Origin of the sequence: Desulforamulus putei DSM 12395 (assembly GCF_900129195.1) — a bacterium.
GTDB classification, from domain to species: domain Bacteria; phylum Bacillota; class Desulfotomaculia; order Desulfotomaculales; family Desulfotomaculaceae; genus Desulfotomaculum; species Desulfotomaculum putei.
The window spans coordinates 1-57,208 of the sequence record NZ_FQUY01000014.1 but is presented as its reverse complement, the minus strand read 5'-3'; the positions used below and the strand labels follow the sequence as shown (position 1 = coordinate 57,208).

General features: G+C 49.7%; 60 protein-coding genes, 6 tRNA genes, 1 pseudogene, 1 riboswitch and 1 other annotated feature (1 of these 69 cut by a window edge). Of the genes and pseudogenes, 23 read left to right on the top strand and 44 right to left on the bottom strand.

Going from position 1 to position 57,208, the window contains the following annotated elements:
- The 5 genes from BUB67_RS10145 to acs form a co-directional block, all read right to left on the bottom strand.
- Positions 1–569, bottom strand: partial view of a bifunctional ADP-dependent NAD(P)H-hydrate dehydratase/NAD(P)H-hydrate epimerase gene (locus tag BUB67_RS10145; protein ID WP_073239313.1) — the beginning only. Its footprint begins 997 nt before the window's first position; 569 of the gene's 1,566 nt are visible here — the first part of the coding sequence; it begins with the start codon at positions 567–569; its stop codon lies beyond the left edge, outside the window.
- A gap of 6 nt (positions 570–575) precedes the next feature.
- Positions 576–947 carry a holo-ACP synthase gene (gene acpS, locus BUB67_RS10140; protein WP_073239312.1) on the bottom strand — a complete coding sequence of 124 codons (372 nt, stop codon included), beginning with the start codon at positions 945–947 and terminating at the stop codon, positions 576–578.
- A gap of 87 nt (positions 948–1,034) precedes the next feature.
- The gene (locus tag BUB67_RS10135; protein WP_073239311.1) at positions 1,035–1,820 is read right to left on the bottom strand and encodes a LytR/AlgR family response regulator transcription factor; all 786 of its coding nucleotides are present in this window, start codon (positions 1,818–1,820) and stop codon (positions 1,035–1,037) included.
- A gap of 12 nt (positions 1,821–1,832) precedes the next feature.
- Positions 1,833–3,176: a histidine kinase gene (locus BUB67_RS10130; RefSeq protein ID WP_416358835.1), complete on the bottom strand. Its 1,344-nt coding sequence runs from the start codon at positions 3,174–3,176 to the stop codon at positions 1,833–1,835.
- 119 nt (positions 3,177–3,295) lie between these two features.
- Positions 3,296–5,242, bottom strand: coding sequence for an acetate--CoA ligase (acs, locus tag BUB67_RS10125; RefSeq protein ID WP_073239310.1), 1,947 nt, complete (start codon positions 5,240–5,242; stop codon positions 3,296–3,298).
- A gap of 326 nt (positions 5,243–5,568) precedes the next feature.
- Here acs and BUB67_RS10120 point away from each other — a divergent pair, with 326 nt between their 5' ends.
- The 3 genes from BUB67_RS10120 to BUB67_RS17230 all read left to right on the top strand — a co-directional run bounded on the left by BUB67_RS10120 (position 5,569) and on the right by BUB67_RS17230 (position 9,039).
- On the top strand, positions 5,569–7,887 hold the full coding sequence (locus tag BUB67_RS10120) for a GGDEF domain-containing protein (protein ID WP_084127700.1): 2,319 nt from the start codon (positions 5,569–5,571) through the stop codon (positions 7,885–7,887).
- A 147-nt stretch (positions 7,888–8,034) separates the two neighbouring features.
- Complete coding sequence (locus BUB67_RS10115) at positions 8,035–8,850, top strand: DUF169 domain-containing protein (RefSeq protein ID WP_073239309.1); 816 nt, start codon at positions 8,035–8,037, stop codon at positions 8,848–8,850.
- Positions 8,851–8,916: 66 nt separating this feature from the next.
- Positions 8,917–9,039, top strand: a complete 123-nt coding sequence (locus BUB67_RS17230) for a hypothetical protein (protein ID WP_274377240.1) — start codon at positions 8,917–8,919, stop codon at positions 9,037–9,039.
- A gap of 309 nt (positions 9,040–9,348) precedes the next feature.
- Here BUB67_RS17230 and cysK read toward each other — a convergent pair whose 3' ends face one another.
- Complete coding sequence (gene cysK, locus BUB67_RS10110) at positions 9,349–10,305, bottom strand: cysteine synthase A (RefSeq protein WP_073239308.1); 957 nt, start codon at positions 10,303–10,305, stop codon at positions 9,349–9,351.
- Positions 10,306–11,127: 822 nt separating this feature from the next.
- Between cysK and BUB67_RS16440 the strand changes: the two genes are divergently transcribed.
- Both BUB67_RS16440 and BUB67_RS10100 read left to right on the top strand, forming a co-directional pair.
- Positions 11,128–11,223: transfer RNA gene (locus BUB67_RS16440), tRNA-Cys, on the top strand.
- 425 nt (positions 11,224–11,648) lie between these two features.
- Positions 11,649–12,512 carry an esterase/lipase family protein gene (locus BUB67_RS10100; RefSeq protein ID WP_143157047.1) on the top strand — a complete coding sequence of 288 codons (864 nt, stop codon included), beginning with the start codon at positions 11,649–11,651 and terminating at the stop codon, positions 12,510–12,512.
- A gap of 633 nt (positions 12,513–13,145) precedes the next feature.
- Here the strand turns inward: BUB67_RS10100 and groL are convergent.
- The 3 genes from groL to BUB67_RS10085 all read right to left on the bottom strand — a co-directional run bounded on the left by groL (position 13,146) and on the right by BUB67_RS10085 (position 15,976).
- The gene (groL, locus tag BUB67_RS10095; RefSeq protein ID WP_073239305.1) at positions 13,146–14,762 is read right to left on the bottom strand and encodes a chaperonin GroEL; all 1,617 of its coding nucleotides are present in this window, start codon (positions 14,760–14,762) and stop codon (positions 13,146–13,148) included.
- 66 nt (positions 14,763–14,828) lie between these two features.
- Positions 14,829–15,113, bottom strand: coding sequence for a co-chaperone GroES (gene groES / locus BUB67_RS10090; protein WP_003544414.1), 285 nt, complete (start codon positions 15,111–15,113; stop codon positions 14,829–14,831).
- Positions 15,114–15,487: 374 nt separating this feature from the next.
- The gene (locus tag BUB67_RS10085; RefSeq protein WP_073239304.1) at positions 15,488–15,976 is read right to left on the bottom strand and encodes a MogA/MoaB family molybdenum cofactor biosynthesis protein; all 489 of its coding nucleotides are present in this window, start codon (positions 15,974–15,976) and stop codon (positions 15,488–15,490) included.
- Positions 15,977–16,074: 98 nt separating this feature from the next.
- Here BUB67_RS10085 and fdhD point away from each other — a divergent pair, with 98 nt between their 5' ends.
- Positions 16,075–16,863, top strand: a complete 789-nt coding sequence (gene fdhD, locus BUB67_RS10080; protein ID WP_073239303.1) for a formate dehydrogenase accessory sulfurtransferase FdhD — start codon at positions 16,075–16,077, stop codon at positions 16,861–16,863.
- 318 nt (positions 16,864–17,181) lie between these two features.
- On the opposite strand, the gene BUB67_RS10075 is transcribed toward fdhD, so the two are convergent.
- The 4 genes from BUB67_RS10075 to BUB67_RS10060 are packed head-to-tail and all read right to left on the bottom strand — an operon-like array spanning position 17,182 to position 20,973.
- Positions 17,182–17,556 (bottom strand): winged helix-turn-helix domain-containing protein, encoded by a 375-nt coding sequence (locus tag BUB67_RS10075; protein ID WP_073239302.1) that lies wholly within the window; start codon positions 17,554–17,556, stop codon positions 17,182–17,184.
- A gap of 8 nt (positions 17,557–17,564) precedes the next feature.
- Positions 17,565–19,499, bottom strand: coding sequence for a molybdopterin biosynthesis protein (locus BUB67_RS10070; RefSeq protein WP_073239301.1), 1,935 nt, complete (start codon positions 19,497–19,499; stop codon positions 17,565–17,567).
- A gap of 50 nt (positions 19,500–19,549) precedes the next feature.
- Complete coding sequence (locus tag BUB67_RS10065) at positions 19,550–20,779, bottom strand: molybdopterin molybdotransferase MoeA (RefSeq protein ID WP_073239300.1); 1,230 nt, start codon at positions 20,777–20,779, stop codon at positions 19,550–19,552.
- Positions 20,780–20,793: 14 nt separating this feature from the next.
- Positions 20,794–20,973: a hypothetical protein gene (locus tag BUB67_RS10060; RefSeq protein ID WP_073239299.1), complete on the bottom strand. Its 180-nt coding sequence runs from the start codon at positions 20,971–20,973 to the stop codon at positions 20,794–20,796.
- A 157-nt stretch (positions 20,974–21,130) separates the two neighbouring features.
- Between BUB67_RS10060 and hemZ the strand changes: the two genes are divergently transcribed.
- On the top strand, positions 21,131–22,612 hold the full coding sequence (gene hemZ, locus BUB67_RS10055) for a coproporphyrinogen dehydrogenase HemZ (RefSeq protein ID WP_238457017.1): 1,482 nt from the start codon (positions 21,131–21,133) through the stop codon (positions 22,610–22,612).
- 246 nt (positions 22,613–22,858) lie between these two features.
- Entirely contained in the window at positions 22,859–23,056 is a 198-nt protein-coding gene (locus tag BUB67_RS10050; RefSeq protein ID WP_073239298.1) for a hypothetical protein, read from the top strand.
- On the opposite strand, the gene BUB67_RS10045 is transcribed toward BUB67_RS10050, so the two are convergent.
- The 21 genes from BUB67_RS10045 to BUB67_RS09945 form a co-directional block, all read right to left on the bottom strand.
- Positions 23,040–23,642 (bottom strand): 5-formyltetrahydrofolate cyclo-ligase, encoded by a 603-nt coding sequence (locus BUB67_RS10045; protein ID WP_073239297.1) that lies wholly within the window; start codon positions 23,640–23,642, stop codon positions 23,040–23,042. The genes BUB67_RS10050 and BUB67_RS10045 overlap by 17 nt on opposite strands.
- Before the next feature lie 59 nt (positions 23,643–23,701).
- Positions 23,702–24,133 carry an ACT domain-containing protein gene (locus tag BUB67_RS10040; protein ID WP_073239296.1) on the bottom strand — a complete coding sequence of 144 codons (432 nt, stop codon included), beginning with the start codon at positions 24,131–24,133 and terminating at the stop codon, positions 23,702–23,704.
- Between the two features lie 24 nt (positions 24,134–24,157).
- Entirely contained in the window at positions 24,158–25,462 is a 1,305-nt protein-coding gene (locus tag BUB67_RS10035; RefSeq protein ID WP_073239295.1) for a phenylacetate--CoA ligase family protein, read from the bottom strand.
- A gap of 238 nt (positions 25,463–25,700) precedes the next feature.
- Positions 25,701–25,942, bottom strand: a binding site (T-box leader).
- 274 nt (positions 25,943–26,216) lie between these two features.
- The gene (tsaD, locus tag BUB67_RS10030; RefSeq protein ID WP_073239294.1) at positions 26,217–27,239 is read right to left on the bottom strand and encodes a tRNA (adenosine(37)-N6)-threonylcarbamoyltransferase complex transferase subunit TsaD; all 1,023 of its coding nucleotides are present in this window, start codon (positions 27,237–27,239) and stop codon (positions 26,217–26,219) included.
- A 56-nt stretch (positions 27,240–27,295) separates the two neighbouring features.
- Entirely contained in the window at positions 27,296–27,748 is a 453-nt protein-coding gene (gene rimI / locus BUB67_RS10025; protein WP_073239331.1) for a ribosomal protein S18-alanine N-acetyltransferase, read from the bottom strand.
- A 29-nt stretch (positions 27,749–27,777) separates the two neighbouring features.
- Positions 27,778–28,482 (bottom strand): tRNA (adenosine(37)-N6)-threonylcarbamoyltransferase complex dimerization subunit type 1 TsaB, encoded by a 705-nt coding sequence (gene tsaB, locus BUB67_RS10020; RefSeq protein ID WP_073239293.1) that lies wholly within the window; start codon positions 28,480–28,482, stop codon positions 27,778–27,780.
- Positions 28,463–28,948: a tRNA (adenosine(37)-N6)-threonylcarbamoyltransferase complex ATPase subunit type 1 TsaE gene (gene tsaE, locus BUB67_RS10015; protein WP_073239292.1), complete on the bottom strand. Its 486-nt coding sequence runs from the start codon at positions 28,946–28,948 to the stop codon at positions 28,463–28,465. The genes tsaB and tsaE overlap by 20 nt, the downstream gene beginning before the upstream one ends.
- Before the next feature lie 125 nt (positions 28,949–29,073).
- A complete protein-coding gene (gene thiL / locus BUB67_RS10010) occupies positions 29,074–30,081 on the bottom strand; it encodes a thiamine-phosphate kinase (protein ID WP_073239291.1) in 1,008 nt (335 codons plus the stop codon).
- Positions 30,082–30,159: 78 nt separating this feature from the next.
- Positions 30,160–30,381: a hypothetical protein gene (locus BUB67_RS10005; RefSeq protein ID WP_143157046.1), complete on the bottom strand. Its 222-nt coding sequence runs from the start codon at positions 30,379–30,381 to the stop codon at positions 30,160–30,162.
- 66 nt (positions 30,382–30,447) lie between these two features.
- Positions 30,448–31,746, bottom strand: coding sequence for a phosphomethylpyrimidine synthase ThiC (thiC, locus tag BUB67_RS10000; RefSeq protein ID WP_073239289.1), 1,299 nt, complete (start codon positions 31,744–31,746; stop codon positions 30,448–30,450).
- A gap of 60 nt (positions 31,747–31,806) precedes the next feature.
- A riboswitch (TPP riboswitch) is annotated at positions 31,807–31,921 on the bottom strand.
- A 97-nt stretch (positions 31,922–32,018) separates the two neighbouring features.
- A complete protein-coding gene (locus BUB67_RS09995; protein WP_073239288.1) occupies positions 32,019–32,426 on the bottom strand; it encodes a response regulator in 408 nt (135 codons plus the stop codon).
- 126 nt (positions 32,427–32,552) lie between these two features.
- Positions 32,553–33,710, bottom strand: coding sequence for an amidohydrolase (locus BUB67_RS09990; RefSeq protein WP_073239287.1), 1,158 nt, complete (start codon positions 33,708–33,710; stop codon positions 32,553–32,555).
- 33 nt (positions 33,711–33,743) lie between these two features.
- A complete protein-coding gene (locus BUB67_RS09985) occupies positions 33,744–34,442 on the bottom strand; it encodes a gamma-glutamyl-gamma-aminobutyrate hydrolase family protein (RefSeq protein ID WP_073239286.1) in 699 nt (232 codons plus the stop codon).
- A gap of 54 nt (positions 34,443–34,496) precedes the next feature.
- A complete protein-coding gene (locus BUB67_RS09980; RefSeq protein WP_008411296.1) occupies positions 34,497–34,847 on the bottom strand; it encodes a type II toxin-antitoxin system PemK/MazF family toxin in 351 nt (116 codons plus the stop codon).
- A 6-nt stretch (positions 34,848–34,853) separates the two neighbouring features.
- Positions 34,854–35,129: a CopG family ribbon-helix-helix protein gene (locus BUB67_RS09975; protein ID WP_073239285.1), complete on the bottom strand. Its 276-nt coding sequence runs from the start codon at positions 35,127–35,129 to the stop codon at positions 34,854–34,856.
- 64 nt (positions 35,130–35,193) lie between these two features.
- Entirely contained in the window at positions 35,194–35,709 is a 516-nt protein-coding gene (ilvN, locus tag BUB67_RS09970) for an acetolactate synthase small subunit (protein WP_073239284.1), read from the bottom strand.
- A gap of 123 nt (positions 35,710–35,832) precedes the next feature.
- Entirely contained in the window at positions 35,833–36,207 is a 375-nt protein-coding gene (locus BUB67_RS09965; protein ID WP_073239283.1) for a zinc-ribbon domain-containing protein, read from the bottom strand.
- A 16-nt stretch (positions 36,208–36,223) separates the two neighbouring features.
- Positions 36,224–36,679 (bottom strand): N-acetyltransferase, encoded by a 456-nt coding sequence (locus BUB67_RS09960; RefSeq protein ID WP_073239282.1) that lies wholly within the window; start codon positions 36,677–36,679, stop codon positions 36,224–36,226.
- 170 nt (positions 36,680–36,849) lie between these two features.
- Entirely contained in the window at positions 36,850–37,497 is a 648-nt protein-coding gene (locus tag BUB67_RS09955) for a rhomboid family intramembrane serine protease (RefSeq protein ID WP_073239281.1), read from the bottom strand.
- Positions 37,498–37,632: 135 nt separating this feature from the next.
- Positions 37,633–37,965, bottom strand: coding sequence for a hypothetical protein (locus BUB67_RS09950; RefSeq protein WP_073239280.1), 333 nt, complete (start codon positions 37,963–37,965; stop codon positions 37,633–37,635).
- 152 nt (positions 37,966–38,117) lie between these two features.
- Complete coding sequence (locus BUB67_RS09945; protein WP_073239279.1) at positions 38,118–39,551, bottom strand: glucose-6-phosphate isomerase; 1,434 nt, start codon at positions 39,549–39,551, stop codon at positions 38,118–38,120.
- Between the two features lie 121 nt (positions 39,552–39,672).
- On the opposite strand from BUB67_RS09945, the pseudogene BUB67_RS17525 reads away from it, so the two are divergent.
- The 10 genes and pseudogenes from BUB67_RS17525 to BUB67_RS09900 all read left to right on the top strand — a co-directional run.
- Positions 39,673–40,158 (top strand): annotated as a pseudogene (locus tag BUB67_RS17525) (sugar diacid recognition domain-containing protein); the annotation flags it as partial.
- 102 nt (positions 40,159–40,260) lie between these two features.
- Complete coding sequence (locus BUB67_RS17520; protein WP_464287310.1) at positions 40,261–40,638, top strand: methyl-accepting chemotaxis protein; 378 nt, start codon at positions 40,261–40,263, stop codon at positions 40,636–40,638.
- A 157-nt stretch (positions 40,639–40,795) separates the two neighbouring features.
- Complete coding sequence (locus BUB67_RS09935; protein WP_073239278.1) at positions 40,796–41,089, top strand: spore coat associated protein CotJA; 294 nt, start codon at positions 40,796–40,798, stop codon at positions 41,087–41,089.
- A 34-nt stretch (positions 41,090–41,123) separates the two neighbouring features.
- A complete protein-coding gene (locus tag BUB67_RS09930; RefSeq protein ID WP_073239277.1) occupies positions 41,124–41,378 on the top strand; it encodes a spore coat protein CotJB in 255 nt (84 codons plus the stop codon).
- 18 nt (positions 41,379–41,396) lie between these two features.
- The gene (locus tag BUB67_RS09925) at positions 41,397–41,969 is read left to right on the top strand and encodes a manganese catalase family protein (RefSeq protein ID WP_073239276.1); all 573 of its coding nucleotides are present in this window, start codon (positions 41,397–41,399) and stop codon (positions 41,967–41,969) included.
- A gap of 106 nt (positions 41,970–42,075) precedes the next feature.
- Positions 42,076–42,540, top strand: coding sequence for a YhcN/YlaJ family sporulation lipoprotein (locus BUB67_RS09920; protein ID WP_238457016.1), 465 nt, complete (start codon positions 42,076–42,078; stop codon positions 42,538–42,540).
- 157 nt (positions 42,541–42,697) lie between these two features.
- Positions 42,698–44,047, top strand: coding sequence for a Trk system potassium transporter TrkA (gene trkA / locus BUB67_RS09915; protein ID WP_073239274.1), 1,350 nt, complete (start codon positions 42,698–42,700; stop codon positions 44,045–44,047).
- Between the two features lie 3 nt (positions 44,048–44,050).
- Positions 44,051–45,490 carry a TrkH family potassium uptake protein gene (locus BUB67_RS09910; RefSeq protein ID WP_073239273.1) on the top strand — a complete coding sequence of 480 codons (1,440 nt, stop codon included), beginning with the start codon at positions 44,051–44,053 and terminating at the stop codon, positions 45,488–45,490.
- A gap of 163 nt (positions 45,491–45,653) precedes the next feature.
- Positions 45,654–46,601 (top strand): NAD(P)H-dependent flavin oxidoreductase, encoded by a 948-nt coding sequence (locus BUB67_RS09905; RefSeq protein WP_073239272.1) that lies wholly within the window; start codon positions 45,654–45,656, stop codon positions 46,599–46,601.
- 176 nt (positions 46,602–46,777) lie between these two features.
- Positions 46,778–47,074 (top strand): zinc-ribbon domain containing protein, encoded by a 297-nt coding sequence (locus BUB67_RS09900; protein WP_073239271.1) that lies wholly within the window; start codon positions 46,778–46,780, stop codon positions 47,072–47,074.
- An 87-nt stretch (positions 47,075–47,161) separates the two neighbouring features.
- Here BUB67_RS09900 and BUB67_RS09895 read toward each other — a convergent pair whose 3' ends face one another.
- A complete protein-coding gene (locus tag BUB67_RS09895; protein ID WP_073239270.1) occupies positions 47,162–47,470 on the bottom strand; it encodes a helix-turn-helix domain-containing protein in 309 nt (102 codons plus the stop codon).
- Between the two features lie 209 nt (positions 47,471–47,679).
- Here BUB67_RS09895 and BUB67_RS09890 point away from each other — a divergent pair, with 209 nt between their 5' ends.
- Positions 47,680–47,934: a ribbon-helix-helix domain-containing protein gene (locus tag BUB67_RS09890; RefSeq protein WP_073239269.1), complete on the top strand. Its 255-nt coding sequence runs from the start codon at positions 47,680–47,682 to the stop codon at positions 47,932–47,934.
- A gap of 46 nt (positions 47,935–47,980) precedes the next feature.
- On the opposite strand, the gene BUB67_RS09885 is transcribed toward BUB67_RS09890, so the two are convergent.
- The gene (locus tag BUB67_RS09885; protein ID WP_073239268.1) at positions 47,981–50,425 is read right to left on the bottom strand and encodes an S-layer homology domain-containing protein; all 2,445 of its coding nucleotides are present in this window, start codon (positions 50,423–50,425) and stop codon (positions 47,981–47,983) included.
- A gap of 182 nt (positions 50,426–50,607) precedes the next feature.
- Entirely contained in the window at positions 50,608–51,168 is a 561-nt protein-coding gene (locus BUB67_RS09880) for a 5' nucleotidase, NT5C type (protein WP_073239267.1), read from the bottom strand.
- A gap of 229 nt (positions 51,169–51,397) precedes the next feature.
- Between BUB67_RS09880 and BUB67_RS09875 the strand changes: the two genes are divergently transcribed.
- On the top strand, positions 51,398–51,631 hold the full coding sequence (locus BUB67_RS09875) for a hypothetical protein (protein WP_073239266.1): 234 nt from the start codon (positions 51,398–51,400) through the stop codon (positions 51,629–51,631).
- Positions 51,632–51,839: 208 nt separating this feature from the next.
- Here the strand turns inward: BUB67_RS09875 and BUB67_RS09870 are convergent, their stop codons facing one another.
- From BUB67_RS09870 to BUB67_RS09840, 6 genes are all read right to left on the bottom strand, one after another.
- Complete coding sequence (locus tag BUB67_RS09870) at positions 51,840–52,751, bottom strand: TIGR01777 family oxidoreductase (RefSeq protein ID WP_073239265.1); 912 nt, start codon at positions 52,749–52,751, stop codon at positions 51,840–51,842.
- 196 nt (positions 52,752–52,947) lie between these two features.
- A complete protein-coding gene (gene nrdD / locus BUB67_RS09865) occupies positions 52,948–53,208 on the bottom strand; it encodes an anaerobic ribonucleoside-triphosphate reductase (protein ID WP_073239264.1) in 261 nt (86 codons plus the stop codon).
- Positions 53,209–53,528: 320 nt separating this feature from the next.
- A complete protein-coding gene (locus BUB67_RS09860) occupies positions 53,529–53,954 on the bottom strand; it encodes a type II toxin-antitoxin system HicB family antitoxin (RefSeq protein WP_238457015.1) in 426 nt (141 codons plus the stop codon).
- 445 nt (positions 53,955–54,399) lie between these two features.
- Positions 54,400–54,475: transfer RNA gene (locus tag BUB67_RS09850), tRNA-Thr, on the bottom strand.
- A gap of 205 nt (positions 54,476–54,680) precedes the next feature.
- Positions 54,681–54,756, bottom strand: a tRNA-Thr gene (locus BUB67_RS09845).
- 6 nt (positions 54,757–54,762) lie between these two features.
- Positions 54,763–54,838 (bottom strand) — tRNA-Val (locus tag BUB67_RS09840).
- A 132-nt stretch (positions 54,839–54,970) separates the two neighbouring features.
- Here BUB67_RS09840 and BUB67_RS09835 point away from each other — a divergent pair.
- From BUB67_RS09835 to BUB67_RS09825, 3 genes are all read left to right on the top strand, one after another.
- A complete protein-coding gene (locus BUB67_RS09835; protein WP_073239263.1) occupies positions 54,971–55,345 on the top strand; it encodes a hypothetical protein in 375 nt (124 codons plus the stop codon).
- 67 nt (positions 55,346–55,412) lie between these two features.
- Positions 55,413–55,488 (top strand) — tRNA-Val (locus BUB67_RS09830).
- A 7-nt stretch (positions 55,489–55,495) separates the two neighbouring features.
- Positions 55,496–55,572, top strand: a tRNA-Asp gene (locus BUB67_RS09825).
- 54 nt (positions 55,573–55,626) lie between these two features.
- On the opposite strand, the gene BUB67_RS09820 is transcribed toward BUB67_RS09825, so the two are convergent.
- Positions 55,627–57,099, bottom strand: a complete 1,473-nt coding sequence (locus BUB67_RS09820) for an IS1182 family transposase (RefSeq protein ID WP_143157045.1) — start codon at positions 57,097–57,099, stop codon at positions 55,627–55,629.
- Between the last annotated feature and the right edge of the window lie 109 nt (positions 57,100–57,208).

The following is a 57,208-nucleotide window of genomic DNA, read 5'->3' as shown; positions in this document are numbered from 1 at the left end:
CCGAAGGTAACGGTGTGGTCCGCCCGGATACAGGGGCCGTTGGCCCGTCCGGTATCCGCTTCCAATCCCGAAGGAATATCCACCGCCACCACCGGTAAAGGGCTGGCATTGATTAACTCAATGACCCGCCCCGTCTTTTCATTGACACTGCCGCGGAAACCGGTGCCGTAAAGGGCGTCAACAATAAGGTCGGTGTTGAGCAGGGCCACCTTGACGATATTAATACCGTTGACCTGGTTCACCTGGTAAACCGGCTGCTCCATCTTCTGCCAGATGTTGAGATTGACCCGGGCATCCCCCTGAAACTCCTCCGGGTCTGCCAGCAGGAGAACCTTAACCTGGCCCCCCCGGTTGTGGAGGTGCCTGGCCACCACCAGGCCATCGCCGCCGTTGTTGCCTTTGCCCACCAGGATGGTAAAGACTTTACCTTTAATTTCTTTAAGAATATCCTGAATGACCTCCACCACTCGCAGACCGGCATTTTCCATCAGAACAACCCCCGGGATGCCGTACTGTTCCATGGCCCGCCGGTCGATCTGTTTCATTTCGGCTGCTGTTGCGATACGCACTATTCTCTACCCTTCCTTCCCTACAGCCACCGCAAAGGCCACCGCCCTGCCCCGGTCATGGGAGATACTGACCAGCACCCTGGCAATGCCCATTTTTTCTGCCAGCTCCAGGGCCGGTCCCGCAAGTTTCACTTCGGGCTTGCCCAGGTAATTGGGCAAAATCTCAATGTTGGTCCATCTTAATTCCCTCAGTCCGGTGCCCAGTGCCTTTAGGATGGCTTCTTTGGCCGCAAAGCGGCCGGCCAGGCAGTGTACCTTGCCCTTGCAGTGCTCCTGCTCCGCCGGAGTAAAGACCCGATCCAAAAACTGCTGGCCGGCACGGCTGACGGCCAGTTCAATTCTTTCTATTTCGATAATATCTGCACCGATCCCCTTCATCCTGCCACCTCCGAAAATTCTATTACCTATAAGTTTACACGAAAAGTCTGCCCTTTGCAGGCAGACTTCCAGAGAACGGCAAAGATTTTAAAACCCTAATATTTTTCGCAGCTTCTTGGCCTGAGCCCGGCTCACCGGCACCTCGCTGCGCTCCTTGTCTTCCAGCACCAAATTATAGGTGCCGTTAAAGAAGGGCACAATTTCCTTCACTTTATGAAGGTTCACAATGTAGCAGCGATGGGTGCGGAAGAACATGCCGCCACCCAGCCGGGCTTCCAGTTCCTTCAGGGTAAAACGGGTAAACAGTTTATCGGAAAAGGTTTTAATATAGACATAATCACTTTCGGTAAAGGCATAAAAAACATCACTGATATCCACCAGAATGGTCTTCCCCTGTTTCTCGGCGGGGATACGGTTAATTTTTATTTCCCCGGTGTCGGCAGGGCTTTTGTTTGTATCCGCAGTTAAGTTTGCATGAACCGGCACCGGCGTACAGGCTTCCCTTTCCTGTTGCGCCTTGATGACCCGGTCAATGGCTCGTTTTAAACGCTTTTCGTCAACGGGCTTCAGAATGTAATCCACTGCATTGACATCGAAGGCCTCCAGTGCGTGTTCGTCATAGGCGGTAACAAAAATGACAAAGGGTGGCCTGGGCAGTTCCTGAATGACCGCGCCCAACTCCAATCCATTCATACCCGGGAGGTTGATATCCAAAAACAGTATCTGATATTCCAAGGCTCTGATCAACGCCAGAGCCTCTGTGGCACTGGTGGCTTCCCCGACAATTTCAATGTTGTTAAAGCGCCCCAGCATAAAACGCAATTCCTGCCGGGCCGGGTATTCATCATCCACGATCAGGGCCTTTAATGTCACGCCAATCCCTCCTTAATCATCATCGTCATGGAGCATCAGGGGCACCCGCAGCCAAACGGTGGTCCCGTAACCAGGTTCACTTTCTATGTGCAGGCCGTGGTCTTCCCCAAACAGCATCTTCAATCGTTCATTTACATTGGAAAGCCCGACGCCGCTGCCGGAACCGAAACCGGGCTCAAAGATTCTGGGCATGATGTCCGGCTGAATGCCGACCCCGTCATCCGTGATGGCAATTTCAATCTCATCTCCCCGGAGCTGGGCAGATATCTGAACCGTCCCCGGTCCTTCTTTAGGGGTAATACCGTGCCGGACGGCGTTTTCCACCAGGGGCTGCACCGTTAACACCGGAATCCGGTAGTGCAAGAGTGATTTATCTATATTCCTCAGAACGCGTAATTTTTCCCGGAAGCGTGCCTTTTCCAGCACCAGGTAGGTATGAATATATTCCAGTTCCTCCTGCAGGGTGATAAAGCGGCCGTGGCGTTTCAGGGAATGACGGAAAAAAGAAGCCAGCCGGATCAGCAGCCTGCGGGCGGTCTCCGGATTGGTGCGGGTAAACATACTGATGGTATTGAGGGTGTTAAAGAGAAAATGCGGGTTGATCTGGGCCTGCAGGGCATCCAGTTCGGCTTTGGTGGCCAGTTGGGCCTGGTGGTCCAGTTCTGCCAGTTCCATTTGCACCCCCAGCAGTTGAGCGACCCCGACGGCCAGTTTCACCACGCTGCCCGGAATTTGTCCCTTATGGGTCTGGTAAAGCTTCACCGTACCCATCACTTTTCCCCTGCAAATTAGCGGGGCAATGACGGCGGATTCCAGGGGACAGTCGCAGTCTTTAACAGGACAATTAAACTCCCCTTTATGCTGGACCACCTTTAATTCCCCTGTGGCAATGACCTCCCGGGTGGCCTGGGTGACAATGGAACCTCCCACCGGGTGGTTTTCACAGCCGGTGCCCAGAAAGGCCAGCACCTTTTCCCGGTCGGTAATGGCCACCGCCGCCACATCACTGATTTTTTGAATAATTTCAGCGGTTTTCTGGGCGGTTTCCTTGTTTAGCCCCCGGCGCAGGAAAGGCAGTGTCTCATTGGCAATCTGCAGGGTTGGGGCAAAGGACTTCTCATCCACCCTTACGGTTAAAACCCGTTTCAAGGGGCGGAACCCCAGTATGATAAAGGTCCCTATAAAACCCGCCAGGCACAGAACCACAAAGGCCGGCCACATATCTGGGCGCCAGAGGACAAAAAGAATACCCAGCGTTGCCTGCATGGCTGCCAAACGCAGAATGGTGGTGACTTCCGGTGTACGGAAGCCAAATTTTTTATTTAAATATTGACTTAATAATCGCAATTTTTCCATATGTTTTACTTCTACATCCAATATATCACTTCCTTCAAAATTCAAAAAAACAGGGGCAGGTAATGTATACCTGCCCGGGGAGGAGTAAGAAGATTCTATTGTGACGGTTGGGGCATCTGCTATTCTTTTAGTGATACTCTCTGCTTCATTAACTGATCGATCACTGCGGGATCGGCCAGGGTGGTTGTGTCGCCCAGCACCCGGCCTTCGGCGATGTCCTTTAACAAACGCCTCATAATCTTGCCGCTGCGGGTTTTGGGCAATTCCCAGGTGCAAATAATTTCTTCCGGACGGGCCAGGCCGCCGATTTTCTTGGCCACATGGTTCTTCAAATCCTTCTCCAGTTCCGGCGACCAGGCAATGCCTTCCCGCAGGGTGATAAAGGCAGATACCGCTTGCCCTTTTAATTCATGGGAGCGACCGATAACAGCTGCTTCAGCCACCGCCGGGTGTTCCACCAGGGCGCTTTCCACTTCAGCAGTGCCGATCCTGTGACCGGACACGTTAATGACATCATCCACCCGGCCCAGGACCCAGATATAGCCGTCTTTATCCCGGCGGGCGCCGTCACCGGTAAAATACATGCCTTCAAACCGGCTCCAGTAGGTATCCACATAGCGCTGGGGATCCTTGTAGACGGTGCGCAGCATGGAGGGCCAAGGTTTCTTGACAACCAGGTAACCGCTCTCCCCTGCTTTGACCGGTTCGCCCAGTTCATCCACCACATCCACAAACACGCCGGGCATAGGTATGGTGGCGGAGCCCGGCTTGGTTGGCACCAAGCCCGGCAGCGGGGCAATCATGACACTGCCGGTTTCGGTTTGCCACCAGGTGTCCACAATGGGGCATCTCTCTCTGCCGATATGTTTATGGTACCACAGCCAAGCTTCCGGATTGATGGGCTCACCCACCGAACCCAGCAGCCTGAGGGAAGATAAATCCCTGCCGGCAGGGTAACTTTCTCCCCACTTCATAAACAACCGGATGGCAGTAGGGGCTGTATAGAAAAGGGTAACCCGGTATTTCTCAATGAGTTCCCAAAAACGGTCCCGCTCGGGGTAATCCGGCGCCCCTTCATAAATAAAAACCGTTGCCCCGTTGGCCAGAGGACCGTAAACCAGATAACTGTGGCCGGTAATCCAACCGATATCAGCCGTACACCAGTACACGTCATCTTCTTTAAGATCAAAGATATTGCGGTGGGTAGAAGTGACGCTGGTCAAATACCCTCCTGTGGTATGAACAATGCCCTTGGGCTTGCCGGTGGTGCCGCTGGTATACAAAACAAACAGAATATCTTCGGCATCCATGATTTCCGGTTCGCAAACAATAGGCGCATTTTTCATCAGCTCGTGGTACCAGAGATCCCGACCCGGTTCCATATAAACTTCACTGCCAGTCCTTTGCACCACCACAACCTTTTCTACACTGGAACACTGGGCTAAAGCCGCATCCACATTTTGCTTGAGGGGGATGGCCTTGCCCCGCCGCCAGCAAGCATCCGACGTAATAACCACCCTGGCTTCGGCATCCTTGATGCGATCCCGCAGCGCTTCGGCAGAAAACCCTCCGAAGACCAGGCTGTGGGGCGCCCCGATGCGGGCACAGGCCAGCATGGCAATAACAGCCTCCGGAATCATCGGCATATAGATGGTGACAACGTCACCCTTGACCACTCCTAAACTTTTCAGCACATTGGCAAATTTGCTGACTTCCCGGTGCAGGTCCTGATAGGTTAAGACCACCTGGTCACCCGGTTCCCCTTCAAAAATAATCGCCGCTTTATTTCTACGCCAACCGTCCAAATGCCGGTCAACACAATTGACACAGGCGTTTAACTTGCCCCCCACAAACCACTGGGCAAATGGGCTCTGCCACTCCAGCACCTTATCCCAGGTCTTGTACCAGTGAAGCTTCTTGGCCTCTTCGGCCCAAAAACCTTCATAGTCCATGCCTGCCCAGTCGTAGATGCGAGCATCCCGGACATTGGCCCGGGCGGAAAAAGAGATATCGGGATAATAAACCTGCTCCTCCGAAGCAAACGCGACATTTTTTTGGTTAAACATAACCCTACCTCCCAAGCCATTATTATATTTTTATCTTACTGAATAGGGGACTCGGGGTATATGATTTTCCCGTTAAAGGGAAGAAAGCACCCCTTTTCTGATCATTCTCTCCCCGAACGGCGCCATCTCATGGTTTAAAGGGTTAACACCCGTCGGTTGACCGTTAAAACGTTAAATAAACCGTTAAAGTTGGGTTTTCAACCTTTGGCGCGAAAAAGCAGGAACCTTTAAAGTGTGTTAACCGGCCTTTAACCCTTTATTAACCGAATTCTAACCAGCCTGTGGTACATTGAATTAACCAAGAACTACCAGGGGTGGAATGGCAATTGTTTCTTAACAAGTTAACCGGCCAGTTTAAATCCTCAATGCGCAGGTTTATAAAACGCAAAAGCCTTTTCCTTTATCTACTGGAGGGTAGCTCCTTCCTGGAAAAACTTGTTGAAATGATGACCCGGGGGTCTTCTGTCCTGCTCCTCTATGTGGACATCGCGGACTTTCACCAGGTGATGCAGCTCCATGGCGAAACCGCTGCTAAAAGGGTTCTTAACATACTTCTTTCAGCCCTGGGGGAAAGGGCGGGAGAATTTATCAACTGCTCCGGGGAAATCATCGTGGAAAATTTATGGGGGGACGACTTTTTAGTCCTTTGTCGTCAGGAAAAAACGCTTCCTCCGGAACAACTGAACAAAATGGCCACTGCCATGCGCATCGCCCTGGAAGAAGCATTGAAAACAGAATTGATCAAGATCACCGGCAACACCGTTAAACTTCACGTTGGTTATTCCACCATCACCAGGGGGCTGAAAAACCCTGAACAAGCGCTGTATACCGCACTGAAAGAGGCCCAAAAGGTGGCCAAAGGCGCCTGGGACCAGCAGATGGTGCACCTGCTGGGAGAGTTTAATGATTTATTGGAGAATAAAAAATTCCGCATTATTTACCAGCCCATCGTTTCTTTACAGACCGGTGAAATCCTGGGTTGGGAAGCCTTAACCCGGGGACCGGAAAACAGCTACTTTTTATCCCCGGCCGTCATCTTTAACTATGCCGAGGAAGCGGGTCTGCTTTTTCCCCTGGAAAAGGTTTGCCGGGAATTAGCCATCAAAAACTTTGATCTTGTGGATAGCAGTAAAAAACTTTTCCTCAACATCCACCCCCAAACCATTAACGACCCCCAGTTTGTTAAAGGCGAGACCATTAAAATGCTAAAGGACAGTCATTTGAGTCCCCATAATCTCGTATTTGAGATTACCGAACGGCAGGGCATCCATGACTTTCATCAATTTAATAAGACACTGGCCCACTATCGAAATCAGGGATACCGGGTGGCGGTGGACGATGCAGGGGCAGGTTTTTCCAGCCTGCAGGCCATTGCCGAAGTAAGGCCGGAATACATAAAAATTGACCACTCACTGGTGAAGGACATCAACTCCAACCGGGTTAAGCAGGCTCTGTTAGAAACCTTTGTTACCTTCGCCCAGAAAATCGGCTGCTCCATCATCGCTGAAGGGATTGAAACCGAGGCAGAGTTGACAACCCTTCGTTCCATCGGGGTGCATTACGGCCAGGGGTATTTTTTGGCTCGCCCCGCCTCCCCCATGCCTTCGGTACGGACCGAGGCGCTCAATAAAATTCTTTCCCTGGCCTCCCGCAACCCCACCGATGTCTGGCAAAAGGCCTTCCCCATCGGAGAAATCACTGAACCGGCGGTGCAAGTCACAACAGACACACCCGTTCGCAGACTGAAAGAGATGATGGACAGCAACGATATGGTTAACGGGGTCGTGGTGCTGGAGGGCAATCGACCTGTGGGTCTGTTGATGCGTCATCACCTGGACCGTTACCTGGGAACCCAATACGGGGTGGCCCTTTATTTCGAGCGACCGGTGTCTATGATTATGGATGCTGACCCCCTTATTGTGGATACATCTTTGCCCATTGAACAGGTGTCCCAACTTTCCATGAACAGGGACAAATTAAAACTCTACGATTACATCGTTGTCACCAGGGACAACCAACTGCACGGGGTGGTGTCGGTGCAAACCCTGCTGGACACCATGACCAAAATTCGCATGGAGGTGGCCAAGGGGGCCAACCCCTTGACCGGTTTGCCCGGCAACTTAACCATTGAAAGGGAGATCAACAACCGCCTGACGGAAAAATCCCCCTTTGCCTGTATCTACGTTGACCTAGATAACTTTAAGTCCTACAATGACCGTTATGGTTTTGAAAACGGCGACCGCTTAATCCTGCTGGCCGCCAGACTGTTGACCGGCGTGGTTCGCAAATATGGAGGTTCCCTGGATTTTGTCGGGCACATCGGCGGAGATGATTTTATTGTTCTTACCCACAAGGAGAAAGCGGAAGAGATATGCCGGCGTTACATTCGGTATTTTGATCGTTTGGTGAAAAACTTGTATTCCACCGAGGACAAAAACCTGGGTGGCTTCTATGGCATCAACAGGCAAGGACAGGAAATCTGGTTCCCGCTGGTGTCGGTTTCCATGGCCATTGTTGATTGCGCCGGCCACTGCTCGCCGGAACAGTTGGCAGAAACAACCGCTCAATTAAAACATTATGCCAAATCCAAATCTGGCAGTATTTATGTCCGGGACCGGCGGCAACCTTCAAGAACACATGCATAGACCGGTCCAAGTCAAGAAACCACAAGGGCCTCCTTATAATCGTTAGCAAGCCGACAAATAAATTGTGTGCTGGAACACATTTCATTTGTCTATTATCTGATAACATATCAATAAGTAATTTACAATCAATTGCAAGGAGGAGCCATCATGCTGCTGATTAATGTCGCGGAACTGGCCAATAAAGAATCTCTGACCTGCGAAGAAATGCACCGGGCCTTTGCAGCCCTTTATAAGCTTGAATACAACCCGGTTGCGGTTAAATTTTATTTTGATCAGGAAGAATTTGATAAACTTGCGGCAGAAAAAATCCCCGGCCCGAAGATGACTTTCTGCCAGGCGGTTTTAGCCTCTCGCATGGATAACTACATTGTAAAAATCACCGACGACAAACTTCTTTGTGATAATGCCCGGACAGTTTTTGGTTTCCGTGCCGCCACCGAGGAAGAGGTTAAGGATCATTTGAAATATACCACTGATTGGGATTTGGCCCAAAAATGTCTGGAAGCCAAACCCAAATTACCCCTGGGGGAATTGAAGGGCATTATGACCGCTCCCCTGTATAAAACACCGGTGGAACCCGATGTGGTTTTCTTCATCGTCAACCCCTTTCAAGCCTACCACATCCTGAATGATTACATCGGAGGGACCAAAGTTCCCACCGTCGCTTCCACCCATACTGTCAACTCGGCGGTCTGCGGCGGTACCGTGGACTGTTACCTGAACCACAACGCCGGCATGAAAACCATGTGCGCCGGCAGCTTTACTTCCGGCAAGACCGAAAAGGGTGAAGTCAATGTTTTCATCCCCGGAGACCAAATTGAAGCCGTGGCCAAACAGTTATTAAAGAGAAGTCGTCATTACGGCGGCGGCGCATCCTTTATCGGCGCCGGCGGGCAGGAATACCCCGGTATGGATGTATGCAAAAAATGCCCGATGATTCGATTTAAGGATGAAGAAAGGTAAGAGACTATTCATACAAGGGGCTCTTTCCCGGAAAGTGCCCCTTTTTATTGACACAAGGAATAATCAGTGATAAAATTATTAAATAATCTGAAGGGGGGTGACTCCATGACGAAGGAATTAATTGATCAAATCCTTGAAGAAATTGGTCTGGAAAAAGTCGACAATACTGAAGAAGAACCGTCCCAGTAAAAAACCGAAGGCAAATAACGCTGTCGCCTTCGGTTTTTTATTTATTTTGCTTACTATTGAACCCGGGGAGTTTTTTCTTCGCTGTAGTCGATTTTTTCCAGACCGATATCCTCCAGGATTTTGTTGATGAGATCCTTCGACATTTTATCACTTCCCTTTCCTTACAAATAAAAACAAAAGGGCAACGATTAAACGCGCCCTTGCCGTTTTCATGAACTGATGCAACGTTGCACCTATTTATTTTTTTGAAAGTATAGCAGATAGAACAACAAAGTTCAACAGGTTTTCAGTATGAATACAATACACACCTTACTGGTTGGCTTGAAAACTTTCCTTCGGCCCTTCTTCTTTAAACAGGGCGGTGGATAAATAACGCTCTCCGGTATCCGGCAGTAAGACCACGATCAGTTTTCCTGCATTTTCCGGCCGCCGCGCCACCTCCAGGGCCGCGTAGAGGGCCGCCCCGGCAGATATGCCCGCTAGGATCCCCTCCTGCCGGGCTAACCGCCTGGCGGTCTCCATGGCCTGATCTCCGGTTACCTGAAAAACTTCATCCACCAATTTAAGATTTAAAACCTGCGGGATAAATCCCGCCCCGATGCCCTGGATGGGGTGAGGTCCGGGAGAGCCGCCGGAAAGGACCGGAGATTGGGCCGGTTCCACTGCCACCGCTTGAAAATCAGGCTTTCTTTCTTTAATATATTTGGCAACGCCGGTAATGGTGCCCCCTGTGCCCACGCCGGCCACAAAGATATCCACCTTCCCCCCGGTATCTTCCCAGATTTCCACTGCGGTATTTTCCAAATGGGCCCGCGGATTGGCCGGATTGGCAAACTGCTGCAGCATCATGGCATTCCCCAGGCCGGCTGCCAGTTCTTCCGCCCTGGCAATGGCCCCCCTCATTCCCTGTTCGCCGGGTGTTAAAACCAGCTCCGCCCCGTAGGCCTTTAAAAGGCTGCGCCGTTCCTGACTCATGGTTTCCGGCATGGTTAAAATAAGCCGTATACCCATGGCGGCGCAAATCATGGCCAGGCCCACTCCGGTGTTGCCGCTGGTGGGTTCAATCAACACACTGTCTTTACTAATGACGCCCCGCTGCAGGGCATCGGTGACCATGGCATATGCGATCCTGTCCTTGACACTGCCGCCGGGATTGAAAAATTCCACCTTGGCCAGCACCTCTGCAGCCAACCCCCTGGTCAGGTGATTTAAACGCACCAGAGGCGTGCGGCCGATGGTTTCCAAGATACTGTTATAAACAGGCATGAGCGATCCTCCGCTATATTATTTTCTTTATATAATAGAACAAACAAACAGAATTATACAGAGTATGCATTAAAATCATATCCGGTCGCCCTTAATTCACCTTCATGATTCAGTTATTTCTTAAACAAACAAAAAACCTCCATCCAAAGACGGAGGTATAACTTCTTTGAGTATCATAGCCAGCGGCCCCGTTCCAAACTCCTAGTGTTCTGAGATAAGCCTTTGTTTAATAGCAAGCAGCATAGTTTTTAATGCTTCCTTTTCGTTTTGATTTGCTATATAACAAGGTATGGTGATATTGCGCGCCGGACCATGGGCCGTGCCTAAGGTAAACCCGTTACCTATCCTAACCAGGCTTATTCGCCAATATTCTGTCTCGCCAGAGGCATTTTCAAATGAATGCAAGTAAGTTGAGCAGAACTTCAAGGCTGTTTACCCCCTTTTGTGTTACAACAAATTTCGTCACGAAAGGAGGTTTTACCTTTGAAGCAAAATTCCGAATATATCTTGAAGGTGCTGCAATTGTCAAATATTTTCTGGTAAAATTTTCAGACTAGCAGAACTAATTTGTTTTTGCAAGAATATATATGTATGAATGTGATCGTTCTGTGATATTGTCACCTTAAAATTAATCTGTGAAAATGTCACCATGAAAAAGGTGATGGTAACATTGTCACAGTCTGAACTTAATAGGGTGCTTGTTGGTAAGGCCCCTTGGGGGCCTTAAAATTTTTGCCAGGCACAACAAGATGTTATAGTCTGCTTAAGATTTATAAATAAAAGTTATTTGTGATATGACAAATCATTATGATAAAATAACCTGGGGAGAATGGGGAAGGTCCCCCCACGGGCTGCAAACCCGCTGGCCCGCCTGTAGCTCAGGTGGGAGTCCGGTTCGATTCCGACTTCTCCCCTCCAAACACAAATCATGGTTCATTAGCACACTTGGTAGAGCAGGCGACTCTTAAAACATAGCAGCCCCAACAGTAACAACTGCAATAACAGTCAACAAAACCCGGGTATATTTAGCCATAACCCGGGGTTTTTTATTGTGGCAGTAGGATGTGCCCGCAATAAGACTACTTCAGTAAATGTATATATGTGTTATAAATTGTTAAAATATACTATCGAACAGAATGGTTTACCATTGGTAATATTCTATTGATCATTAGCCTTGTCCTTTGGCGTAAATACCGCTGCCGACTTACCAAAGCCTTTGCCATTAATGCAGCATTTAAAACAACAATGGTGGTGGATTTGCCTTGCGACGGATAAACAGAAAATATTCCTTTTTTAAAAGCACAGGCCTTAAATGGTATCTGATAACCGGGTTAATAACTGTAATGGCTCTGACGGTTTTCTTCTTGATAGTTAATCAAATTTCCCATGAACCGCCTCCCTCTCCATCATTAAACAAAAATATCAGCCATAATCAAAATGTTTATATTATCTTTTTAAACGGGTTGGGATGCCATTATAACGGCAATTTATCAGAGGCTCTGGGTTTTCCCAGTATTAGAAGGTCTTTGGCTAGGGCAGGTTATTCCTTCTTTGACGATCGTTTTTTACTTTTCAGTTATAGGGGCGGGCAAGTCATTGAAGGAATTTGGCGGCCCCAAAAATATTCAGCTAAAGATACCGGCCAACCAATTTCTTTAAGTGTCAGCCGATTAGCACATCTAATTGATAACTTTTCCCTGGCTCACCCGGAAGCTAAATTTATTTTAGTGGGTCACAGTTTGGGAGGAAGAATTGCCCTGGATTATGTTTGTACAACCAGCCTTGAAAACAGACAAAAAATTAAGGGGGTGATTACTCTAAATTCACCCTTACTGGGCGTTGAAACCAAAGTTCCGGATGTAATAACTCATCTTTTGGGATATAGCAACAGTCTCTTAGCCAGCCCGGCGGTAAAGCAATTGCTCCGGGAATTTAATTATCGGCAGGAAATGGTTCGCATGCGCCGGGAAACCATTAGGGAACTCCAGGATCAGGGTTTACAAGTGGCTACCTTTGCCACCCAACAGGACCTGGTTGTTAAACCCTTTACCGGTTGCCTTATGGATGAGAGGGGCAAGCCTGTTACTCATGGATTCATCGTTAATGTTAAGGTGAAGAAAATTTCTCTAAGAGAAATCTTTGGCCATATGGGAATATTGGAACATCAAGCTGTGCTGAGATATATTACTTCCCTTTGTTTAAAGTGACGCCAGCACATGATGTCATTACAGGCCTTGGCTTGCTGTGGGGATAGAGTATAGGTTTGTTCATACGAGGGGTAAAAATTAATAAAAACATCCTGTATGGGAATCATTTTGTGTGTCACCATAACAGGTGTCAAGGAGGACTCTTGATACCCATAAGGCTCTTTGATGTCATGTGAAGATATGTCAACGTGGTTTGAAGATTCTTATGACCCAGCATTTGCTGGATAAAAACTGGATTGACTCCATCCTGTGGAATTTTTTGGGCATTCCATTAGGTGTTAATTTCCTTATTGGTTTAGGCTGGTAGGTTCCGTTTAGGAGCTGTTCTCTAATTTCAGGCCAGTGGGCTTTGAGGAATGGACGAAGGGATGCAAGGACTTTGCTTTGTTATGCAAGCTCATCCAGCTGCTGTTAGCCTCACCTGGGGTTCGTGGTCCTCGGCCGGAGGTTTGCCGCCGACTTCCTTCAGATTCCACCTCGCGATGAACACCCTTGTCTTGAGCTACGGTTACTGCTACCTTCACCGTTCGGGACTTTCACCCTATAGATAACGCCCATGCCGGGCGCACATAAAAAAAGAGGCCTCCTTATGCGAGGCCTCTTTTTTTATCTATCAGGCTGTTGGACGTTGCCTTACATCATGCCGCCCATGCCGCCCATGGGGTTGGTGTTTTCTTTTTCAGGTTTCTCGGAAACCAGGGTTTCGGTGGTCAGGATCATAGCTGCGATGGAAGCAGCGTTCTGCAGGGCAGAACGGGTTACTTTGGCAGGGTCAACAATACCGGCAGCAATCATATCGACATACTGTTCGGTCATAGCGTTGAACCCGATACCTTTGGCAGCAGCCCTTACCTTTTCAACCACAACGGAACCTTCGAGACCGGCGTTATTGGCAATCTGACGGAGAGGCTCTTCCAGAGCACGCTTCACAATATCCACACCAGTCTTGGCGTCACCTTCTGCCTGGATGGTGTCCAGGGCATCAATGATATCTACATAAGCGGTACCGCCACCGGGTACAATACCTTCTTCAACGGCGGCACGGGTTGCGTTGAGAGCATCGTCAATGCGCAGTTTCTTTTCTTTCATTTCCACTTCAGTGGCTGCGCCAACCTGGATTACAGCTACGCCGCCAGCCAGCTTGGCCAGGCGCTCCTGGAGTTTTTCACGGTCGAAGTCGGAAGTGGTTTCTTCAATTTGTTTCTTGATTTGAGCGATACGGGCTTCAATCTTGGACTGGTCGCCGGCGCCGCCAACAATGATGGTTTCTTCTTTCTTAACACGGACCTGGCGGGCAGTACCCAGCATATCCAGGGTGGCTTTATCCAGCTTGAGGCCAACTTCTTCGGTGATGACAGTACCGCCGGTGAGAATGGCGATGTCTTCCAGCATGGCCTTGCGACGGTCACCAAAGCCGGGCGCCTTAACAGCAACCACATTCAGAGTGCCACGCAGTTTGTTCAGTACCAGGGTGGCCAGAGCTTCGCCTTCCAGGTCTTCGCAGATCAGCAGTACGGGCTTATTGCCGGTTTGAATGACTTTTTCCAAGATCGGCAGAATTTCCTGAACGGAAGAAACTTTCTTATCAGTAATTAAGATGTACGGATCGGAAAGAGAAGCTTCCATCTTGTCGGTATCGGTAATCATATAAGGGGAGATGTAACCGCGGTCGAAGTTCATCCCTTCCACCACTTCCAGGGTGGTGCCGATACCTTGGGATTCTTCAACGGTAATAACACCGTCTTTGCCTACTTTCTCCATAGCTTCGGCAATCAGGTTACCGATGGATTCGTCGTTGGCGGAAATGGTTGCCACTTGAGCAATGGCCTCTTTGCTTTCAATGGGTTTGGCCATGGCTTTGATTTCTTCAACAGCCTTTTCTACAGCCTTCTCAATACCGCGCTTGATAATCATGGGGTTGGCGCCGGCGGCTACGTTTTTCAGACCTTCACGCACCAAGGCCTGAGCCAGTACGGTAGCGGTGGTGGTACCGTCACCGGCTACATCATTGGTCTTGGTGGCCACTTCTTTCACCAGCTGAGCGCCCATATTTTCAAAGTGATCGGCCAGCTCAATTTCCCGGGCAATGGTTACACCGTCGTTGGTGATGGTGGGTGCACCGAATTTCTTGTCGATGACTACGTTACGTCCTTTGGGGCCGAGGGTTACTTTTACGGCTTCGGCCAGGGCGTTAACGCCTCTTTCCAGCGCTTTGCGAGCATCCTCGCGGAAAATAATTTCTTTAGCCAAGGTTCATGACCTCCTTCGATATCAAAACATGAGATGTACTAAATTTAGGTAAGTACCAACGGGTATTTATTCAATGACAGCAAGAATATCCATTTCACGCAGAATTAAATATTCTTCTTCATCAATTTTTACTTCATTGCCTGCATACTTGGAGAAAAAGACTTTGTCGCCAACTTTCAGGTCGATGGTGGCACGCTGTCCGTTTTCCAGCAGACGGCCGGGTCCCACGGCAATAACCTCTCCCTGCTGGGGTTTCTCCTTCGCAGTGTCCGGCAGAACAATGCCGCTCTTGGTCTTTTCTTCCTGGGGCAGCGCCTTCACAACTACCCTGTCACCTAATGGTTTAATCACAAAAAACCCTCCTTTTAAATTATATTAAGGTTTTTTAATTTACGGGTCTGGATTTGTTAGCACTCATTAACGTTGAGTGCTAACATCCAGTAAATATAATACAGAACAAAAAAATTAAAAGCAAACACCCGGACAACAAAATAATCCGATTTAGCTGTGCCAAAAACCAAATTACGGGTATTTATCTTTTAATTTCTCCTTCTACATTACATTTACTGGGTTTGTTAATTCATCCATCACCCAGAAAATATTTTTACCATATACCTGGTTTTTTTATGCAATTGTATTTTAAATTTTTTCCATTTTTCTCATAATACTCGGTAAACTCCAATGAGCAGTTTCTCACTTCCAACCTCTCACATCCCACTTCTTAATCATGGCTGTCCGCACTCTCCACCTTTGCCGCTAAGAATTTCCAGTCCATGGGGCAGCACCGGTAAAACAACCTCCAAACACTCCCTGACGCCTTTGACGCTCCCAGGCAAATTGATAATAAGAGTCCTCCCCCTAGTCCCGCTAACTGCCCGGGATAACATGGCCTTGGGAGTCTTTTCCATACTCGCCGCCCGAATTGCTTCGGCAATGCCTGGTACCTGGCGGTCAATAACAGCCAGGGTGGCTTCGGGCGTATGATCCCTTGGCCCCAACCCGGTCCCGCCGGTGGTCAGAATAAGGTCCAGTCGGTGTACATCGGCAAATTCAATTAAAGTGGCCTTGATGATTTCCGGGTCGTCCGGAACAAGACGGTATTGCTCCACCGTCCCGAGATTTGCCACCATTTCCCGGATGGTGGCCCCGCTGGTGTCTTCCCGCAGGCCCTGGGAACCTTTGTCACTCATGGTTATGATACCTATTTTGTACATAATGTTTTTCACCTCATGGATTGATCTAATCTTCACATAACTGATAGGTTGGGTTAAAATAAAGTAAAGTTTACGGCACCTTTCAGGGGGGTTGAGACATGGTTTGGCAAGTTAATAAAACAACACATAAAATCGTTCGGATTAAGGGTGATAAAGCGCTTTCTACAAAGGATGTCATTGTACGTGAGGTACCCATAACCCTATTCCTGAACGGCAAGGAATTTGTAACGATGGTATGCTCTCCCCAGGCCCTTGAGGAATTAACCGTTGGTTTTCTGTGTTCAGAGGGTCTGCTGCAATCCCCCGAGGATATTAAAAACATAAAGATCGATCAGGAAAACGGCATTGTTTCTATTGATGCTCCTGACTGTGAAGCCGAGTCCAAGTTTCTCAAAAGAAACATCACTTCCTGCTGTGGCCGGGGCCGGCCGGTCTTTTATTTCGTCAATGATGCCAAAAGCATGAACAAAGTTTCTGCCAGCCTGCTGGTAACCCCGGGGCAGGTATGGGATTTATCCGACCGTTTGGAACAAATGTCGGTTTTATTTAAAGAAACCGGCGGCGTCCATAACGCTGCCCTGTGCGCCCCCACCGAAGTGATACTGTTTTACGAAGACGTGGGGCGACACAACGCGGTGGATAAAATCTTTGGCCGCGCTTTTTTAAACCGTATCCCTCTGAACGACAAAATCCTTGTCTTCAGCGGTCGGGTCTCTTCTGAAATTGTTATTAAAGTGGGCAAAATGGGCCTGCCGGTCATCGTTTCCCGCTCCGCTCCCACCGATCTAGGCCTGGAAATGGCACAAAAGCTGGGCATCACGGTAGTTGGCTTCGCTAAGGGCGAGCGGATGAATGTGTATACGTACCCGGAGAGAATTTTAGGCTAGGCTTTTGTAGCTTGCTGGTATTTCTTTGGGGTCTGGCCATTGGCTTTTGGCTGTTGGCCTTTGGCTTTTTATAAAAGATGATATAAAGATGATATTATGATGGGGTAGGGTTTTAAAACCTACCCCATTTTTTCATTCATCTATTGGACTGGTTACTATCTCTCACATTGATGATCAACACACTCCCGAAATACCCTGCAAGTCAAAAGGCCAATGGCTAATAGCTAATAGCCGATAGCTAATGGCTAATGGCCCGGCTCAAAGGACCAGCAAAAAGCTGACGGCTAATAGCTTGACCCCAAAGGAATACCTCGGAGCCTACTCGAAGCTCTCTTTAAAAATCTCAACCATCGCCTTCTCCAACCTGCTCCGAAAGACTCCAAAACACTCCAGCAGCCTGCTTCCTTCCCGGGTCAGGATGGCGCCGCCGCCGGCATCTCCCCCCACCTGGGTTTCTACCAGCTTAAATCCCCAGTTTTTTTCAGCGCTTTTAATCTTGCCCCAGGCAGCACGGTAGGACATTCCCATGATCCGGGCCGCCTGGGAGATGGAACCATATTCTTTTACATTCAGCAACAGGTAATACAGCCCATCTCCAAAATTGGTCCCACCGCTCTCCAACCAGACTTTGCACCCCGGCTGGAAAAGCTCTGCCAGGGGGCGGCTCCCATTTTCGGTGTGATCCCGTTTCATGTGTCCACCTAAATGCCCTGCCGGTACATGATGCCGCCACAGTCACGCAAATCATAACCCCCCAGCGCTTCCACCTGCTGCCTGAACTCCGGTGTGGCGATCACTTCCAGTAATCGGGTGATATAAGGGGTGTCCCAGTACTCGCCAGGAATGCAGAGGTCATAACGTTCTTCCACCACCGGAACGAAATCCAAGTCCAGGGCATTGGCCGCCGCCAGGATACCGAGACCGGCATCGGCTGCGCCGCTGGCCACCGCTGCAGCCACCGCCATATGAGTGTATTCCTCCCGGTTGTATCCGTAAATGCTGTCCGGATCAATGCCCAGTTGTTTCAGGCGGTAATCCAGTAAAATGCGGGTTCCCGCTCCCCGCTGGCGGTTAATGAAGCGGATTCCTTCCCGGGCCAAGTCTTCCAGTCCCTTAATTTTCAAGGGATTGCCCTTGGCCACCATTAATCCCTGCTGCCGGTACACCAGGTTAAGCAAAACGACCGGGCGATCTCCTAATAATCTTTGAATATAGCTGACGTTATAATCACCGGTTTCCTCATCCAGCAGGTGGGTACCGGCACAGTGGCACTCGCCCCGTTTTATGGCGGAAAGGCCCCCCAGGCTCCCCACATTGGCGCTGGAAAGACTGGCTTCAGGGAATCTCCTGCGCAGGTGGTTGGCCAAAACATCCAGGGCCATATCGTGGCTGCCGATAACCACGGTGGTTTGACGGACTTCTTCCAGAGGGCGCATCAACTCGACCTTTACAGTTTCCCCGGCCCGGAATCCTTCGGACAGACGGGGTACCCGCAGCATCCCGTCCGCCCTGACCAGAGACATGATCACCCCGGCGCCCCGGGAGATGGGAGTGGCGATAATTTTTTCGCCCACCTGGCCCAATTTAACCCGGATAAACTCTTCCACACCCATGGGGGACGGCATTTTCCGTGAGATAATGGCTTCGGCGGTCTTGGGAGCAGGCGGAACCAACCCCAGTTTTTTATACACAATAGGCCGCACAAACAATTCCATGGTCAGGTAGGCGGAGACCGGGTAACCCGGCACACCGATTACCGGTTTACCCTTCACTTCCCCTAAAATCACCGGCTTGCCGGGTTTGATGGCCGCGCCATGGGTTAAGACGGTACCCAACTCCCGGATCAACTGGGCGGTAAAATCCTCCCGTCCGGCGGAAGAACCGGCATTTATGACAACAATATCTGCTTGTTCAACGGCACTTAATAGGGAAGCCTTTAACCGGTCCCAGTCATCCTCAGTGATGGGCCAGCGCAGGGGCTCACCCCCCCAGGTCCGGACCATGGCCCCGAATACCCGGGTGTTGTACTCCACGATATCCCCCGGTTTCAGTTCTGCACCGGGCTGTACCAATTCGGTGCCGGTGGGCAGCAGCGCTACCTTGGGCCGGGGATGAACTTTGATTTTAGCGACCCCGCCTGCCAGTATGCCGCCGATATCCATGGGGCGGATTTGGTGATTGGCGGGCAGGATCATTTCAGTGGCCACCACGTCTTCCCCGATGGCCCGCACATGCTGCCAGGGCGCCGCTGCCGAGGTGATTTCAAAAACCTCGTCCTCCACAAAGTGAACATCCTCAATCATGATGACCGCATCACAACCCGGCGGAATGGGGTCCCCGGTATCTACCACCTGGGCTTTGTCGCCCAGCCGGATCCGCCTGGGCGCAGTGTCCGAAGCGCCAAAGGTAATGGAGGAGTCCACCGCAATGCCGTCCATGGCGGAAGCATTGTAATGGGGGGAGGAATTCCGGGCGAAGACAGGTTCAGCCGTAACCCTTCCCAGGGCCTCCTCCGCCGCAATCTCTTCCGGCGCCCCGGGGACCAGGGAACCTTTGGCCTCCAGGTGCTTCAGCAGCCCTTCCAGCGCCTCCTCCCAGGGACGGTCGTCCAGGTAAACGTCTCGTTTATTTCGCATGAGCATTTCTCCTGTTCACATTGATAATCTATTCTTAAGAACAGCCTGTTCTAAAACAGCCACACATCCACCAGTTCCCCGGCCTCTACCCCTTCCTTCGTCAGGGGAATGTGTGCCACGCCGTCCGCCTTGACCATGGTGCTGATCAGCCCTGATTTGCCCAAAACCGGATCTGCCACAAGGGCGCCGTCTTCCCGGCGGCGCAGGGTCACCCGCAAAAAGTCGTCCCGCCCGGTGGCGGAGTGAATGTTGCGCGTAATGGCCGCCCTCAGGGGGAAGATCCTGCGGGGGCGATGCAGGCCTGCGGACTCAACGATGGGCCGGGCCAGCAAGTCAAACACCACCATGGCGGAAACAGGGTGGCCCGGCAGGCCGAAAAGGGGTTTCCCTTCCACCACCGCTCCGATGGTGGGCTTACCCGGTTTAATGGCCATGCCATGGAATAACACCCCCGGGCTGCCCAGGGTTTCTATGACTTTGGCCGTAGCATCCCGGGCCCCCACCGAACTGCCGCCGGAAATCAGCACCATGTCATTTTCGGCCAGAGCCTTCACCACAGCATTGCGCAGGGAGTCGAAATGATCCTCAATAATGCCGTACAGGGTGGGTATGCCCCCGGCCTCCACAACCTGTCCGTACAGGGTGTAAGAATTAATGTCCCGCACCTTGCCGGGAGTGGTGGGCTGTTCCGGTTCAATCAATTCATTGCCGGTGGACAAGATTCCTACCCTGAGTGGCTCCAGCACCGGCACCTGCGTAACGCCCACGGCTGCCAGCAGCCCTAGGTCCTGAGGCCGCAAACGGTGTCCTGCCTGCAGTACAACGGACCCTGCGGCCACGTCTTCACCCCGCCGGACCAAATGATCCCCCGGCGCCACCGGCTTGGTTACGCCAATGGTGTGCTGGTCCAGTTCTTCGGTGTATTCCACCATTACCACCGCATCCGCCCCCGGGGGCAGCATGCCTCCGGTGGGGATGACCCAGGCTTGTCCCGCCCCCAGCGGCCCGGCAGCTTCCTGGCCCATCATCACTTCTCCGGTGACATCCAGGTAGGCCGGCAGGGATTCGGTGGCCCCAAAGGTATCCCGGGCTCTTACGGCATAGCCGTCCATGGTGGAGCGGTCAAAACCCGGCACATCATCCCGGGCAGTAATATCCCGGGACAAGATGCGGTTTAACCCGTAAAGCAGCGGTACAATTTCTTCCTTTGTCCTGGCGGGCAAATGGGCTTTTAAGGTCTCGCGGGCTTGCTGTACCGTCAGTACATTAAATAATTCCAAAACAACCCCTCCGCTTAGAAACAGCCTAGTTCACAGGCCTTAATTTTAATCTTTAACTCATTGCAAAGATCTCCCACAACCTTGGGGGGAACATTAAATTCACTGGCGATTTTACGGGCAGCGGTACAGGAAAGTCTACCTTCTTTGGCTGCTTCTTTCAGAGCCTCGATAATTTTTTCCCTATGCTCGCTCATGGTGATCTCTCCCCTTCTATAAATAAGCTTTATTTGTGTTATTATTACATTACAATGTCAAAATATCCTGCCTGTTCCATCTGGTGTTATGTCTTTTTTTGCATAACGGTTGTTTGACGATTTGGTTATAATCCAGGTAATAAAGGGGAGAAAAGCATTGATCATTGGTCTGTCCGACACAGCTTTTGCATACAGGGGAACCATTCAGGACATTATCTGGCTGTTTTACCCCGGCGCCGAACTGATGCCTGAACATAAAGGGGAATTCTTTCTTCATCTTACGTTAAGGCAGGAAGAACAGGTCCTTTGGGCAGAGGCGCAGCTTTTCAGCAACGGAACCTCCATGGCCCACCGGGAAGAGGGCCTGCCGCTCCTGACCGAGGAAACTCCCAATGAACTGAAAAGATTGGCCCGCATGGCCGTTTATCGAATCCTGGAGTCCTTTAGCGGCCGGCGCCCCACCCCCTGGGGAATCATGACCGGCGTCCGGCCCACCAAAGTGGTGCACCGGCTGTTGGACCTCGGCTGGGCCGCAAAAGACATCCGGTTATACCTGGTGGAGAAGTATGCCCTGCGGCAGGATAAAGCGGCTTTGATTACCGCCATCGCTGAAACACAACGCCCCTTTCTGCTTTCCAGGGAACAGGCCGGACGGCTGGTAAGCATATATATCGGCATCCCCTTTTGTCCCACCCGCTGCCTTTACTGCTCTTTTCCTTCTTATCCCATTAAACATCACCGCACCGTGGTGGAACCCTTTCTCAATGTCTTGCTGGAAGAAATCCGGGTGGTGGGGCAAACCCTGCAGTCCAGGGGGCTTACCGTACAAACCATCTACCTAGGCGGCGGAACCCCCACCAGTCTTTCGGTGGAACAATTGCAAACCCTGTTGGAGGCCGTCAATGGTCATTTAAGAACGGAAGGTACGGTTGAAGTCACTGTGGAAGGGGGCCGGCCGGACACTTTAAAGGAAGAGATCCTGGCATTGCTGGCCCAGCAGGGTGTTACCAGGCTCAGTATTAATCCCCAGAGTATGAACCAGAAAACCCTGGACGTCATTGGCCGGTCCCATACGGTAGAAGACGTCTACCGGGCGGTGGAAGAGGCCCGCAAATATAAATTTGCCACCATCAATATGGATGTCATTATCGGCCTGCCGGGGGAAACAGTGCAGGATGTGACCCGCACGGTGAACAGCCTGCTGCAGCTAAAACCGGAGAATGTAACAGTCCATGCCCTGGCCCTGAAAAGGGCCTCCCACCTGAAACAGCGGCTGGCCGAATTTCCTCTGTCGGAAGCCGGACAAGCGGCTGCCATGTGGGAGGAAACGGCCCGAGGAGCCAGTCGTTTGGGGTTGGAGCCCTACTACATGTATCGCCAGAAACAAATGGTGGGGAATTTAGAAAATATCGGCTACGCATTGCCGGGACATGCATGCATTTATAACATCCAGATGATTGAAGAGCGGCAAACCATCATCGGACTTGGTGTGGGTGCCGGTTCCAAGTGGGTGGATCCTCGCACCCGGAACCTGGTTAATGAATACAATGCCAAAGAACCCCGGCAGTATGTGGAGCGGTTGGACGAGTACTTGAGGCGAAAAGTCAGTCATATTAACCATTTATCAACCTTTCCATGATATTTTACAAATGTCAGATCAACCAAAAGGCCTCCCTGAAGAGGAGGCCCTTCTTATTGCGACCCTTCATCCACAAACACATATTGTCAGGCCCCCGGAACAGCAAAACCCGCATCCCTCTGATGTTCATTAACCCCTGCCTCGGACTGTTCGAGTAGAATAAATAACTTTTTACAGAAAAACACTTACCTGCTTAACATTCCACCCATATGATAGGGTATACAACAGAAAGGATGTGAGGGATTCATGACCATCTATGAAGCCATTCAGTTCATCAAACAAATTGGCTTTAGCGCCCGTCCGGTACCCGGTACAAGTAGTTACATGATCGAAACCCCGGAAGGTAAAATTTCCTGGCTCAAAGAAAAAACGATGCTGCAACTGGTGGCATCCTCAAAAGACAATCCCAACCATCTCAGGACTACACTTAACAAGATATTATAGGCCTGGCCCCACGGCAATTAAGCAATCCCTTTTCCGTAATGATGATGTGAACCGGTTGGTCGTGGGGGCCCAAGTAAGGGGATAAATCAGCCACCAGCTGAAACTGGTAGGCCAGCGCCACCGTTACCGCATCCGGCCTGAGCCGGGGTAAAAACCTGTCATAATAGCCACCGCCGTAACCCAAACGGTTGCCCCGGGAATCAAAGGCTACTCCGGGCACAACCACCAGGTCCAATTCCTGCACCGGCACCGGCCTGATTTTGCCGGGGCCGGGTTCCCGTATACCGTAGGAACCGGCAGAGAGATCATCCGGGAAGTTTTCCAGCAGCGAGGGCAGCATGGACTTATCTCCCTGGTTCACCACCGGTACGGTGAGCCGCTTGCCGGATTGGAGGGCATGTCTTATTAGCAGGTCTGTGGCAACTTCATTTCGGAAGTCTAAATAGGTCATGACTGTTTTTGCCTTTTTATAACATTCCAGATCCAGTAATTGTTCTACAATGCGGTTGCTGTTAACTTGAACTTCCTGTTCCCCCAGGCAGCCGCGGGCAGCTAAAACCTGTTTTCTGATCGTCTTCTTATCCACAAGCCTTCCCCTTTTAGAAAAAATCCTCCCCTAACGGGGAGGATTTTTTCAGGTTTTCATCATATTTGGTAAACTTCGTCCCCCGGCACAATGCGAACCCCATTTTCCTGCAGGACCTTGATGGCCTCATCAACCTGTTCCACCCGGAAGACAATCAAAGCGGCGGTGGTGGTTTGGGTCACAAAGGCATAGAGGTATTCAATATTGATGCCCACTTTATCCAAATGACGCAGGATACTGCTTAAGCCGCCGGGCTGGTCGGTTACTTCCACGGCAATCACATCGGTGGTGCTTACGGTGAAACCGGCTTCCTTTAAGACCTGGTAGGCCAGCTGGGGTTTGTTGACAATCAAACGGAGAATGCCGAAATCTGTGGTGTCCGCAATGGACAGGGCGCGAATATTAATGTCGTTTTCCCCCAGCACCTCGGTTACTTTGGCCAGCCGGCCCTTTTTGTTCTCCAGAAAGATGGAAATCTGCTGAACGCGCACGTGCACAACCTCCCTTATTTCAATTTATAATTCCCTTTTATCGATAACCCTTTTCGCTTTACCTTCACTTCTGGGTAAAGATTTAGGCTCTACCAGTTTAATTTTAGCAGAAATCCCCAGTACACTTAAGATGCGCTCCCGCAATCTTCTTTCCAGAACCTCCAGCCCGGCAATCTTATCCGAGAACATCCTGGCGGACAGTTCCACCTGAATTTCCAGATCGTCCATGGCTGCCTTACGGTCAACCACCAGCAGGTAGTGGGGCTCCGTTTCACCGAACTCCAACAGCACACTTTCGATCTGGGACGGGAATACGTTGACACCCCGGATAATTAACATGTCGTCCGTGCGCCCGGTAATCCGTTCCATCCGCAGGTGAGTCCGGCCGCAGGCGCATTTTTCAGGATAGAGGGCTGAAATATCCCTTGTCCGGTAGCGGATGACCGGGAACCCTTCTTTGGTCAAGGTTGTGAACACCAGCTCACCCTTCTGGCCATAAGGCAGGGGTTGTTCGGTTTCGGGGTCAATTATTTCAGGAATGAAGTGGTCCTCAAAGATATGCAGACCGTTCTTGTAAGGACACTCCATGGCTACACCGGGACCCAGGACTTCACTCAAACCGTATATGTCATGGGCGGTAATGCCCAGTTTTTCTTCCAGTTGGGCCCTCATGTTGTTGGACCAGGGCTCCGCGCCAAAGACCCCGGCCTTCAGGCGCAGGTTGCTGAGGTCAATACCCGCCGCATGAATCTCGTCCGCCAGGTACATGGCATAGGACGGGGTGCAGGCCAAAATGGTAGTGCCAAAATCCTGCATCAGCATGATCTGGCGGGCGGTGTTGCCGCCGGAAATGGGCACAATGGTGGCGCCCAGTCGTTCGGCCCCGTAATGAATTCCCAGGCCACCGGTGAAAAGACCATAGCCGTAAGCATTTTGTACCACATCATCCCTGGTGCCGCCGGCCATGGTGAGACAACGGGCCACCAGATCGGCCCAGTTATCCAGATCTTTTTTGGTGTAACCCACTACAATGGGTTTGCCGGTGGTGCCGGAAGAAGCGTGCATCCGCACAATCTCGCTGCGGGGAACGGCAAATAAGCCAAAGGGATAGGTATCCCGCAGGTCCTTTTTGGTGGTAAAGGGTAAATGCTTTAAATCATCCAGGGTTTTAATATCCCCGGGCGTCAGCCCTTTTTCCTGAAAAGCCTGCCGGTAAAAGGGGACCGAGGTATAAACCCTTTCCACCAGGGCCTTTAATCTTTTTATCTGAATCTCGGCCAGTTGATCACGAGACATTGTTTCATGGTAAGCGTCCCAGTAAGCAGACAAAGTGTCCACCTCCATTTTATTTATTATAGTTACTTAGATTAATAATTTAAATGTATTTACAAAAATCTTATATTCCCGCCCAAGGATTTTTGTTTACCTCCTTTCTCGAACAAATAAAAAAACCCCATCCCCTGCAGGGACGGAGAATTGCTCCGCGGTACCACCCTTATTGGCCAAACGGGCCCACCTCGCAGGTACGGAAAAAATCACCGGCGGCAGAATAAAAAAACTCCATCCACCAAGGGACGGAGGTATTTCCGTGGTACCACCCTAATTGCTTAAAGCCACTCTGCCGGTACAGGATATTTTCCGATACCTTTCCCTTTTAACGGCGGGAACTCCGGCTGCACCTACTGGATCTTTCAGCACAGCAACTCCGGAGGGAACTTCAGTCAACCATCCTTAAAGAAGCTTCCAGTCTCGACTTCTTCTCCCTGGGAAGGCTGGGTTTGACCTACTTTTCTCCATCATCGCTTATCGACTTTCTGTATCAACTTAAAAATAAGTTACCACAGTTCCCAACCCCAGTCAATATTTTTTTACAATTAGAGATGAAACCCTTCATGAAAGGTGCTTAATATTTAAACACCCGTAAAAACAGCATGGGGATAACCTGTTCGGTTGGCCTATTTACTATTCACAACGAAAACCCTTATTGTATAAGTTATTAACAGACTTATCCACATTGTCCACAGGACTTCTTCCACAGAACAGTGGATAAATCTAAAATGTTAAGTGTTTATGTTAATATTTCTTAATATTTGTCGTGTCCCAAAGCCAGTGCCGGGACGGCATTTAATGTCAGCGGGGCAAAGTCCCCCCTGAGATATTTGTAATACCCGGCGCAGGCGATCATGGCGGCATTGTCGGTACACAAGTGGAGGGGCGGCAAGACCACCCTGCATCCTGCCGCAGAGGCCCTTTCCTGGAGCAGAGCCCGGAGCCCGCCGTTGGCTGCCACACCGCCGGCCATCATAATGGTCTTAACACCGGTCCTTTGCACCGCCATCATGGTTTTTTCCACCAGCACTTCCACCACTGCCCGCTGGAAGCTGGCGGCCAAATCCGCCTTGTTGATGTCTTCCTTCAGCATAGCGGCCCGGTTGAGGTAGTTCAGCACAGCAGACTTTAATCCGCTGAAGCTGAAGTCCAGGCTGCCCTCCTCCAGGAAGGCCCTGGGAAATTGCACAGCCTCGGGGTTTCCCTCCCGGGCCAGTTTATCAATGAGCGGCCCCCCGGGATAACCCAGCCCCATGGCCCGGGCCACCTTGTCAAAGGCCTCGCCGGCGGCGTCATCCCGGGTACGGCCCAAAAGCCGGTATTCACCCCGGCTGGGCAGGTAGACCAAATCCGAATGACCTCCGGAGACCACCAGGCAGAGCAAAGGAAACTCCAGGTCCGGTTGGGCTAAAAAATTGGCGGCGATATGCCCTTCCAGGTGGTTCACCCCGATTAAAGGAATGTCCAGCGCATAGGCCATGGCTTTGGCGGCCGCCACTCCCACCAGCAGCGCCCCCACCAAACCGGGCCCATAGGTAACCGCCACCGCGCTGAGGTCTCCCGGGGTGACGTCTGCCTTTTCCAGCGCTTCTATAATCACCGGGTGAACATTTTCCAGGTGCTTCCGGGAAGCAACCTCCGGTACCACACCGCCGAATTTTTTGTGAATTTCAATTTGAGAAGAAATGATGTTGGACCGCAGGTCCACCCCGTCCACCAGCACCGCCGCCGATGTCTCGTCACAGGAAGTCTCTATGCCCAGGATTGTTATACTCATGGTAACCTCCATTTTCCAATTCAAGAACCGTCCCCACTTGAATTCTCCAATTCAAGTCAAGAACCGTCCCCACTTGAATTCTCCGGCACCAAATCCAGCCACATGATAATAGCGTCCTCATTGGTATCGGTGTAATACTTCTTGCGCAGCCCTTTTTCCTGAAAACCCAGCCTTTTATACAACTGCCGGGCGGCGTGGTTGGAAGGCCGGACCTCCAGGGTCATCCGCACAGCCCCCCGCAACACCGCCTGGCGCATCATCTCAAGCATCAGCGCTTCCCCCAACTTGCGGCCCCTGTACCCGGGGTGCACCGCAATGTTGGTAATGTGGGCCTCATCCAGCACCAGCCACATGCCGGCATAACCCACCACCTGGCTCTGATGCAGGGTCACAATGTAATAAGCAAAATTGTTTTGCGTTAATTCGTAGGTAAAGGCCTGCCGGGACCAGGGAGTGGGAAAGGAGACCCTTTCGATTTCCAGCACCCCCGGCAAATGCTCAACCTTCATTTCAACCAGTTGGTAATCCACTGCCTCACCTACTTCCCGCACCTAGCTGCCAGCTTAACCTCCGCCTCGGACAGCCGGATATACTCCGCTGCCAGTTCCAGGGGCGGCACGCCTCCTCCGCCGGCCATTTTCCGGTAGCCCAGCTCCGCCACCGCTGCTCCTCTGGGCAGCAGGGCGGACTGGGGCGCAAAGACAGCACGGTCTCCCATTAAATCCGTAATTTGCTGTTTATATTCCGGAACAGCATCCCCCAAAAAGGTAACCTGCCCCTCCCACTGTTGCAGAATCTGTACCAGTTCTTGAATGCCAAGGGCCAGAGGACCTTCCAGAAGCTCCGCTTGGCCGGAACTCCCTCTAAACACACTGGCATAAACTTCGTTTTTACGTGCATTCAGAATGGGGCAGATAATCTGGCCCTGGGGAGCCAGCGGCAAAGCCAGCGCCTCCAGGGTGGATACACCCACCACCGGCACCTGCCAGATCCAGGCCAGGGTCTTGGCGGTGGTCAGACCGATTCTCAACCCGGTAAAGGACCCGGGACCGGAAGATACTGCCACCGCCCCGATTTGCCTGGCGGTGATGCCGGCCTCTTCAATGACTGCTTTTATCATGGGAAGCAGGTTAACGGAGTGGGTGCGGCGGTTATTGACCAGGCGCTCAGCCAAAATACGGCCGTCCTCCACCACCGCCACCCCTGCCACCGGTGTTGCTGCTTCAATGCCCAGAACGTACAAGCTTCATCAACTCCTCCACCAACTGCTGATAGCGATCACCTTTTGCCCTGAAGTGGATCCGTCGCACTCCCTCTGAACCTTCCTCTCTGGTCAGGTGGATATCCAAACGCTCCCGGGGTAAAACTTCCGCCACCCGTTGGGCCCATTCAATCAGGCACACGCCCTGTCCGTAAAAATACTCCTCATAGCCCAAATCCTCCATCTCTGCCGGCCCTTCCAGGCGGTAAACATCAAAATGGTAAAGGGGCAGCCTACCTTCATATTCGTTAATTAAGGTAAAGGTGGGGCTGGTGACAGGTGCGTCAATCCCCAATCCCTTGGCAACTCCCTGGGAAAAGGCGGTTTTTCCCGCACCCAGGTCACCGTTCAGGCATATGATATCCCCTGCTTGCAACAACACAGCCATTTTTTCACCCAGCTGCTTGGTCTCTTCCGGGGAATGGCTTTTTAACATCGCTGCACTCATCGAATCACCTTTCCAAGTTCGAAGTCCGAACCTAAACTATAGTATTGCCACCGGGTCCGTTTTTTCAATGCAACGGGTGCAATTAACAAAATTAGGTGGCATGTATCATTGCATTATTGAACCTTTTATTCGGTAAAATGATTATAACCCTTCATTGTAATGACTTCCCTGGTTCCGTTACGTCTTTCTATCAATAGTCCCTCCTGCTCGGGCACAATGACACCGATGGCGGTAAAGGGAATGCCCGCCCTGTGCAATGCTTCCTCCACAGCCTTCCTCCGGTCAGGCCGCAGGGTAAACAGCAGTTCATAGTCTTCGCCGCCGTTCATCACCCAGTCCAGGGTGCTGGCGCCCACCTGTGCGGCCAACTGCCTTACCTCCGGCAGGACAGGGAAAGCTTTTTCCCAAACCAGGCAGCCTACCGAACCGGCCCGGCAGATTTCCCTCAACTCTGCTGCCAGCCCGTCGCTGTTATCATCCAGGGCGGAAACCCCCTCCAGGCTCGCCAGGAGGATACCCGCCGCCACCCGGGGTTCCGGCCGCAGGTGGGCCCGGATGACCCGGTCCTTCAATTGCGGCGAGCAGCTCACCTGATGGGCAAGTAAATAGAGCCCCGCTGCGGACGTGCCTAAGTTTCCGGTGGTATAAATAACATCTCCCGGTGTGGCGCCGGAGCGGTACACCGCTTTGCCCGCCGCCACTTCCCCCAGCAGGGCAACATTGATGACCAGCGGGCCGGGGGATTTTACCGTATCTCCCCCCACCAGGTTTACTTTATAATTGCGGGCTATTTCCCTAAGTCCCCGGTAAAGTTCAACCACATCCTCCACCCGGGTATGCTCAGAAACGGCAATGGACACCACCCCGTGGGTGGGCCTGCCTCCCATGGCCGCAATGTCGCTGATATTAACGGCCAGGGCTTTGTAACCCACATCGGAATAACCGGACCAGTCCAACCTGAAATGGATTCCTTCCACCATCATATCGGTGGTAAACAACTGCCAGCAGTCCCCGGAGGACTGTAAAACTGCCGCATCGTCTCCGATGCCGGCAATCACCCCGGCGGGAGAATGAATCAGATCTTTATTTAACAGGCTTATCAAGCCAAATTCGCCAACCTGTGAAAGATTCAACGTGGATAGCTCCTCTCCTGCCAAACTATGGTTATTATATAGCAAAGACCCCTATCTTTTAAAGATAGGGGTCTTGCATCAGAAGGGAAGAAAGAAACGAAACAGTTGATAGGTTAGAGCAAACAGCGGCCACAGGGCAATGACTGCTACAATAAGTCCCGGCGTTTCACCCAGACCTAATTTGCCGGTGATGGCCGGTATGACTTTCATGGCCGTACAGGCCAACCAAATCCAACAGACAAAGGCTACCGCCGCCACAGCAATGGTTGTTATTTGTTGTAATACCAGTTGTAAAGTCAAGAGCATCACCCCGGCAGTTACTACCGGGTAGTATTGCCAATATCGCAGGGTCAAAAACATCTTTATTTAACAGGTCTCCGGTTCTTTTCCCAAATACTGCCCTACAATTTTCATGGCGCAAAAGTCGCCGCACATGGTGCAGGCTTCATGGCCTTCCGGGTTTCGCTCCTGCCGGAATTTGGCCGCCTTTCGGGGGTCTATGGCCAAGGCAATTTGTTTGTCCCAGTCCAGTGCCTTGCGAGCTGTAGACATTTGTTTATCCCACTCCAGGGCGCCGGGAACACCCTTCACGATATCTGCCGCATGGGCGGCAATCCGGGAAGCCATAATACCTTCCCGGACATCCTCCAGGGTAGGTAAACCCAGGTGTTCCGCCGGCGTCACATAACAAAGGAAATCGGCGCCGGCAGCAGCCGCTACGGCACCGCCGATGGCAGCGGTAATATGGTCGTATCCGGGGGCGATGTCAGTTACCAAGGGGCCCAGCACATAAAAGGGCGCTCCCTTGCAGAGGGTCTTTTGTACTTGAATATTGGCGGCAATCTGGTCCAGGGGAACATGTCCCGGCCCCTCAACCATGGCCTGGACCCCTCTGGCCCTAGCCCTGTCTACCAGTTCGCCCAAGATGATGAGTTCTTGAATTTGTGCCCTGTCCGTTGCATCGGCCAGGCAGCCAGGACGCAGGCCGTCCCCCAGGCTCAGGGTTACGTCATACTTGAGGCAAATTTCCAGCAGCCGGTCGTACTGCTCATACAGAGGGTTTTCTTTGCCGTGGTGCAGCATCCAGCCGGTGAGGAAAGAACCACCCCGGCTGACAATATCCGTAATGCGGGACTGGTTTTTGATGCGCTTTAGAACCTCTAGGGTGATGCCGCAGTGAACGGTAATAAAGTCCACCCCGTCGGCGCAATGTCTCTCAATCACTTCAAAAAGGTCCTCGGCGGACATGGCTATCATGCTTCCCCGCTTTTCCCGGTTTTCCAAAAAAGCCTGGTAAATGGGCACCGTCCCCACCGGGAGGGCGCTTTCCTCAATAATGCGACGGCGTCCCCGGTCAATTTCCCCGCCGGTGCTCAGGTCCATGACAGCATCCGCTCCGGACTCCAGGACAACCTGCAGCTTTTCCAGTTCCTTTGCAATATCCGGAAAACTGGTGGAGGTACCGATATTGGCGTTCACCTTTGTTCTCAGACCCTTGCCGAAACCCGTGGGGTCCAGGTTTTTGTGATTGACATTGGCAGGAATGACAATGGTTCCTTCTGCCACCCCCTGTCGAACAAACTCAGGCGTCACATTTTCCTTTTCAGCCACCCGGCGCATGGCCGGTGTAATGTCCCCTGCTCTGGCCGCTAACATCTGAGTCATAGTTTCACTCCTCCTTGTTGGAAAAATAAAAAGCCCATAGGAATTATGGGCTTTGCTTAAATAATTGTTTCCCCACATTCCCTTCGCTGGTACTAACCAGATCAGGTTCAAAGGGTCAAGCACATCACCGGGCGCTTATCTCAGCCCGCCTCTCCGGGCCCCCCCATTGGTTACATCCTGTATTGATTTGTTTATATTACTATTCCACAATCATTAAAAAAATCCTGCACAAAAGAAAAGTTCCATCACCTTCCGATGATGAGAACCGGTCATTAGGCATAGTTTTCGATACAAGCCTGCTCATAGGAGTTTAAGTTGTTGACAAAATTGTCCAGCAGGTTTTTGACCTCATCCACATCAAAGGGCTTGCTCATACACAATAAAGCGCCTTTTTGCATGGCAATGGCGGCAGTGTCTTCCGCACTGTAGGCAGTCATCATAACCACCTCTGTTTCGGGAGCAATTTTTTTGATTTTTCCCAGGGCTTCCAGCCCCCCCATAATGGGCATGCGCACATCCATAAAAACCAAATCCGGTTTTATGATGCGCACTTTATCCACTGCTTCAACGCCATTTTGAGCGGTATGGACCCGATGGCCTGCTTCCTTTACTAGGATTTCCAGAAGATAGCGCACTCCCGCCTGATCATCCACAATTAATACATCGAGCGCTTTTTTCACTTTTCTACTCCTCCCGACAAATTGTGACAAAGTCCCATAAAAGTAACTTGTTGCCAATTTAACTATTGTGTTCGACGGAAGTTTGCTAAATCCTTCTTAGTAATGAATTTTTTTAGGAAATTTTTACTATTTTCCAATAACCTGCCGACCGTTTACATATACTTGCTCAACCTGGTGGTTTGGGTCGAATAAAGGACGGTCAATGACAATCATATCGGCATCCTTGCCCGGTTCCAGAGAACCCACGCGGTGGTCGATGCCCACCAGTCTGGCTGCGTAAATTGTGATGGCCTTCAATGCTTCTTCCTCCGGCAGGCCCCCTTTCACCGCCAGGCCGGCGGAAAGGCTGAGGTAATGAATGGGTACCACCGGGTGGTCGGTCATGATGGCAAAGGGAACTCCGGCTCGACTTAAGGCCATTGCGGTCTCCAGACTCCGGTTCATTAATTCCACTTTGGCCCGGTTGCTGATGATAGGACCCACCACAGCCTTTGCCCCGGCAGCGGCCAGCCAGGGGGCGATCAGGTGTCCCTCGGTGCAGTGTTCCACCACCAGTTCCAGATCAAATTCCCGAGCAATGCGGACAGCCGTCATAATATCATCTGCCCGGTGAGCATGAACCCGCAGGGGAACCTCTTTCTTAAGGACCCTGACGACGGCTTCCATTTTCAGGTTGCGTTCCGGCAAGACGGTGTTATCAGCCGTTGCCTGTTCCTGTTTGGCCAGGTAATTTTGGGCCGCCACCAGGGTTTCCCTGAGCAGGGCCGCCGACGCCATACGGGTGGCCGGCATTTTATTGCCGCTGCCATAAACCCGCTTGGGGTTTTCCCCCAAGGCGCACTTAAGCCCGGCCGGAAAGCGGACGATCATGTCATCCACCACGATGCCGTGAGTTTTCATAGCTACCATTTCGCCACCCACAATGTTGGCGCTGCCGGGACCGGTGACTACGGTGGTAACCCCTCCGGCCAAGGCATCCTGAAAACCTAAATCTGACGGGTTTACCGCATCAATGGCCCGCAGGTGGGGCGTTACCGGATCGCTGGTTTCATTGGTGTCGTCTCCTTCAATGCGGTAGATTTCTTCCATAATGCCCACATGGGTATGGGCGTCAATCAGCCCGGGCATGACGGTTTTACCTGCCGCGTCAATCACTTCAATATGCCTGGGTATAGGAATGTTCTGACCCACCTGCACAATCTTACCGCCCTCCACCAAAACAGTCCCACGGCTGATGGGCGGACCGGCCATGGTGAGCACCGTTCCGTTGATAATGGCAAACATGATGCCTACCTCCTGATCAGTCAATTGGTTAAATTATTTCCCGGCAGCCTCTACAAAACTCTTAAACAACGCCAAGATACGGGGGTCCTGGTACATACACTCGGGATGGCACTGTACCCCCACCACAAAGGAGTGGACTGTACTTTCCATCCCTTCCACCACACCGTCGGCGGACCAGGCTGTGGCCCGGAAGCCTTCCGCCACTCTGTCCACCGCCTGATGGTGAAAGGAATTGACCACCAGCGTGTCTCCCCAGACGGCAGCCAGTTTGCTGTCCGCCAATATATGAATGGTGTGGGTGCCGTACCACCGGGGGGCCAGTTGGTCATGTTTAAGGGGGTTCCGGATCGCTGACCCGATATCTTGGCAAAGGGTTCCTCCGGCCGCCACGTTTAGTACCTGAATGCCGCGACAGATTGCCAAAATGGGCATATCCATGGCCAGGGCCCGCTTGGTGAGAGCCAGTTCAAATCGATCCCTTTGCGGGCAGATGTCTCCCATGGCAGGATGGGGCTCTTCCCCGAACAACAGGGGATCCACATCCACACCCCCGGAGAGAAGCAAACCGTCAATAGCACCCAGGATTTTATCCACCATGCCCTCCGAAAGGATGCAGGGCAGCACCAGCGGCAGTCCCCCGGCAGCTTCCACCGCCTGGACATAATACCTGCTTAAAAATGTTCGACCTGATTCCCGATCGTAGGAACTGGTAATACCTATCACCGGCATCATTCTATCACTCCCTAAGAAAAATACACCCCTCTTTGGAGTGTATTCATAAAAATGCTAGATTTCCACCAATCCCAGGCTTATTTCTACCGCCCGGTTGACTTTGTTCATTAATTCTTCGTTTAAAGACGAAACCTTTTCAAATAACCTGCTTTTATCAATGGTTCTCAGCTGTTCCAAAAGGATAACCGAATCCTTTTCCAACCCGGTAGCCTTGGCCTGAATTTCAACATGTGTAGGAAGTTTTGCTTTGGCAATTTGGGAGGTTATGGCTGCAATGATGGTGGTGGGGCTGTACTGGTTGCCAATATCGTTCTGGAGAATTAATACCGGCCTGATGCCTCCCTGTTCTGAGCCGACCACCGGACTGAGGTCGGCATAAAATACATCTCCACGCCGGACTTGCATGAAGCCTTATCCCTCCGCTTTGGCCAGCTCATAACCAAGGGAAACATTCTCTATACGCTGGTACTCAATGGCCAGAGCCAGATTTAATTTCGCCATTTCTAAATAACCTTTTTTCATTTGTTCCCTCAGTATGCGACGCTTACGCTCAGCAATATAAAGTTTCATTGCTTCCCTGATGAATTCGCTGCGATTGACCCTTTCTTCCTCGACGATGTTGTCTACTTCCGCCAGCAGACTGTCGGGTAGGCTAATCATGATTCGTTTGATCTGAGCCTGAGACACCTACCGGACCTCCTTGTTCAATACTTATTTATATATGATAAATATATACCCAAAAAGGGGAAAATTATGTCAGGTGGTTGTCCGGTGCATCTTTGGCCGCTCCCGGTCCCCGGTCCAGACAAATCTTACCGGTCCGGACCATTTCTACAATACCGTGCTCCCGCAGCATACTGCAAAGAGCATCAATTTTCTCTTCGGTCCCGGTGAGTTCAATGACCATGGTTTCACTGTTTACGTCTACCACATTGGCACGGAAAATATCAACGATATTGACAATATCTGCCCGCCGGCCGGGGTCATTGGCCCTTACCTTGATTAAGGCCAGTTCCCGGCTAATGGAATCCGAAGCAGCCAGTTCGTGGATTTTAATAACATCCACCAGCTTGCTCAGTTGTTTAACCACCTGGTAGAGAATGTTTTCATCTCCCTGCACCACCAGGGTAATGCGTGTAATGTTGGGATCTTCGGTATAACCCGCTGCAATGCTTTCAATATTAAACATGCGGCGGCTGAGCAACCCGGAAATTCTGGCCAGGACCCCGGGCTTGTTTAACACCAGTACGGCTAAACTATGTCTCATTCACAAACTCCCCTTAACCACAAAGCTTCATCATCAGAAGCGGTTATACTTACATAAAGGTATGTTTTTCTGCATTTTCGTCTACATTCCTGCATATCACGGCATGCAAAAAAATGGTAGAACCTATTCTACAACCCTGGTTCCACAGTTGGGGCAGTAATTGGCGCCCTCGGGCAGCTCGGTACCGCACTGGGAGCACACAGCAGGTTTGGGCATTAATTTTTCAATTTGTTCCCGCAGTTTTTGAATATCCTGCTCGACCCCCCGGGTAGCTTGGCACAAACGCTCAATTTCAGCCGACAGTTCTTCTTCGCCCTTAAACTTGCGGTAGTAAAGCTCGCCAATGGCTTCAATGTTATTCACCATGATTTTTTCCAGCTTGCTGATTTCGTAACGCATCTTGGTGACTTCCAGCAATTCTCCGGAACGTTTGGTAATTTCTTTGGCCTTTTCTCCGATATCCCTGGCCTTCTCACTGATGTTTTTAATAAATTCCATTCTCGCTGCCTCCCTTTTATTTTAGTTCTATGATCACCGCACTTTCCTCACAGTTGGGGAACTGTGGGCAGTTGACGCATTCCTTCCAAACCTTCTGAGGCAGGTCTTCTTTATTAATTAACCGGAAACCGCACCTGGCAAAAAACTCCGGTTTGTAGGTCAGGGCAAACACCCGGGGTAGTTCCAATTCCCTCGCCTCCCGGAGAAAGGTTTCTACCAGGGCCTTGCCCAGACCTCTTCTTATATATTCAGGGGCAACCGCCAGCGCCCGGATTTCCGCCAAATCACTCCACAGCACGTGCAGGGAACCGGCGGCCACCACCTTACCCTCTATTTCCACCACGGAAAATTCGCGAATCCCTTCATAGAGGGTTGTCCGGGCCCGGGCCAGCATTTGGCCCTCGGCAGCATAATGACTGATTAGCTTGTGTATTTCTTCAACGTCTGAGATTTTTGCCTTTCTTATCAGCACTGTTACATCTCCTTAATGAAAACATTATATATGCAAATATAGATTGATATATTCGCCGCCTTCCACCCGATAACCTGCTGTAATCAACAAAATTCCCCTTTATTTGATAACGGAGTTCATGGTACTTTTTAGAAGAATGCGAAATGAATGGGCAGGGTTTAACGGCCCTTTTAGTAACGGTTCTTTTGGAACATTTTTACCAACAGCGCCCCCGCTGCAAAACCGCCAATGTGGGCTAAAAAGGCCACCGATTGCGCTCCCTGAATGCTAAAGGTCTGGTTAAGGATTTGCAGTAGGAACCAAAAGCCCAGGAAATAAAAGGCAGGAATATGGATGATCTGGATAAAGATAAAAATGGGGATTAAGGTGAGTACCCTGGCGTAGGGATAAAGGATAAAATATCCTCCCAGCACACCGGCGATGGCCCCGCTGGCGCCAATTAACGGGGACGTGGAGGCGGGGTCGGAAAAGACATGGGCCAGCGTAGCAATATACCCGGTAACCAGGTAAAACAGTAAAAACCGTAATTTTCCCATGCGGTCCTCAACGTTGTCCCCGAAAATCCACAAATAAAGCATGTTCCCCAGAAAGTGCGTCCAACTGCCATGCAAAAACATGGCAGTTGTCATAACAAAGAGTTGGCTTCCCAACCCCAAATGAAACAGTTGTGCCGGTGTCACCCCAAGTACGAAGATCAAATCGTCCATGTAAGGCCCCAGAGACACTTCATAAAACCAGGCCAGGGCATTTACGAAAATGATCAGCACCGTTACAAAGGGAAAACTTCTTGAGGGGATGTTGTCCTTTAATGGTATCACAGTTGTACCTCCGCTGCTTTTAAATATTATATAATATTTTATCGCTAAAGATGTTACAGCGCTATTAACATTTGATTACACCTGTATGATTATATAAACAAATAACCCGCAGCAGTGAACTGCGGGCCTTATGTTTTAATGCTTTGGACAGGGGTTGCGGGGATCAAAGTTCGCCAATACTTTAGGTTGTACTTCACGCCAGGACTCGCCCAAGGGTTCTAAATACTGCCGTCCCAACCGGTTTACCTCCCGCATAAAATCTTCTGCGGTCCCTTTTCCTTCTGCCAGCGTCTCGATGTTTTTATGGGCATCTTCGGAAAAGATTTTATAAATGATTTCCCCGCTGGCGGTTGCCACCTTTGAGAAGGCCTTGAGACGTTTGCCGTCCAGATCTCCCACCAGGATCTTATGCACTTCTTCACCCGGGGTTTTATAAACGTAAATATCCTGCTCCGGTAGACGCTGCATTTCTTTCTCCTCCAGTCTTTTGGGTAATGCTTTGGGGTCAAGCTGTCAGCCTTCGGCCATCGGCCGGCTTTTGGCCTTTGGCTGTTGGCTTTTGGTTTTTGGTTATTATTTGTGATAGGGAAAATTCTTATATTACAGTTTTTATCTTTGAACTAAATGATATACGCCGGGTTTTTGGGTGGGCGGGATGCCAGTTCTTGTTTTTTTGCTTCGTAGCCCGGTCGGCCCAGCAGGGCGTAGGTGGCATTCTTACCCTCTTCAACGCCGGGCTGGTCAAAGGCGTTAATGTTGAGGAGCTCACCCGCAAAGGCGGTCTGTATTTCCAGTAGCTGAATCAACTGCCCCACCGTAAAGGCGTTAATCTCCGGCAGGGTGATGGTAAAGCTTAAGCGGCGGGCCTTCATCAGTGCATACTCGGTAGCCAGCTGCTCCGCTGTAATCAGTTCTCCCAGGGTGTGCCCGCCCAAAAAAGCAATGCCGGGTACATTTTCAAAGACCCTGGGAATGTTCACCTCGGTACGGTAACGGCCCACACCCAGGAAGGTGACTACTTTGTCAAAGGGCCCCTCGGTATACAATTGGACCTGGGAATGCTGGTCGGTGGTGCCTAGGGCCTTCACCGGGGTTTGACCCGCGAATACTTCCTCCCCGCTGAGGCTTAAGCGCTTGCCCAGGCTTTCCGCCCATAACTGGGCATACCAGTCGGCAAAATACTTCAAAGAATCGGCGTAAGGCATCATGACGGAAATATTTTTACCCCGCCCCATGGCTAAATACTGCAACACAGCCAGCATATAAGCGGGATTGGCAAACACGTCCGCCTGCTCGCACAGTCGATCCATATAGGCGGCCCCTGCCAGCAGTTCCCTGATATCAATGCCGCAGACGGCGGCGGGCAAAAGACCCACCGGTGACAGCTCGGAGTAGCGGCCGCCGACACCGGCGGGAATGATAAAGGTGGTGTAACCCTCATCCCTGGCGATATTAATTAAGTTTCCCTTCTCGGCGTCGGTGGTGGCAATGATTTGTGCCACATACCCGCTGCCTATCTTTTCCCGCAGCATTTGATAAACAATCATAAATTGCGCCATGGTCTCGGCGGTGCTGCCGGATTTACTGATGACATTAAACACAGTTTGGGCCGGGTCGATCACATCAAACAGGGCGGCCACCCGCTCCGGATCCACATTGTCCAGGACATAAAACCTGGGCCCCCCCCGCTTGTCTGCGGGCAGTTCGTTATAATGCAGGTGATTGAGGGCTGTCTGCACAGCCAGGGGCCCCAGGGCGGAGCCACCGATCCCCAGAACAACAAAGGCGTCGCAGCGGTTCCGCAGTTCTTCGGCAGTTTTTAATATTTGCTGAACAACTTCTTCCTGATGAAAGGGTAAATTCCTCCAATCCATGCCCCCGGCGGCCCTTTTCTCCACCATATTTTTATGGGCCCCTTGAATTTGATCCGCCAGGGCCTCTATGTGCTGCCGGGTAAAGCCCTCCTCTTTACCAACATAATCGGCCATCATGTTATTATAATCCACCTGTATTTTCATTTGTTCCTGCCATTGGGGGTGCCGGTAGCGGGTCATAACAATCCTCCTTAGCAAAATACTTCCTAATTATATTACCATATTGTTCCTTTTATTCCCTGCTTCATGCTAAGTTAGTTTACCCATTTTCCTGACAGGCAACTGTACAATTTTAAATTCAATGTCCAAATATGATGAAATTTGTGTTAAAATGTTAAAAAATGATAACAACCAGAAAGTGGGTGAGTTTACTTTGTCTTACAATACTGACAATTCAGAAAACAGCAGCGAGAAAATATACGCCATCCTGGAAACTGTCGGTCCCCAGGTGGTGGAAATGGTGGCTGCGGAAACCGGAGAAAATGTACATATTATGGGCAGGGGCGGTGTGATCATCGCCACCACCCAGCCGGAAAGGCTGGGAACCGTTCACGAAGGGGCCAGGAAGCTCTTGGCCGGCGAAATCGATGAGGCCTTTATCACCGAGGAAGACTGCCAGCGTCTCAGCGGGGTGCGTCCCGGTTATACGGCGCCCATTGTGTTTAACGGAAACAGGATTGCCGGCCTGGGGATCTCCGGCGACCCCCACCGGACCAAACCCATGGCCCGCATCGGGATTCGGGTGGTGGAGGCCTGGATCACCCGGGAGTTGGCTAACCAGGCCGTGCGACAAACCGTTCATGAAGTCCATGCCCGGCTTGAAGAGGCCACCGCAGCCATTGAAGAAGTATCCGCCTCCGCCCAGCACCTAGTGAAAGGCAGCCAAGATATGGCGAATATCGCGGAACAGGCTAACTTAAAAGTAGAACAAGTAAATCGTATTCTGGAGGCCATTGAAGAAATTTCTACTCGCAGCAACCTGCTGGGTTTAAATGCAGCCATAGAAGCAGCCCGGGCCGGCGAACAGGGCCGGGGGTTCGGAGTGGTGGCAACGGAAATCCGCAAACTGGCCAACTCCAGCGCCAAATCGGTAGGCGACACTGCTCAAATCATTTCGGAAATCAGGACCATTTTCCAACAAATTGCCAGTGCAGTGCTGCAAAACGCCTCTTTGACCGAAACCCAAACGGCCTCCCTGGAAGAACTTTCCGCCCAGCTGACAGATATCTCTTTGCAAATGGATCAACTAGCTAAAAGCTTTACTTAGAACCAATTGTCGCATAAATTTATAGAACCCTTCTCAATCCGCACGGGTAATCCGTGGGGATTTTTTTGTATTGCCCTTGTGTAACACAATCAGCGCTCTAAACATAAAGTGGTAGCAAAAGGAACCCTATGTAAACTATGGAATGGAGGTATGCGACTTGTTTAGAGATGAAAAAAATGCCGAGCAGGCAAAAGCTCAGGCTGCACCCATGGGCCCCATAGCCGGCCATACTGGCATGCCTTATCCCGGGCAACCGGGCATGATAATGCCCCCCTACCCGACGATGCCGGGAACCCAACCCGGTTATTACCAGGGCATGCCCTATCCGGGTTTGGAATTAGCACAGGTTTATATTCCCATTCAACCATGTGGAGATCCTCAATTTGATCTCAGAAAAGCATTGGAAGTCGGCACCCTGTACCCCTCATTATACAGACCATATCCTCGTTAAATAGACGGAGGTGAATACTGTGGAGGTTCAAGCAATGGCTCAATATCAACTGCTAATGCAAATTATGCAGTTAGAGTTTGCCGCTCTGGAACTAAACCTTTTCTTAGATACCCACCCAGACTGCCAGGAAGCTCTGGCCCAATACAACAAAATTCACCAGGAATTAATGCAATGCAAGCACGCCTACGAACAAACCTATGGCCCTCTTTGCAATTTCGGTTTTTCACCCAATACAGGCAACTATTGGAAGTGGGTAGAAACCCCCTGGCCCTGGGAAATTAAATACTAAATGAAAGGATTTGTAAGTATGTGGGTATATGAAAAGAAGTTACAAATACCTGTACGGGTTTGCGGCCCCAATCCCCGTTTAGCATCATACATCATTACTCAGTACGGCGGTCCCGAGGGAGAACTTGGCGCCTCTCTGAGATATTTAAATATGCGTTACAGCATGCCGACAAATAAGGCTAAAGGGATATTAACAGATATTGGAACCGAAGAACTGGCCCATATGGAAATTGTGGCTACTCTTGTCCACAAGCTTTTGGAAGGCGCCTCTGTTGAACAGATCAAGGCGGCCGGGTGGGGTTCTCATTATGCAGACCATGATAAGGCATTATGGTGGGAAAATGCCGCCGGCGTGCCCTGGGTTGCCGCTTATGTCTCCGCTACCGGTGACCCGGTGGCAGACCTGCAAGAAAACTTAGCGGCAGAAGCAAAAGCCCGGGCAGTCTATGAAAACCTGATTCGCCTGTCTGATGACCCGGAAGCAACCAATGTTTTACGCTGGCTCCGGGAAAGAGAAGTGGTGCACTTCCAGCGTTTCGGCGAAACCCTGATGGATATACAAGAGTATACGAAACAAAAAAAATATTATTAAATTTTATGAAGAAACCATTCCCTCAATGGGGCAATGGTTTCTTTTTAATCCGAAATTTGTGTACATAAGCGCCGCGCACTTTGGAATAATACTCCTCAGGAAGGGGGTGATCGATTTGACTGGAAGCAGGAAGTTGGTTCTCTTAGTTTGCCTTCTTATAGCTGCTATTTTAGCCGCCGGCTGTACTGCCGCCGCCCGCAAACCGGAAACAAATACTAATCGTAACCCTGTGGCCCAGGAAAATAAACAGGCCCAAAAGCTGGCCCGAGAAGCAACCAGGGTTGAAGGCGTAAAAAGCGCCTATGTCGTTGTTTCCGGCAACATGGCTGTGGTGGGTCTTGACATCAACAAGGGTATTGAGAGCACAGAGACCAACCGAATCAAGTCCGAGGTGGGCCGGCGACTGAAAAATGCCGACCGGCAAATTAACGATGTAAGGGTTTCCACCGATGCCGATACCGTAACCCGCATCAGGAAAATTTCCGAAGGTATCAGCCAGGGCAGGCCCCTGACTGATTTCACCAAACAACTCAACGAAATTGTGCGGCGTATTGCACCCACCAAAGAATAATTTCTTTTTTGCATCCCTTGATTTCATCAAGGGATTTCTCATTTGTTCTTTGGTATAACATTTTAAGAGAAACCAAAAATAATCCTTGATTTTTATCATTTAATACAGTATTACAGTATTAGACATTTCATTTTTTGCTGCCGGAGGGTGGCCGTTGATGAAAATAACAATAATTGGTGCGGGCAAAGTGGGATTTGAGACAGCCCGGCGTCTTTGCGAGGAAGGCCACGATATTCTGGTGGTAGATAAAGATGAGTCCAAGCTGGCCAGGGTTGAGGAGCAGCTTGACGTTATGACATTACGGGGGAACGGCGCCACAGCCCAGGTGCTGCGGGATCCCCATGTGGTTGACAGCGACCTGCTGCTGGCTGTAACAGACAGTGATGAAGTAAATATTATCGCCGGCATGACAGGCAAAAAATTGGGCATTAAAAAATCCATTGTCCGGGTCAGAGATCCTCACTATGCCAGGGACTCGTCTTTTTCCCGGGAGGACCTGGGTTTGGATTTGATTGTTAATCCGGAACTGGCAGCTGCCAGGGAAATCGTCCGCATGCTAACCATGGCCCTGCCCGTTCACACCGAACCCTTTGGCCAGGGCAAAGTGCAAATGGCCGACATTACGGTGGATGAAGGCATGGTTCACTTTGCCAATAAAAGAATTAAGGATTTAGACATGCCGCCTTCCTGCTTGATTGTTGCCATTTCCCGCCGCGGTGATATGATTGTCCCCGGCGGCATGGACACCGTCTTACCCGGGGATACCCTGTACATTTTAGGACTGCCCAGCAGTATTGACAACCTGGTATCAAAGGTTAAAAAACGCCGTCAGAAGAAGATGCACACGGTGATGATCCTGGGGGGCGGTCGCCTGGCTTATTACCTGGCAGACAAACTTTGCTCCTTGGGTATGTCTGTAAAAATTATTGAGCAAAATTATGCCCGCTGTCAGGAACTGGCGGAACGTCTACCCGATGCCCTGGTATTAAACGGGGATGGCACCGATGTGGACCTTCTCAAACGGGAGGGTATTCAGGAAACCGACGGCTTTGTGGCGGTAACCGGCCTGGATGAGGAAAACCTGTTGATTTCCCTGCTGGCCAAGCAAATGGGGGCCAAGATGGTGGTGGCCAAGGTCAGTCGGGCCAGCTACGCGCCCATTGTGGAAAGTCTGGGGGTGGATGCCGCTGTCAGCCCCCGCTTGATTACGGCCAGCGAAATTGTTCGTTTTATCCAGGGGGGTCGGTTGTTATCCCTGTTTATGCTCCTAAACGGGAAGGCCGAGGTGGCTGAACTGATTGTACCTTCCACCAGCCGTATCGTCGGAAAACCTCTGGCGAAATGCGGTCTGCCCAGAAATGTCATCGTGGGAGCCATCTTGCGGGAGGACAAGGCCATTATTCCCGAGGGGACGGAAAAAATACTGGCGGAAGACCGTATTGTTGTTTTTGCCATGGGGCATACATTGAGTACCATTGAAAAGCTGTTTGATGCAGGAGGAAAATAGGTTTTGCACATTCAACTGGTATTAAAGACACTGGGACTGGTTTTGCTGTTTGAAGCAGCAGCCATGGTCCCAAGTCTTTTTATAAGCCTTTTTTGTCAGGAATCCGATGCAACACCTTTTATTACAGGTATGGCAGCTGCCGGGGCGGTTGGTTTCGGGTTGTATCTGGTACCTATCAAAAATAAAAATGTCGGTTATCGTGAGGGGTTCGCCATAGCTACCTTCAGCTGGCTGCTGCTGGCCCTTTTCGGCGCCATCCCTTTTACCGTGGCCGGGGCTGTTCCCAGTTACATTGACGCGGTTTTTGAAACCATGTCGGGTTTTACCACCACCGGGGCCTCGGTAATCCCCAACGTGGAAATTCTCCCCAAAAGTATTTTGTTTTGGCGCAGCCTGACTCACTGGCTGGGCGGTATGGGAATTATTGTATTAACGCTGGCCTTAATCCCGTCCTTAAACATTGCCGGCATGCAGTTGTTTAAGGCAGAAGTACCCGGGCCCACCAAAAACAAGGTGCTGCCCAGGATTGCCCAAACCTCCCGGCAGCTTTACAAAGTGTACGTTATCATTACTCTGGCGCAGATTCTGGCCCTCAAACTGGCAGGCCTGTCATGGTTTGATTCCCTCATCCACACCTTTGGTTCGGTGGCCACCGGGGGATTTTCCAACTACAATGCCAGCGTGGGACATTTTCAAAGCATTACCGTAGAAGCTATTATTATCTTTTTTATGATTCTCTCCGGTATGAACTTTGCTCTTCATTACAATTGGATGCGCGGGGACTGCAAACCCCTTTGGCAGGACTACGAGACAAGGCTCTTCCTGATTATTATTGCATTAAGTACAGCGGTAATTTCTCTCAATTTATTTCTTACTGCGGACAGTAGCCCGGGGAAAGCCATCCGGGATGCCGCCTTTACGGTTTCATCGATCATTACCACCACCGGCTTTGCTACGGTGGATTTTGAGCAGTGGCCTTCTTTCAGTAAATTTGTCCTGCTGCTTTTAATGTTTGTCGGGGGTTGTGCCGGGTCCACCGGCGGGGGACTCAAGGTGGGACGACTATTCATCCTGATGAAAACCTTCTCCCGCCAGTTGATGCGTTTAATCCATCCCAAGGCAGTGATCCCGGTACGTGTAGGGCGGGACGTGGTGACCCAGGAGGTTGTTGAGTCTGCTCACACCTTTTTTACCCTTTATATGCTGTTGTTTGCCCTGGGCACCGCCATCCTGACCGGGCTGGGTCTTGATCTGATTTCCGCAGCCTCCGCCACGGCGGCAAACCTGGGCAATGTGGGCCCGGGTCTTGGCCTGGTTGGCCCCATGTCCAATTATTCATCCCTGCCGGACCTGGGTAAAGTGGTACTGACCTTCCTCATGCTGGTGGGTCGACTGGAGATCTATACAGTTTTACTGGTCTTCAGTGTAAAGTTTTGGCGTTAACCGGGAAAACTATAGGTATACGTGAGCACCCCGTAAAGTTATCGTGAATTGTCAATTATTAACGGATAACAACAAATAAAAAACTTCATTTGCAAATTAATATATTTTTTGCTTTAATAGAATAGATGTTATTGTAACAGGTTTTATGGAAGGAGTAAGTAAAGTGAAATTTCCCACCCTAACCATTGGACGTTTTACCCCCAAGTATCCGATTATTCAAGGCGGCATGGCCGTAAGGGTTTCCACTGCCCCCCTGGCCGGCGCCGTGGCTGAAGCCGGAGGAATCGGTGTAATCGGCGCCACAGGAATGGAAGAAGATGAACTGCGCAATGAGATTCGCGAGGCCCGCAAAATTGCACCCAAGGGTATCATTGGTATCAATATCATGTACGCAGCCAGGGAATTTGCCAAAATTGTGCGTACCGCCATTGAAGAAAAGATTGATATCATTTTCACCGGAGCCGGTTTTTCCAGGGATATATTTGCCTGGGGCAAAGAGTCTGACACTCCCATTGTGTCCATTGTCTCTTCGGCAAAAGTGGCTAAAATGGCAGAAAAGTTGGGAGCTGCCGCTGTAGTGGCCGAGGGAACCGAGGCCGGCGGCCACCTGGGCACTGACCGGTCGATAAAGGAAATTTTCCCTGAAATTAAAGAAGCAGTTAAAATCCCGGTAATTGCCGCCGGTGGTATCGTAGATGGTAAGGGAATTGCGGAAATGATTCGTTTGGGTGCCGATGGCGTGCAAATGGCAACCCGTTTTGTGATGAGCGTGGAATGTGCAGTTTCCGATGCCTTCAAAAAACTTTACCTCAACTCTACCGCGGAAGATGTGGTGAAAATTCAAAGTCCGGTGGGCTTACCCGGCAGGGCTCTGAAAAACAGCCTGGTTTCCCGTATTTTCAGCGGCAACGCCCCGGAACCGGAAAATTGTGTGGGCTGCCTTAAGCATTGCTCCCAGTCCTTTTGCATTATGGACGCTCTGATGAACAGCCGTAACGGCAACATCAAAGACGGTCTGGTTTTCTGCGGCCAGAATGTGCACCGTATTAAAGATATCTTACCGGTAAGGGCCATCTTTGACAGGCTTATTGCCGAGTTTAGCAACGCCTAGGTGAAAGAATGGATTGATTTTTTCCTAATTTAAGTGTTATACTTAAATTACCTCTAAGTTTCACAATGCTAACTGTGGCTATCTCCTCCCGAAAATTTTATCGGTGTCAGGGTATTGGTAGTTCAGTTTGTTGGCACCGGAAATTTAGGGAGTTTAATTATTCGGGGGAGATAGGTTTGGTATTTTCCGACAGAACTTTGACATGCCGAGATTGTGGCGCAGAATTTGTATTTACCACACGTGAGCAGGAATTCTTTGCCGAAAAGGGCTTTCAGAACGATCCTTCTCGCTGCCCTGCTTGCCGCGCTGCCCGTAAGCAGCGGATGCAAGGCAATAATGGGTACGCCCAGCGGCAAATGTACGAAACAGTATGTGACGAGTGTGGCTGTACAACTCAAGTTCCTTTCCAGCCCAGCGGAACAAAACCCGTATACTGCCGCGACTGCTTCACTCGTGTGAAACAATATCGCTAGTAAATAAAACCGAATGCCTTAAGGCATTCGGTTTTTGCCTTTTATTAAACAAAAATGAACGCCTGTTCAGACGTTATAAAATATAAACTATGAACGGAGTTCCTGCTGATTGATCCTTCTGGCAACCCGGCCACCTCTAACGGCCTCTTCATAATCCATTTCGTCCTCGAAATTTTCCCCCGTGAGAAATTCAATGGACACCCCGCAGGTGTCGGCAATTAAGTTAAGAGCATCCCAATCGGGGTAAAACAGCCCCTTTTCCAGTTTTTCCACCCACTTTGATGTTTCCCCTATTTTAAAAGCCAGCATTTTCTGGGTAAAGTTTTGTCCACTCCTCTTGGCCCTGTGCTCACGGGCCCTTTTTACTTTGAGGCCTAATTCTTTTGGGCTATACACTGCTGATGCCTCCTTTATAAAATCCTTATCTTTATTATTTGTTTAAGTTCTATTGGTATGAGTGGTAATTTTTCCGAAAAGATTTTGTGAGTCTGGCGGTTGTCGCAATTTTTTGGGTCTTTATAAGAAATTTACCAGCGCAGGTTATTGAACCCTGTTAACATCACATATGATATACCATAGCAAACTGGTAAAGGAGGCAATTTTTTATGCGCAGACATAAGACCATTACCATCAGCATCCCCGAAGATTTAATTGAATACTTGGATAAAAAAATTTCCCAGATCAACCGCAGTTCCTATGAAGAAACAAACCGCAGCCAGTACATCCGCTTGCTGATTAAAAAAGACATGGCCGCCATTACCGCCGGCAAAACCTCACCCCCCGAAGGGACAGAGGATTTGGCGCTGTCGGATTTGGATTATTACAATTCTTTACTGGATTTGGGTGGGTATAAGAGGTAATACAGAAATCAGGCGAGCAACAAGCCGCCTGATTTCTGTTTAGTAATTATTCAGTTACCTTTAAGGACTTAATTTTCCCGTTATCAAGTTGAATCGTTACCTCTTTTCCTTCGTAGTCGTCTAAATCATCTTCATCAATAGTACGGTTATTTTTGTCCTTAAGAGATACACTTGAGGCAAAATATAACTTGTGTCTTACCCCGGAACTTGTGCCATTGTCCTGTTCAAGGTAGATGTAACCGGATTTTACATCGTACAGTTCTCCCTCAACCGTAACATCCTCGTCGTCGGTAATTTCGATTTCCACTACTTCCCCGTCATCCACCTCAAACTCTACCTCTGAGCCAATTAAAATTTCATCAAGATCCAGATCTTCGTCGTCCTTTATAACTTTCACATTATTGGCCAAATCATAGGTTTTTGTTCTGCCGTCTACCTTAATGGTGACTTCATCATCGTCTAAATCCAGACCCGTTATGATTCCGTCATAAGTATCGTCAGAACTGGAACCATCCAAAATGCTTATTTTAATGACCTCATCATTGTCGTTAATAATTAATTTAACATAGTCTTTGTCTTCTTCAATATCGTCAAAATCCCGGCTCCTGCTGCCCTCATAAACATATACATCGTCTGAAACATCATAAGTCTTTTCGCGGCCATCATCTTCAATAGTAATGCTCCAATCTCCGGACGTATCCACGTCGGTTACTTCGCCCTCAACGATTTCATAATCCATGACGTCGATTCTGGTTACATCATTGCTGCTATTCAGTTTTAGCTTTACATAATCCCCTTTCCTGATATCGTCAAAATCGATGCTGTCGCCGTCCTCATAGACGTCAACATCATCTTCAACATCATAGGTCTTTTCTGTGCCGTCTATTTTCTCAATCTTGATACTCCAGGAACCGGAAGCATCCACCTCAAGCACCTCCCCTTCCAGGACGGAAGAAGATGATGAACCATCTGTTAGCTGTATAGTAATAGCTTTGTCCTGGGTATTTAATTCAATGGCAACGGAATCCTCTTTATCGATGTCATCCAGGTTAATGGAGTCGCCGTCCTTGTCCTTTACCCTGTAGCCGCTGGCCAAATCAACGATACGTTCGTAGCCGTCACCATCTTCAATGGTGATACTGGAAGAGCCAACGCTTACCACTTCGCCGAAAAGTTTCTTTGGTTCATTTAACGGCACAATACCGGTTACAATATTTCCTACCTTGGTCAGGGATATCCTTTGCCCCCTAGAGAGCTGGTAGAAGGTGCCACTGACATTGGATTTATTAATTTCCTCACTGGTACCGTCATCATAACGAACCGTAAAGTAATCCAGATACATGTTGACAACATAACCCCGGCGCTCATTGCCGGTGGGTACATTGCTCAGCAAGTTGATTTCCGATACGCTGCCGCCGGTGACCTTGATTTCTGCCCGGGCGCCGCTGGTGAGAGCCGTTAAATCCCTGGTCAGCCCGTTTTGCGTAATTTTTACGGTGCCGGACAGGGGAAAGGAAGTGAGGCTCCCTGCGTCCGGCTGGAAGGAAAGCATCCACTGGCTGCCCGACAGCAAGCCGCGAATGGTACCTGTATAACCGGTGGTGACGGACACGCTGCCGCTTGGCGTGCTTGCTGCGGTATAGGCCATGTAAGCGACCTTACCGGTTGAATCCAGGATTACTTTAACATTTTCACTGGCCTTAAAGGCATTGAGCAAACTACTTTTGCCCGCCCGGTAAAGAAGGGCCTCGTTTTGCAGGCTCAGTGTTAAGGTTTGTCCGCCTCTTGCCACGGTAATTTTTTTACCGGCAACATCCACTGCACTGAGCCTGGCGATAAAATATTTGTTGGGATTGGGATTTATTTTCCCGTTCTCAACCAGACGGGCAATAATAGCCGCCATTTCTGCCCGGGTTACATTGGCGTTGGGGTCAAAGGTGTTGTCGGTTCTGCCTGCCATAATACCATGCTTAACAGCAGCAGCTATATATGTCTGAAGGTTAGCTGGAATAGCTGCATTATCCTTAAAATTCAGCTGGTAGCCGTCTGCAGACAGTTTCAAGGCATTGGCAAAAAGCACAGCAATTTCAGCCCTGGTTGCTGCCTTCTTGGGTTGTATGCTGGGAATGCCGGCCTTAGATATGTATCCTTTATCCGCAGCAAAGGCGACATTCCTCTGGGCCCAGGCAGGAAAAGTAGCCGGGAAATTATAACCGCCCTGAGACATGCTGTAATTGTCTGCTTCCGTTCTATGGCCTAATGCACGGTTGAGAAAGATAATTGCCTCTACCTGGGTTACCGAATCCTTAGGAGCAAATATACCATTGCCCCTCCCCCCCACAAGTTCTGCGGCGCTGCATTCAGCCACCGATTGTTCCCACCACTTCCCTGAAGTATCTCTGAACAGGTAAGGGGATGCCGCCCAAGCGGACGTAAAGGTGGCCAGGGAAAGAACCAGCGTTACTAACAAACATAATTTTATTCTCAACATAATATCCCCCTTTTGTTGAACCAGTCGGATGCCTGCTTGGGGGCATCACAGGTATTCGACTGGGCCAACTATTCTGTAAGTAAGATTTCTTTTATGCTTATTTCGTTACAAAAATCATAATTCCTGTCCATAATTGGAAAATAAATGGCATTCTGACCGGAGAATGCCATCATTTATCAACATTATCTGTTAAAGGTTTTTTGAATGGAGGAATAAATATCGTTCCAGGAATTACACCGGACTCCTTGCCAGGGCCACAGGCGGTTATGGGGAGCCTCATAGAGGATCACCCGGATTCCCCCGTCAGCCAACCAGTAGGCATTGTGCACGTTATCTTCAATCATAAACTCCACTTGCAGTTCCCGGCAGATGTCTACCTTGTGATGGGAGTTCAGCAGGTGTAGGCCGCTGTAAGGAATGTCGTGCTCCCGCAGCCATTTTTCTGTTACAGCACTGTACCTGGGATTGCGGGCTGTAATGATGTGCACCTGCCAGCCGTCCTTCACCAACCGGTGAATGTTCTCCCTGGCAAAGGGGATCACGGGGCTTTTTTGGATAATTTCTTCTTCCTTTTTATCCATGAGAGCAATGAATTCATCCTCACTGATATCGTAAACCTTACAAAGGTTGTACTGATAAATTTCGTCCCCCTTTAAGGTTTTGCCACAGTGACAGTTCAGGGTTTCCACCAGAAGCTCCAGGTTATCCGCAATGGTACCGTCCAAATCGATGCCAATCTTCATGCCATCCCCCCCGCGTTCGGAAATAAACCTCATGTTTATGAGTATAGCTTTGATGGCAGCGGGCGGTCAATAATATTAAACTACGGGTCAATATAACATTTCACCCGGGGTTATAATAAAAACAGAATACCGCAGACCTGGTAGGAATTAACCCTGCGGCGTCGAATTAGGTTATAAATGACCAACTGGAAATTATTCTGCTGGTTATATCATACAAGGGGGATACGTCATGCAGTATGATTTTAAAGAGGCATTCAACCGCATCGGTCAGCAGCTGGATGAAATAACCAATAAAAGGATTGAGGAGTTGCGGCGGTTAAGCGACGAAGGCAAAATTGATTTCGCTCAACTGGCCAACGAAACACTAAATGAAATGATTAACAGCAATATACGTGTCACCGCAAAGGTTCTTGAGGAATATCACGAGAAATTAATGCAATATCTCTCAGAAAAAGGTATCTAAAAAGCTATATCAAAACATGCCAGAATTAATAAGGCGCGGCCTCCTACCTATGGCCAGGCAATTCAAGTCAAGAACCGTCCCCGACTTGAATTCCTAAACAGCGACAAAAACCCGGCCACCCGGGTTTTTTAATGCTTGTTGCTGTGTATAGACATGCCTGTCTATGGCACCTCATAAATCCTTTACTCAGGAAGTTTCTATTAACACTTTAAACAGACGCAGCCAGGGCCGAAGCGATATCGGGGTATTTAAAGGGAACTTGCATTTCTATAAGCCTTTTCGGGACCACCCGCTGGCCGTTCAGTAGCAGTTCATCGGCCATTTCTCCCAAAAGGGTTCTGGCTACGAAACCGGGCAGCCGGGTCCAGGAGGTCTTGCCTAGGGCCCGGGCCAAATGACGATCTAACTCCGCCATGGTCACAGGCCGGGGGCTGCAAAGATTAAAGGCGCCCCGGAAGCGCTCATCCGTCAGGGCCAGGATTAAAACATGCACCAGATCCTCAATGTGTATCCAGGAAACCCACTGTTTGCCATCCCCAATATAGCCGCCCATGCCAAATCGGTAGGGCATCTTGATTCTTTCCAAAACACCCCCGCCAGGTCCCAGCACAATGCCAAAACGAAAACGCGCCACCCGCACCCCCAAATCCTCGGCTTGCCGGGCTTCCTGCTCCCATGCCCGGCAGACTCCGGCCAGAAAACCTTCACCGTTGGGGCTTTCTTCATCGAAGGTAGCACTGGGATGCTGGCCGTAGTAACCCACTGCAGAGGCATTCAGCAGCACCTTGGGGTAGGGTTGATTGGCTGCACGATTCCTTTCAATACTTTTCACCAACTGGCGTGTGAGCTGCACCCTGCTGTTTAAAATAAGATTCTTTACCTCGGCGGTCCAACGGCCGGCGGCAATATTATGCCCGGCCAGGTTAATGACGGCATCGGCCCGGCCGATGATCTCCTCTGAAAACAATTCTCCTGCAGCGGGAATTTTGGTGTAGCTGATATTACCCCGGATTTGCTTATCCCGGCGTAAGCCAATGATGACCCGGTGGTTTTGCTGCATTAGTTGCTTTACCAGGGTGGTCCCCACAAACCCCGTTCCCCCGGTTATTAAAACATTCATTGCCTGTACCCTCCTCTCGCTCCCGGCTATCCTTTCATAGTGCCATTTATGAAGCCTATGCGTAAATCGATCCCTTCATACTATCCAAACCCATTGTAATACCAATAGCTGAAAATAAAAAGAATCTTCTGTTATCTTTTTTTGCAAAGGCTCACAAGGCTCAAAGGAAATAACCCGGACATGCCGGGTTGTTTGATTAGTTATGTACAACTCGATCCACCAATTCTGCCTGCTTGGCATCGTTAAAACGGTCAACGGTACTTAAATAGCCAGTTATACGACGAACCCTTTTGATGGTTGTTTTGGCCCTGGATCTTACCTCCAACTCCTCGGGGCTGATTTCAACAATTTCAATCTCCCCCAGCTCTTTACCCCTGGCCGCATAGCGCAGTTCCTCTTCCCGGATAATGTCATCCACTTCAATTTGACTGATGTTTCCTTTAACGCTTACTCTCATTGCCGCCAGCCTCCTTATTCTTGTTTGGCTTTATTATAGGGAGCCCGGGCAAGGTTGGCAATTTATTGCCATGCGATTTAAGGGTATTGTAAGGAATTCTAGGGAAGAATCATATCGGGGTGTTCAGGTGCATGGCGTACTCCCCAGAACCTTTATATAACCTGAGTTCAAACATAATGTTTTCAATTTCCGATTCCAATTCCCGCCCCGGCCTGGTAGATATGACATTAATAAAGCTGTCGAGCACATTGGTAAAAAGACAGCCGAGAAGGACAGCGAAAAGAAATAGCCAGGGGTGTTTAATCACCACCTGGCTATATTTATTTTTTTATTGATGGTGACTTACCCATGGCCGAAGATAAAAGGTATGTGGCCAGCTGATTTAAGCTAACATTTTCATCTTTTGCCCGCTTAGCTAAGTCTTTGTGTAGAGACTTAGGGATCCTTAAAACAAATTTTCCGCTGTATGTCTCTTCTTCTTTAGCAGGCCCCGGTATCTCCCGGCCGGTCTCTAAGGCCACCTGCAACCAGGCAATCTTGGCATCCTCAATCATTACCAGGGCTTCTTCTCTGATTTCTCCCTGAGAAAGGCACCCGGGCAGCTCCGGGACCTCTCCCACAAAGCCTCCTTCTTCCGCTGGGTAAAGCATGATTTTGTAAGGCAGGGAAAGATAGTATTCAAGATTTTTAGTATCATTCATCAAAGATAATTCCCACTTTTGGTAACGGGTGGGGTTACTCCTCATCGAAGCAATCCCCAATTAATTCAATAGCCCTTTCAACGTAGATTCGCTTTATGTGTGGCTGGTCGAATGGAACGGACAGAGACTTATCATCTTTTATGTAGATAAAATGACTGGAGCCGCCACTGGGCTGCCTTTTAGTAAATCCACCGACCTTAGTATCTTGTCAAGTTCACTAAACCTAACTGCTCTTGGGTTATTTTTGATTTTATCGTAGAGCTTTTTTAGAAGCAAGTTAAGGAATAAATTATTCGTCAAGGGCTTGGAATAACTTCATGCTCTTTTTGCGCTGAGCGCCTTATCAAGATATTGTTTATTATTTTTGCTCTCAGGTGGGTCAAATTTATTTGCACAGGGTGGGTCAATTCTATTGACAATCAACACGCCATTTTCGCTGTTTTCGCCAAAAAGAAAAGGAACCGCAAACCCTTGCAGTTCCTTTTTTCATTGGAGCCGACGATGGGACTCGAACCCACGACCTGCTGATTACGAATCAGCTGCTCTACCGGCTGAGCTACGTCGGCATTGCCAAACTCACAGGTTAAATTGTCAATTGCTATAGTATCAAAAGCCTTTCGAAAATGCAAGTCTTTAGGATGCTTTAATTATATGCTTTGTGTGACAACAAATGCCAATTTAATTCGTTAAACCTTCATTAAGCCAATGAGGCCATCCGCCGGAGGCAGAAATACAAAGGGGCTTTACCATTAAGGCAAAACCCCTTTGCTGTGGAGCTGCTAACCGGGATTGAACCGGTGACCTTATCCTTACCAAGGATACGCTCTACCTACTGAGCTATAGCAGCATGGTATGGTGGGCGATGACGGGATCGAACCGCCGACATCCTGCTTGTAAGGCAGGCGCTCTCCCAGCTGAGCTAATCGCCCCGTTGACAAAAAATATCTTAACAGAAATCAAAATACGTGTCAATTGAAAAAATTAGTCTTGTTTGTTTATTTAGTTTCGTTTTCGGTTCATACTTTCCGGTAGGCGGACAAAGTGGTTCAGGAAGAAATCAATTGCCGGCACAAGTCAGGTACTTTCCCTCCCAAGAGGATTTAATGATCATCAAACATTCGATAAGATGTTTCCTCAAAAATCAAAAGGGCATATACAGAGATAAGATGCTGTTTAACATCCGCAGGGTCCTTGATAAATACGGCATCTCCAAATATAATTTTGCTGCTTTTTCCGTACACAGGTCAGTGGGACCGGGGTTGTCCTTTATTCAAGGCAGACATGAGATAACAGATCGGTTTTGCCCGGGGTGCGGCTCTGATCTTTATATGGTTGACAGCCCGGTAAGGATCCTGAGTATTCTGGAAGGTATTCATGACAAGGTCATCTATGGCTGTGCTTGTGGCGAAATCTTCTTTCAATTTGAAGAAAAATAATAAATCCTGAGAAGATTGTTGACTTAAGGTTATTATTTTGTTATCATAACACTTGTCAGTCACGTTCGGGCGATTAGCTCAGCTGGGAGAGCGCCTGCCTTACAAGCAGGATGTCGGCGGTTCGATCCCGTCATCGCCCACCATATACCGGGAGCTGTGGTGTAGAGGCCTAACATGCCTGCCTGTCACGCAGGAGATCGCGGGTTCGACTCCCGTCAGCTCCGCCATTTTACAGGGCCAATGTTTCATTGGCCCTGTCAGACTGTAGACAAACACCGCTTTTAGGCCGAAAGGCTTAGAAGCGGTGTTTGGTTGAAAGTGAAGATTTTACGAATTTTAGATAAAACCAAAGAAAAAACAGGCACTGCCGGTGGAAGCATCCCTTGTTTTTTCTTCCACAGGGCCAGCTTTTTTAAATTTATGCATGCGAAAAGAAGCGTGAGGTAATGCCCGACTTTCCTCAAGCCTCGCAAATTAGTATAACGCATCCCATGCTTTTCTTTAGCGTCTGCAAAGACCCTTTCAATGGTCTCACCACGCATTTTGTATAGTTCTTTGCCCCATGGGGTGTGTCTGATATCTTCTGCTATTTCCATGTAATGTTCCCAGACATGACGGGTTACAACTTTTGTACAACTTTTGCTCAGGGTACACTGCATCCGCATGGGGCATTTAGAGCATATTTTCGGGTCACTCTTATATTCCCGGTATCCTGCCCGATTAGTAGTGCTGTATCTTAACACTTGGTTATTGGGACAAAGGTAGCAGTCATAGTACTCATCATAAACATAGTCCCGTTTTTTAAAGTAGCCATCCTTGGTCATTGGTCTCTTGTAGGGCATAACTGGGAGTTTGCCTGCCTCAATGATTTCTCTACATACACCAGGGGTTTTGTAGCCTGCGTCAACTACAACCGCCTCTATCTCAGGGAATTTCTCGCTGACTTCTTGAAATAAATCAGAGAATACCTGGCTGTCATGAATATTTCCGGGTGCTACTTTTACTCCAAGGATAAAATTATTCCGGTCACAGGCTACAGAAGCTGTATACGCAAAGCAACGCTCCTTTTCGCCTTTGTGGAACATTCCGCTTTCAGGGTCTGTGGTGCTTTCTTTAATTTCTTTTACACTATCTTTCTTGGGACTATCTCCATCTTTGTTGTTATCGTTGCTATCTTCAAAGGGCTTTTTTCCGTTTGCTTCCCGGTCAGCGTTTATTTCAATTAAAAGCTCCCGCTTATATTTGTGAGCCCGGTGTTGTGCCATTTTCTTGACATATTTATTCTTATTAGCACTGGCTTTTACATGGGTGGCATCGATAAATACTGCATCTGATTTAATAAAACCGTACTTTATGGCTTCCATTAATATATGGACAAAGATTTTTTCAAAAAGGTCGCTTTCTTTAAACCGCCTTTCGTAATTCTTTCCAAAAGTTGAAAAGTGTGGTATTTGCTCTTGTAAACCATATCCTAAAAACCAGCGGTATGCTACGTTTACTTCCACTTCCTTGATGGTTTGCCGCATCGACCGGATTCCATAGAGGGCTTGGAGCATAAGCAATTTAATTAGTACCACTGGGTCAATACTTGGTCTTCCGATATTTTCACTATATAGGTCTTTTACTTCATCATATATAAAATCAAAATCAATGCTTTCTTCTACAGCCCTTAAAAGATGATCTTTAGGTACTAAATCACTGATGCTTACAAATTCCACCTGGTTAGTTATTGCCCGATTTTTCTTCTTTAACATGTCAATCGCCCCACAATATTTTTTCTATTTCTATTTTACTGGAAAATTGTCCATCTTTGGGTCTTGACACAAAAAAAGACTGCCGACATTTACTTTGTCGACAGTCTGA

Excerpts from the sequence above, each read along its gene's own strand:
- acpS (WP_073239312.1), bottom strand. The coding sequence starts at position 947 with ATGAAGGGGATCGGTGCAGATATTATCGAAATAGAAAGAATTGAACTG.
- BUB67_RS10130 (WP_416358835.1), bottom strand. The coding sequence starts at position 3,176 with ATGGAAAAATTGCGATTATTAAGTCAATATTTAAATAAAAAATTTGGC.
- acs (WP_073239310.1), bottom strand. The coding sequence starts at position 5,242 with ATGTTTAACCAAAAAAATGTCGCGTTTGCTTCGGAGGAGCAGGTTTAT.
- BUB67_RS10115 (WP_073239309.1), top strand. The coding sequence starts at position 8,035 with ATGCTGCTGATTAATGTCGCGGAACTGGCCAATAAAGAATCTCTGACC.
- cysK (WP_073239308.1), bottom strand. The coding sequence starts at position 10,305 with ATGCCTGTTTATAACAGTATCTTGGAAACCATCGGCCGCACGCCTCTG.
- BUB67_RS10100 (WP_143157047.1), top strand. The coding sequence starts at position 11,649 with ATGGCTCTGACGGTTTTCTTCTTGATAGTTAATCAAATTTCCCATGAA.
- BUB67_RS10085 (WP_073239304.1), bottom strand. The coding sequence starts at position 15,976 with ATGTACAAAATAGGTATCATAACCATGAGTGACAAAGGTTCCCAGGGC.
- fdhD (WP_073239303.1), top strand. The coding sequence starts at position 16,075 with ATGGTTTGGCAAGTTAATAAAACAACACATAAAATCGTTCGGATTAAG.
- BUB67_RS10075 (WP_073239302.1), bottom strand. The coding sequence starts at position 17,556 with ATGAAACGGGATCACACCGAAAATGGGAGCCGCCCCCTGGCAGAGCTT.
- BUB67_RS10070 (WP_073239301.1), bottom strand. The coding sequence starts at position 19,499 with ATGCGAAATAAACGAGACGTTTACCTGGACGACCGTCCCTGGGAGGAG.
- BUB67_RS10060 (WP_073239299.1), bottom strand. The coding sequence starts at position 20,973 with ATGAGCGAGCATAGGGAAAAAATTATCGAGGCTCTGAAAGAAGCAGCC.
- BUB67_RS10050 (WP_073239298.1), top strand. The coding sequence starts at position 22,859 with ATGACCATCTATGAAGCCATTCAGTTCATCAAACAAATTGGCTTTAGC.
- tsaD (WP_073239294.1), bottom strand. The coding sequence starts at position 27,239 with ATGAGTATAACAATCCTGGGCATAGAGACTTCCTGTGACGAGACATCG.
- rimI (WP_073239331.1), bottom strand. The coding sequence starts at position 27,748 with ATGAAGGTTGAGCATTTGCCGGGGGTGCTGGAAATCGAAAGGGTCTCC.
- tsaE (WP_073239292.1), bottom strand. The coding sequence starts at position 28,948 with ATGAGTGCAGCGATGTTAAAAAGCCATTCCCCGGAAGAGACCAAGCAG.
- thiC (WP_073239289.1), bottom strand. The coding sequence starts at position 31,746 with ATGACTCAGATGTTAGCGGCCAGAGCAGGGGACATTACACCGGCCATG.
- BUB67_RS09990 (WP_073239287.1), bottom strand. The coding sequence starts at position 33,710 with ATGTTTGCCATTATCAACGGAACGGTGCTCACCATGGCCGGTCCGCCC.
- BUB67_RS09985 (WP_073239286.1), bottom strand. The coding sequence starts at position 34,442 with ATGATGCCGGTGATAGGTATTACCAGTTCCTACGATCGGGAATCAGGT.
- BUB67_RS09980 (WP_008411296.1), bottom strand. The coding sequence starts at position 34,847 with ATGCAAGTCCGGCGTGGAGATGTATTTTATGCCGACCTCAGTCCGGTG.
- ilvN (WP_073239284.1), bottom strand. The coding sequence starts at position 35,709 with ATGAGACATAGTTTAGCCGTACTGGTGTTAAACAAGCCCGGGGTCCTG.
- BUB67_RS09965 (WP_073239283.1), bottom strand. The coding sequence starts at position 36,207 with ATGGAATTTATTAAAAACATCAGTGAGAAGGCCAGGGATATCGGAGAA.
- BUB67_RS09950 (WP_073239280.1), bottom strand. The coding sequence starts at position 37,965 with ATGCAGCGTCTACCGGAGCAGGATATTTACGTTTATAAAACCCCGGGT.
- BUB67_RS09945 (WP_073239279.1), bottom strand. The coding sequence starts at position 39,551 with ATGACCCGCTACCGGCACCCCCAATGGCAGGAACAAATGAAAATACAG.
- BUB67_RS17520 (WP_464287310.1), top strand. The coding sequence starts at position 40,261 with ATGGCGAATATCGCGGAACAGGCTAACTTAAAAGTAGAACAAGTAAAT.
- BUB67_RS09930 (WP_073239277.1), top strand. The coding sequence starts at position 41,124 with ATGGCTCAATATCAACTGCTAATGCAAATTATGCAGTTAGAGTTTGCC.
- BUB67_RS09925 (WP_073239276.1), top strand. The coding sequence starts at position 41,397 with ATGTGGGTATATGAAAAGAAGTTACAAATACCTGTACGGGTTTGCGGC.
- trkA (WP_073239274.1), top strand. The coding sequence starts at position 42,698 with ATGAAAATAACAATAATTGGTGCGGGCAAAGTGGGATTTGAGACAGCC.
- BUB67_RS09890 (WP_073239269.1), top strand. The coding sequence starts at position 47,680 with ATGCGCAGACATAAGACCATTACCATCAGCATCCCCGAAGATTTAATT.
- BUB67_RS09885 (WP_073239268.1), bottom strand. The coding sequence starts at position 50,425 with ATGTTGAGAATAAAATTATGTTTGTTAGTAACGCTGGTTCTTTCCCTG.
- BUB67_RS09880 (WP_073239267.1), bottom strand. The coding sequence starts at position 51,168 with ATGAAGATTGGCATCGATTTGGACGGTACCATTGCGGATAACCTGGAG.
- BUB67_RS09875 (WP_073239266.1), top strand. The coding sequence starts at position 51,398 with ATGCAGTATGATTTTAAAGAGGCATTCAACCGCATCGGTCAGCAGCTG.
- BUB67_RS09870 (WP_073239265.1), bottom strand. The coding sequence starts at position 52,751 with ATGAATGTTTTAATAACCGGGGGAACGGGGTTTGTGGGGACCACCCTG.
- nrdD (WP_073239264.1), bottom strand. The coding sequence starts at position 53,208 with ATGAGAGTAAGCGTTAAAGGAAACATCAGTCAAATTGAAGTGGATGAC.
- BUB67_RS09860 (WP_238457015.1), bottom strand. The coding sequence starts at position 53,954 with ATGAGGAGTAACCCCACCCGTTACCAAAAGTGGGAATTATCTTTGATG.
- BUB67_RS09820 (WP_143157045.1), bottom strand. The coding sequence starts at position 57,099 with ATGTTAAAGAAGAAAAATCGGGCAATAACTAACCAGGTGGAATTTGTA.